Origin of the sequence: Burkholderia sp. IMCC1007 (assembly GCF_027257875.1) — a bacterium.
Classification (GTDB): Bacteria; Pseudomonadota; Gammaproteobacteria; order Burkholderiales; family Burkholderiaceae; genus Burkholderia.
In genome coordinates this window covers 1-55,355 of the sequence record NZ_JAPVQY010000053.1, presented here as the reverse complement: position 1 = coordinate 55,355, position 55,355 = coordinate 1, and the positions used below count along the sequence as shown (strand labels likewise).

Genomic DNA, 55,355 nt, shown 5'->3' with positions numbered 1-55,355 from the left:
GGCCGCGCGCTGGGCCGCGCGTGCCGCGTTCGCGACGAGCCGCGCGACGGCGGGCGGCCACGTGTGCGTGTCGCTCGCCGCGCTCGCGCAGCGCTACGAGGAGCCGCTCGACGACGTGCGCGCCGCGCTTGCCGCGAGCGGCGTGGTGGCGTTCGGCACGCTGGCTCGCGGCGACGAGCGGCCGCTGATCGTCGATCGGCACGACCATCTGTATCTGTCGCGCTATTTCGACTACGAGCGGCGGCTCGCCGATGCGCTCGTCGCGCAGGCCGGCGAGGCCGCGCTCGACGATGCGTTGTCGCCCGAGCGGTTGCGCGACAGCCTCGCGCGCTACTTCGGGCCGGCGACGGGCGAAGTGGACTGGCAGCGCGTCGCGGCGATCGTCGCGCTGACGGGGCGCGTGACGATCGTCAGCGGCGGCCCCGGCACCGGCAAGACGACGACCGTCGTGGGCGTGCTGGCGTGCCTGCTCGACGCGCATCCGGGGTTGCGCATCGCGCTGGCGGCGCCCACCGGCAAGGCCGCGCAGCGGATGCAGGAAGCGCTGCACGCGCGGGCAGGCGACCTGCCGCCCGAACTCGCCGCGCGCCTGCCCGACACGTCGTACACGCTGCATCGCCTGCTGGGCGGCGGCGGGGCCGCGGGCTTCCGCCATCATCGCGACAATCCGCTGCCGTACGACCTGATCGTGGTCGACGAGGCGTCGATGATCGACGTCGCGCTCGCCGCGCATCTGCTCGACGCGCTCGCGCCGGGCGCGCGGCTCGTGCTGCTCGGCGACAAGGATCAGCTGGCGGCGGTCGAGGCCGGCGCGGTGTTCGCCGAACTGAGCGCACGGCCGACGTTTACCGCGGCGGCGCGCACGCGCATCGCGCGGGCGCTCGGCATCGACGAAGCCGCCTTCGCCGCGGCGTTGCCGGTGCCGGACGACGCGCCTGCCGAAACGGCAGCGGCTGCACGCACGGTTGCCGCTGCAGTTGCGGCGCCGGTCCAGGCGTCCGTACGGGCGTCGTTTACGGCGACGCGCAAGCCGGCGTCGCGAGCGAAACCGGATACGCGTCAGGCGTCGCTCTTCGACGACGAACCGCAGGACGAGGCGGTGTCGCCGCCCGACGCCGCGCAACGGGCTGCTTCGTCGCAGCCTGCGGACCTTGCGTCGAGCGGCTCCCGCACCGTGACGGATGCAGGCACGACCGGCGCCGGCGCCAGCCCCGCATGGATCGAGCCCGACGAACTCGCATGGCTCGACGCGATCGAGCTCGCGCCGCTCGATGCGAGCGATGCCGTGCAGGCCGCGCGGGCGTCGCTCGTCGCCACGCAAGCCGACGAAACCACGGCCGCACATCCCGCGCCCGCGCCGCTTGCGGATTGCGTCGTGTGGCTCGAACGCAATTACCGATTCGGTCTCGATTCGCCGATCGGCCGGCTGTCGGTGGCGATCCGCCGCGGCGACGTGCAGGCCGCGCTCGACGCATTGCCGACGGACGATACGGCCGCCGCGTCGTTCCACGACGACGCGGGCGATACGCTTGCGCCATCGACGGTCGAGCGGCTCGCGCGCCGGTTCGGTGCGTACCTCGATGCATTGCGCGTCGCGCTCGCGGCGCCGGCGCCCGATCCGCTGCCGCTGTTCGATGCGCTCAACCGGTTCCGCATCCTGTGCGCGACGCGCACCGGTTCGCGCGGCGCCGAGCACGTCAATGCGCTCGTGGGCGCGCATGTGCGTCACGCTGCGCGCGTGCCACTTGCGGTCGGCGCCCATTGGTTCACCGGGCGGCCGATCATGGTGACGCGCAACGACTATGCGCTCGGGTTGTTCAACGGCGACATCGGCATCGCGTTGCCCGACGCGCACGGCGTACTGCGCGTGTGGTTCCGCCGCGCCGACGGCACCGCACGCGCGGTGTCGCCTGCCGCGCTGCCGCCGCACGAAACGGCATTCGCGCTCACCGTCCATAAATCGCAGGGTTCGGAATTCGATGAGGCCGCGCTCGTGCTGCCGGCGTCGTTCGGTCGCGTGCTCACGCGCGAACTCGTCTATACGGCCGTCACGCGCGCACGCACGCGCGTGCAGGTGATCGGCCCGCGGCGCGTGCTGGCGCAGGCGGTCGCGACGCGCACGCAACGCGATTCCGGGCTCGCGGCGCGTGTCGACGAGGCGCTTGCGCGCCGCCGCAAGGAGATGTCGCGATGATGATCCGCTATACGCTCGATCCGGCCGAAGTCGAATGGACGGCCGTGCGCGCGCAGGGTGCCGGCGGGCAGAACGTCAACAAGGTGTCGAGCGCGATTCACCTGCGGTTCGACATCCGTGCGTCGTCGCTGCCGCCCGTACTCAAGGAGCGGCTGCTCGCGCTGTCCGACCAGCGCATCACGCGAGACGGCATCGTCGTGATCAAGTCGCAGGAATACCGTACGCAGGAGAAAAACCGCGACGCGGCGCTCGCGCGGCTCGATGCGCTGATCGGCAGCGTCGCGTTCACGCCGCGCGCACGGGTCGCGACGCGGCCGACGCGCGCATCGAAGGAACGGCGGCTCGAACACAAGTCACGCCGCAGCGCGGTGAAGTCGGGAAGAGGGAAGATCGTCGACTGACGAAAGCGCGGTCTACGCGGCACGCGGCAGCGCGCTGCCGCGCCTCGCTACCGCATCACGGTTCCCGCGCTGTCGAGCACGAAATCGACGCAGAACACGACGAGGCGGTTCTGCGCGCGAATCGCGACCGCCGCCGTATAGCAGTCGCGGCCTTCCGTCAGCGAGAAGTGCGGGCCCATCAGCGCGACGCGGCCCGGCGCGGCGATCGCGCGCTGGAAGTACGGCCGCCGCGACCAGTTGCTCTGGGTTTCCGGAAACAGCGGCGAAAGGCGGGTCGCGCTCGCATGGCCGTTCGCGGAAGGCGCGCCGATCGACGGCAGGAACTGCTCGCCGATCTCGTCCGTGACGAACACGCGCCGCGCGGCCGGCACGACGAATACGCGCTGCGCGGCATCGTTCAGGTTGCCGCTCGCCGAGAATGCGGCCGCACCGGCAAGCACGAGCCGCTCGATCGCGTCGAAGCCGGGTTGCTCGGCGATGACCGGCGTATGCCGGTGAGCGATGAAGCGTTGCCACGCGGCGTCGAGCATCGCGGGCGCGGCGGCGCTCGCGTGTGCGATCGACGCATCGGGCTGGCCGAACTGGAAGCCCTGGACGAAATCGATGTCGGCCTCCATCAACGCCTGCAGTCCGTCGTCGCTTTCGACGCCCTCGGCGAGCACCATCGCGCCGGCCTGATGGAGCATCGATACGAGGTGATGCATGATGCGGCGATCGTCGGCCGACCACGTCGCACGCTCGACGAGCGACCGGTCGAGCTTGACGATATCGGGCCGTGCGCGCCACACGCGGTCGAAATTCGAGAATCCGGTGCCGAAGTCGTCGATCGCGATCAGGAAGTCGCGATGCTGGATCATGTCGATCGTGCGCGCGAGCGCGGCTTCGTCGCGGGCCGGCTGTTCGATGACTTCGAGCACGATGCGATTCGGCGGCAGCGCGAAATGCCGGCACAGCGCGTCGACGAATTCGCGCTGCACGAGGCCCGAATCGAGCACGCGCGGCGTCACGTTCAGAAACAGCCAGCCGTCACCGATGCCTTGCGACACGAAATTGGCCGTATGCAGACAGCGGGCGAGCCGGTCGAGCAGCAGCGCATCGGCGTCGGCGCGTGTCTTGTCGAACAGCGCGATCGGCGAGAGCAGCGCGCCGTCCGCGTCCACGACGCGCAGCAGCGCTTCGTAACCGACCACGCGCTTGTGCGTGATCGACAGCACCGGTTGAAACACGCTACGCAGCGTCGTGTTGCGATAGGTGGCGAGCCAGCCGCTCGGGGTTGGCTTGAGGCGTTCGAGCACGGAATCGAGCGAGAGGTCGCGAGAGGGCTTCATGTCAATCGTGCCCGGCGAACGGAGGGGCGGTATCGTGCCGCCACGCTGAAGCAGTCGCACGCGCAGGTGGACGCGAAAGAACGCGGTGCATCATAACCGCCTTCTGCGGATGAGTATTCGGAGTGTAACGGGAACGCGGAGGCTCGCGTATCAGGGTAACTCCAGACGCAAACGCTAAACAGGCGCGATGCCCGCGCTATTGCGCGAGTGCAACGTCGTCGAACGAAGCGGGCGCCGGAATACCGGATCGCCGCGCGACCGTGCGTGGCCAGCGACCGATCGCGCGGCCGCGGGGAACCCGACGCGCAACAGCGCGGCGGCGCTCGCGCGGCTCAGGTCGCTGTGCCGCCGCGCGTGCGCAGGCCGGGAATCCGCTTGATCACGCCGGTCGCGAGCGCGGTGCCGACGAGCACGATCGCGCAGCCTTCGATCATCACGATCGACACGTGCTCGCCGAGGAACAGCGCGCCCCACAGCAGGCCGAACACGGGAATCACGAACGTGACGGTAATCGCGCGGGACGGCCCGATATGCGAGATCAGGTAGAAGAAGATGAAATACGCGATGCCCGTGCACGCGACGCCGAGCGCGAGCACCGCGCCCCATGCATGCATGCCGACCGGTGCGGCCGGCCACGTCGCGATCGCGAACGGCAGCAGCAGGACGGTCGAGCCGATCATGCTGCCGGCTGCGTTGACGAGCGGATCGACGCCGGTGAGCGTGCGCTTCGTGTAGTTGGCGGCGATTCCGTACAGCAGCGTCGCGCCCAGCGCGGCGGCGGCCGCGAGCGCGGTTGCGCTGGCGCCGGCACTGCCGTGCGCGTCCGCGATCTGGTTCCACACGAGCGTGAGCACGCCGGCAAAGCCGATCACGAGGCCGAGCGTGCGCGGCAGCGACAGCGTGTCCTTCAGCCACACATACGCGACGAGCGCGCCCCACAGCGGGGCCGTCGCGTTGATCACCGACGTCACGCCGGCGGACAGCGTCAGTTCGGCATAGGCGAACAGGCAGAACGGCGCGCCCGAGTTCAGGACGCCGACGACGAACAATGGCAGTGCGTGTTCGCGCAGCCGCGCGACCAGTTCGGCCGGCTTGAAGCGCGTCAGCGCGAGGGCGACGAGGAACAGCGCGCCGATGCCCACGCGCAGCGCCATCAGCGGCGCGACGCCGAATTCAGCGACGCCGATCCGGATGAACAGGAACGACGCGCCCCACAGGGCGGCGAGGACGGTGAGCAGAAAGGCGTTCTTGGGCGACATCGATCATGAAGGGCGAGGGGCGGGATGTGGTGAATCTTACACCGCGTTACCGCACCGTCGTTTCACGATCGGATGAAACGGCAAGAACCGGAAGTTCTCGCCGTGGGCCGCGCAGGCGCGCGCCAGCAGCGCTCAGTGATGGTGCCAGCCGCCGTGTCCGCCGAAACCGAAATTCAGCGACACCGCCGGGCCCCAATAGCCGCCCCACGCCGGCGCATACGCAGGTGCCGGATAGTAGTACACGGGGGCGGGGTCCACATACGCGGGCGCCGGCTGGACGGGCGCGGCCGCGTAATAGCCGGGCGGATAGTAGCCATACGGGTAGTAGCAGCCAGCGAGTGTCGCGCACGCGAGCGCCGCGGCGACGAAGGTCCGGGTCATGATGTCTCTCCGGCGGAGCCGGCAATCGGCTGATGCTTAAGCTTAGGCCGCCCGCCGATGACAGGGTGCGCAAAACGGTAACGGATCATTTCCGCACGGGATTCGCCACACCGCCGGCCCGACGGCGCCGCCCCATGCAAAAACGGCGCTTCCGCATCGCGGAAACGCCGTCCGGTTGAAACGCACCGCGCCCCGGAACCCCGGGGCGCGGGCCGGCTTACTTGCCGACCTGGTTACCGATGATGCCGCCGGCGGCCGCGCCGCCCAGCGTCGACAGCGCGTTGCCGCCGATCGCCGCGCCCGCTACACCGCCGACGCCCGCACCGATTGCCGTATCGCGCTGGCGTCGTGTCATCGAATCGCAGGCCGACAGGCTGGCCACCGTCGCAACGAGCAGCGCGCATACCCCAAAACGCCGAATCGAATAGCTCATGATCGTTGTCCTTGTGGTAGTGACTGGAGGTCGCGCGACCGGCGCCCGGTCGCGCATGATTCCAATCTACGCGCCGCTCCGTGGGGCTGCTGTAAGGACTTGTTAAGGGTCTGCCGGTTTCGTAATGAATTGTTTCGCGCGGCGCTGCGGGCATGCGTGATGCGGGCGCGCACGCAAAAAAAGCCCGCTCGAAAGCGGGCTTGGTGCAATGCGTCACGACGCGGCCGGCGCGGCCGCATCGTTCGCTTGCGGCCTTACTGGCGGTGATAGATCTCGGCGCCCGTCTTCACGAACTCGACCGCCTTGACTTCCATCCCCTTCTTCAACGCTTCGGTCTCCGATACGCCTTGCTGCGCCGCAAACTCGCGCACGTCCTGCGTGATCTTCATCGAGCAGAAGTGCGGGCCGCACATCGAGCAGAAGTGCGCGACCTTCGCCGAATCCTTCGGCAGCGTTTCGTCGTGGAATTCGCGTGCCTTGTCCGGGTCGAGACCGATGTTGAACTGGTCTTCCCAGCGGAACTCGAAGCGCGCCTTCGACAGCGCGTTGTCGCGCACCTGCGCGCCCGGGTGGCCCTTGGCGAGGTCGGCCGCGTGCGCGGCGAGCTTGTACGTGATGATCCCTTCCTTCACGTCGTCCTTGTTCGGCAGCCCGAGGTGCTCCTTCGGCGTCACGTAGCACAGCATCGCGGTGCCGAACCAGCCGATCATCGCGGCGCCGATGCCCGACGTGATGTGGTCGTAGCCCGGCGCGATGTCGGTGGTCAGCGGCCCGAGCGTGTAGAACGGCGCTTCCTTGCACCAGTCGAGCTGCAGATCCATGTTCTCCTTGATCAGCTGCATCGGCACGTGGCCGGGGCCTTCGATCATCACCTGCACGTCGTGCTTCCACGCGATCTGCGTGAGCTCGCCGAGCGTCTTCAGCTCGCCGAGCTGCGCTTCGTCGTTCGCGTCGTAGATCGAGCCGGGGCGCAGGCCGTCGCCGAGCGAGAAGCTCACGTCGTACGCCTTCATGATCTCGCAGATCTCTTCGAAGTGTTCGTACAGGAAGCTTTCCTTGTGATGCGCGAGGCACCACTTCGCCATGATCGAGCCACCGCGCGACACGATGCCCGTCATCCGGTTCGCGGTGAGCGGCACGTATTGCAGGCGCACGCCCGCGTGGATCGTGAAGTAGTCGACGCCTTGCTCGGCCTGTTCGATCAGCGTGTCGCGGAAGATTTCCCAGGTGAGATCCTCGGCCTTGCCGTTGACCTTCTCGAGCGCCTGGTAGATCGGCACCGTGCCGATCGGCACCGGGCTGTTGCGGATGATCCACTCGCGCGTTTCATGAATGTGCTTGCCGGTCGACAGGTCCATCACCGTGTCGCCGCCCCAGCGGATCGCCCACGTCATCTTGTCGACTTCCTCGCCGATCGACGACGTGACGGCCGAGTTGCCGATGTTCGCGTTGATCTTCACGAGGAAGTTGCGGCCGATGATCATCGGCTCGGATTCCGGGTGGTTGATGTTCGCGGGGATGATCGCGCGGCCGCGCGCGACTTCGTCGCGCACGAATTCCGGCGTGATCTCGGCCAGCGCGTTCGCGCCGAAGGCCGCGGCGCCGAACGCCTGGCCCGGGTGCTGGCGGCCCATCATCGCGGCGAGCTTCGCGCCGTTCGGGCCGCTCGACTTCAGGCTCTCGATGTATTCGGCGCGGCGCTGGTTCTCGCGGATCGCGATGTATTCCATTTCCGGCGTGATGATGCCCTGGCGCGCATAGTGCATCTGCGTGACGTTCTTGCCGGCTTGCGCGCGGCGCGGGTTGCGGTGCAGGCCCGGGAAACGCAGGTCGGCGGTGGCCGGGTCGGCCGCGCGCTCGAGACCGTACTGGCTCGACAGGCCGGGGAGCACCTCGGTGTCGCCGCGCGCTTCGATCCAGCGCTGGCGCAGCGCGGGCAGGCCCGCGCGGATGTCGATCTTCGCGTCCGGATCGGTGTACGGGCCCGACGTGTCGTACACGTAGATCGGCGGATTCTTCTCGCCGCCGAAGCCGGTCGGGGTGTCGGCCTGCGTGATTTCGCGCATCGGCACGCGGATGTCGGGCTGCGAGCCGGTTACATAGACCTTGCGCGAATTGGGCAGCGGCGCGACGGCAGCGGCGTCGACGTGGGCGTCGGCAGACAGAAACTTCGGATTGGCGTTCATGCAATCTCCTGTGTGAGCGCCGGACAGGCGCTTCGGCGCTTGCCCGGAGCCCTTGACGAATGTGGGGCTCGAGCTAAGCAGGAGACGAGGTTTGGTGAGGCGGCGGATTTCGTCAGAAGGATGGCGGTGAAATCCGTACGCTTCCCTGCGCTGGCATTATCCAGATCAGGTTCAAAGGGTATTTCTCACCCGCAATGCCGGTTGTTCGACCGAACGCATTGCAGGACCCCCGCGTTAGCAGCGCACACGATACACTGGCTTGGCGGCGGTTTCAACCGGGAGGCGATCGGACCGTGCCGGTGCGGCCGCAGCATGGCGGGCGATGCGATGGCCCGTCGAAATGACAGCGTGCGGCGCCGCTCCACGGCCCCACGGCTCGGCCGGCCGCCGCGAAGCGGTGCAACATGGCGCGCCTTCGCGCGACCTCAAAAAAATTTCGCAGCGGCTGTCATTTCCCGCGACGTCGTCCGTCTATTCGGCTCCTTAAACCCATGTTTTGGAGAGATGTCATGAAAAACGTACTGATCGCCGCCTGTGTCGCTGCTTTCGCCACGCTTGCAACGGGCGCGTATGCGCAGAACGACGCGATGTCGCAAAACGGCTCGTCGATGTCGAAGGACGCGATGGGCCACGACGCGATGGCGAAGGATGCGATGGGCCATGACGCGATGGCGAAGGATGGCGCGATGAAGAAGGGCGCCATGAAGAAACATGCGATGAAGAAGGACGCGATGTCGCACGACGAGATGGGCAAGTCGTCAGGCGACAAGATGGCGCCGTCGAACTGACAGCGCCGGCTACGGGCGTGCGGCCGGCGCGTGTGCTCGACGACGGCCGCACGCGTCTCGTTTTGTCTCGACGCGTCACGTCGACGTGTTCCGGGAGTCCTCATCATGCAAACCGTTCCCGCCACCGGGCGCGCAACCGCCACACCGCCAGCCCGCAAGATTCATCCGCTGTGGGTGCGCATGAGCCACTGGCTCAACGCGCTCGCGGCCATCCTGATGGCGCTGTCCGGCTGGCGCATCTACGATGCGTCGCCGATCTATCCGCCGTTCGTGTTTCCGCACGGCATCACGCTCGGCGGCTGGCTGGGCGGCGCGCTGCAATGGCATTTCGCGGCGATGTGGCTGCTCGTCGGCAACGGGCTGTTCTACCTGACGATGTCGATCGCGACCGGACGCCTCGCCCGCAAGATGCTGCCCGTCACGCCGGCGTCCGTGTGGCGCGACGTGCGCGCCGCGCTGCGCGGCCGGCTCGCGCACGACGATCTGAGCGTCTACAACGCGGTGCAGCGCGCCGCGTACCTGGTCGCGATCGTCGACCTGATCGTGCTGGTGCTGTCCGGGCTGACGATCTGGAAGTCGGTGCAGTTTCCGCTGCTGCGCGAACTGTTCGGCGGTTACGACAACGCGCGCGTCGTGCATTTCTGGGCGATGTCGCTGCTCGTCGCGTTCTTCGTCGTGCACGTCGCGATGGCGCTGCTGGTGCCGCGCTCGCTGCTCGCGATGCTGCGCGGGCGCTGACCCGCAACTCCGGGTGAAGGAAATCATCATGTCGGAATCCGAATACGAGCGCGCCGACGCGCGCTGGACGCTCGACCGCAAGTCGCTCGAGCTCGACGTGCGCCGCGAGCTGCAGATGCCGTCGCGGCGGCTTTTCAACCGCCGGATCCTGACGCTCGGCGGGCTGACGATGCTGACCGGCTGCACGCTGCAGGACGACGCGTCGGTCAACGCGTTCCTCGAGCGGGTATCGCGGTGGAACGATCGCGTGCAGGCGTGGCTCTTCAGCGGCGAGCGGCTCGCGCCGACCTATACCGAAGCCGACATCACGCGGCCGTTCCCGTTCAACGCGTACTACGGCATCGACGACGTGCCGCACGTCGACGCATCGACGTATCGGCTCGTGCTGTCGGGCCGCGTGACGGGCAAGCGCGTGTGGACGCTCGACGAGTTGTACGCACTGCCGCACGCGGAGCAGATCACGCGGCACATCTGCGTGGAAGGCTGGAGCGCGATCGGTCGCTGGGGCGGCACGCCGTTCGGTGCTTTCCTGGCACGCGCCGGCGCCGATACGCACGCGAAATTCGTCGGCTTCAAATGCGCTGACGATTACTACGAAAGCATCGACATGCCGACCGCGCTGCATCCGCAGACGCTGCTCGCATTCGACTACGACGGTCGGCGCCTGCCGGCGGAATTCGGTTTTCCGATGAAACTGCGGATGCCGACCAAGCTCGGCTACAAGAATCCGAAGCACATCATGGAAATCTTCGTGACCAATACCTACCCGGGCGGTTACTGGGTCGATCAGGGCTACAACTGGTTCGGCGGGTCGTGAGCGGCGGGGCGCACGCGCAAGCGCACGCCGCCGGTGCGCGCTGCGTCACGCGGAGTCGCGCACCTGCAGATCGACGCGCAAGCCGACCGCCGCGGCCATGTTCACGAGCGCGTCGAGCCCGAACAGGTTGATCTTGCCGCGCAGCAGGTCGGAGACGCGCGGCTGCGTGACGCCGAGCTGTTTCGCGGCCTGGGCCTGGCTGAGTTCGAGCTGCGCGATGCGCTGCTTGAGCGCGATCATCAGCTCGGAGCGCAGCTTCATGTTCTCGGCCTCGGCCGGCTGGCCCTCGATTGCATCCCAGACATTCGAATAGCGTTCGTTGCTCATCGTTTCCTCTCGATCGTCAGCGCGCGGTAGCGCCGGGCGGCCAGTTCGATATCGGCCTTGCAGGTGCGTGCCGATTGCTTGCGAAAGCAGTGCAGCACGTAGATCGCGTCGGCGAAGGTGGCGACGTAGATGATCCGGAATGCGCCGCTCGCATCGCGCAGCCGGATTTCCCGCACGCCGGGGCCGACGGTGCGCATCGGCTTCCAGTCGTCGGGCGCCAGGCCGCGCTGCGCCTGGTCGATCTGATGGCCGCTTCGCGGCGCTCGGGCAGCGGAAAGCCGCGCAGCGCGTCGAGCGCACTGCCGACGAAGACAACCGGCTTCGGCGGAAGAATGGTCGAATTATACAAAATTTTGTATGGGTGGTGTGCGTATCGAATGAACGGAATGTCGGCGCCGCGCGGGCATACCGACCGTCACGATAAGCGCGCGGCGACACCCGAAGCGCATGACTGGCCGTCAGGCCAGGGTTCGATCGCGCTGCGCGGGAAACGGGCATGCGCGCATTCGCCAAGCCCGCGCGGCGCGCATCCGGCGCCGGATCGGGCAGTTCCGGCGGCCCCGACATGTCGCGCCGAAACATCAGTCGTTATCCTTTCAGACAAGTACGACGACCCTTTCGAATCCTTGATGCCATAATGCCGAACGTGCGCAGCCAAGCGGTTTTGCGCACGTTTTTTTGTCCCTCTGCCACCGCTCGCCGGTTTTTATTCGTCGCCGTTCGCACTGCCATGTCGTTCCGCACGTTCGTCTCCGCCTTCCCGGTCCCGTCAGGGCCGTTTGCCGGCATCTCCGGCGTCTTTCAGCGGAGCGCGCGACACGTCGTGCGGGCAGGCTGAACGATGACACCGCTCGACCGCCTCCTCGATTTCCTCGCCCGCGTGCCGATCCGCATCCGCCTGCCGCAAAGCCGCGGCGGCCGCGTGGCACTCGCGCTCGTCTTCATCTATTTCGTCTGGGGTTCGACGTACAGCGGCCTGCATTTCGCGCTGGAGTCGTTCCCGCCGCTGATGCTGTCGGGGCTGCGCAACCTGCTCGGCGGGATCGGCCTGTTCATCTTCGCGCTGCGGCGCAAGCCCGAATGGCCGACGCTGCTGGAGATCCGCAACGCGGCGATCGTCGGCACGATGCTCGTCGCGCTGTCGTCCGGCACGATCGCGCTCGGCATGCGCACGGTCAGCAGCGGCTCGGCCGCGGTGATGGTCGCCACGGTGCCGCTGTTCGCGACGGTGATCGCGGCGGTCGCCGGGCGCCCGGTGACGAAGGGCGAATGGGCGGCCGTCGCGCTCGGGATGGTCGGCATCCTCGTGCTGAATTCGGGCGGCGCGGCCGCCGCGAACTCGGCGCTCGGCACGATCTGCGTGCTGGCCGGCGCGCTGTTCTGGGCGGGCGGCGCGCATCTGGCGACGCGGCTCAAGCTGCCGTCCGACCTGTTCCTGTCGACGTCGCTGCAGATCGGCCTGGGCGGGCTGATGTCGACGATCGCCGCATGGCTGGTCGGCGAGCGCATCGAGCAGGTCGCGGTGGCGCCCGTGTTCGCGTTTCTGTACCTGATGGTGTTCTGCACGATGGCGGCGTACGTCGCGTACGGCTACGTGATTCGCCATACGAGCCCGATCATCGCGAGCAGCTGCATGTACGTGAACCCGATCGTCGCGGTCGCGCTCGGCGCGCTGATGCTCGGCGAACCGGTGACGAAGGCGACCGTGATCGCGACAGTCGCGATCCTCTGCAGCGTCGGGTTGTCGTTCGTATTCGATCCGGCGCGCCGGCCCGCTGCGCGCGCGGCCGCTGCTGCAGCCGCATCGACAGCCACGACCGCATCGGCCGTATCGACCGCGGCGCCCGCACCGACCGCATCGACCGCATCAGCCGCGGGGCCCGCATTGGCCGCGGCGCCCGCACCAGCCGTCCACATGGCGTCGGCACCGGCAGCCGCGTTCGCTGCCGAAGCCGCACCCAATCAGGCCGCGGTGCCGGATGAAGCACCGATCCTGACGCCGTCGGCCGTGACGCTCGCCGTGCCGGCACCGGCGGCGGTCGTGGATCCGGCCGTCGTCATGGATCCGGCGCAGGCGTTCACGCCGCCGCCCGCCACCGAGCCGGCCGAGTCGCGCACCAGCGCGTGACTCCGGGCTGGCGGCCGGCCGCTCAGCCGCGGCGTGCGCCGCGATGGTGGAACCAGCCGCCGAGCGCGGTAAACAGCAGCCCGGCCGCGCACATGCCGATCCAGCCGAACGCGTGCCACGCGGCCACGCCGGCCGACGAGCCGAGCGCGCCGCCGATGAAGTAGCACACCATGTACACGGTGTTCACGCGGCTGCGCGCTTCGGGCTTCAGCGCATAGATGCGCGCCTGGTTCGAAATCTGCGCGGCCTGCACGCCGACATCCAGCACGATCACGCCGACCACGAGCCCGACGAGGCTCGTGCCCGACAGCGCGAAGATCACGAACGACACTGCCAGCAGCGCGATCGCGAGCGAGATGATCGCGCGCGGGCCGCGCTTGTCCGCGAAGCGGCCCGCGTACGGCGCGGCCAGCGCGCCGGCGGCGCCGACGATCCCGAACAGGCCCGCCGCCTGCGGGCCGAGATGGAATGGCGCGCCGGCGAGCAACAGCGTGAGCACCGGCCAGAACGCGCTGAACGCGGCGAACAGCGCGGCGCCCGTGAGCGACGCTTCGCGCAGCCCGCGCAATTCGACGGCCAGATGCCACATCGAGCCGAGCAGCTTGCCGTACGGCAGCGTCGACGTCGGCGAGCTGCGCGGCAGCCGCAGCACGATCACCGCGGCCAGCGCGACGAGCGCCGCGACCGATGCGCCGAACACCGCGCGCCAGCCGAAATACTCGGCGACGAAGCCGGCCGCCGTCCGCGCGAGCAGGATGCCCAGCAGCAGGCCGCTCATCACGGTGCCGACCGCATGCCCGCGCTCGGCCGGCGGCGCGATCTCGGCCGCGAACGGCACGGCCTGCTGCGCGATCGTCGCGAGCACGCCGATCGCGAGGCTGGCGGCGGCCAGCACCGCCAGCGACGGCGCGGTCGCCGCCACGATCAGCGCGATCGACAGTCCGGCGATCTGCATCAGGATCAGCATGCGGCGGTCGAAACGGTCGCCGAGCGGCGCAAGCAGGAACATGCCGGCCGCATAGCCGAGCTGCGTGGCCGTCGGCACCGCGCCGATCCACGACGCGCCGTCCGGAAACGCCGAGCGGAAGCTGTCGAGGAGCGGCTGGTTGTAATAGATGTTCGCGACCGATACGCCCGCGATCGTCGCGAGCAGCAACAGCAGGCTGCGCGAATAGTGGGGCGAGGCGGCGTCGGTCGGACGTTCGGTGGAAGCGGAAGACATGATTGCAACGGACCGGAGTGAGGTGGCACACCCGCCGCGGCGCAGCGTCGGTTGCACCGGCGACCGGGTGCCGATCGAGGGTCCCGATCATACCGGAGCACCGCGAAATCTGCCGGCCGGCCCGAGGCGGCCCGAGTCCGGCGGCTCCGCTGCCGATGGACGGTCATCGGCCAGCGAGCAGGCCGAGCGGCCGTGGCCGCGGCCGCGACCGTCCGTCGCCGCGCGCAATGCGCGTGGTCAGTCGACCAGTTCGCCGCTCGGTTCGTAGAACGGATACGGTCCGTCGCCTTCGTCCACGTACACATGGTGGGAGATCACGCCCGTTTCCGGCGTATGGCGGTGCACCGCGAACGCCGGCGGCTCGAGCCGGAACGCGGACGGCGCGTCCGCGCGCAGGTCGAACGCGACCTGATGCGCGGGCGCCGGCACGGCCGACGCGAGCGTGCCGCCGAAGCGCGTGAACATCGTCCGGTGCACGTGGCCGCACAGCACGCGCTCGACGTTCGGATGCGCGCGCAGCAGCGCATCGAGCTTCGCGGCGGCGGCGGGTGCGAGGCGCAGCGCGTCCATGTGGCCGATTCCCGATGCAAACGGCGGGTGGTGCAGCGCGACGATCACCGGCTGCTCGCGCGCGGCGTCGAGCTGCGCGGCGAGCCACGCGAGCCGTGCGTCGCACAGGTCGCCGTGGCTCGCGCCAGGCACCTGCGAGTCGAGCGCGAGCACGCGCACCGCGCCGATATCGAATGCGTACTGCACGAATTCGCCGTCCTGCAATTCGGGGCGATCGGCGAACGCGCGGCGCAGCCCGGCACGGTCGTCGTGATTGCCGATCATCAGGTAGTACGGAATCTCGAGCGGCGCGAGCAACTCGCGCAGATGGCGGTATTCGTCGTCGTGGCCGAAGTCGGTCAGGTCGCCGGTGACGAGCACGGCGTCCGGGCGCGGCACGAGCGCGTTCAGCTTCGCGATGCAGCGCGCGAGCGCGGCCGCCGTGTCGACGCGCCGGTACGCGAGCTGCCCCGGACGCTTGATGTGGAGATCGCTGATTTGGGCAAGCAGCATCGTCGTTCCTCGGAATAGCTGGTTATCGTGGGGCGGCATCACGCGGCGAGCGCGATCAGGCCTTGCGCCGCGATCGTGAGGCCGACGGCCGTGCCGCGAGCCAGCTCGATGCGGCCCGGCACGTCGATCACGAGCGCGTCGGGCGCCGCGTGCTCGATCGTGAGCCGCGTGCGCTCGCCGAGGAACGCGCACGCGCCGATCGCGCCGCGCAGCGGCGCATGCGCGGGATCGGAGAGCTGCGCGTCCTCCGGGCGGAAGAACCATTCGTCGGCGGCGTGCGGCGTGACGATCGAGCCGCCCGTCGTCACGAGCGCGCCATCGCGCCATTGTCCCGCAAGCCGGTTCAGCGTGCCGATGAACTGCGCGACCGTGCGGTTCGCCGGCCGGTAGTAGATGTCGCGTGGCGTGCCGATCTGCTCGATGCGGCCGGCACCCATCACGACGATCCGGTCGCCGAGCTCCATCGCTTCGGCCTGGTCGTGCGTCACGTACACGGTCGTCACGCCGAGCTCGCGCAGCAGCGTGTTCATCTCGCGACGCAGCACGTCGCGCAGCTTCGCGTCGAGCGCGGTCAGCGGCTCGTCGAGCAGCAGCACGCGCGGGCGCACGGCAAGCGCACGCGCGAGCGCGACGCGCTGCCGCTGGCCGCCCGACAGCTGATCGACCGGTTTGTCGGCATGCGCGTCGAGCCGCATCATCGCGAGCAGTTCGTCGATGCGCTCGCGCAGCGCGCGCGGCTCGGTCTTGCGAATCTTCAGTCCGTAGCCGACATTGCCGCGCACCGTCAGGTTCGGGAACAGCGCGTAGTTCTGGAACACCATGCCGACCTGGCGGCGCTCGATCGGCAGCGCGGTCACGTCGTCGGCGCCGAATGCGATCGTGCCGCCGGCGTCCGGCGTGTCGAGGCCCGCGATCAGCCGCAGCGTCGTCGTCTTGCCGCAGCCCGACGGACCGAGCAGCACCAGCGTTTCGCCCGCGCCGATCGACAGGTCGAGCGGTTCGAGCACGCGCGTGCCGCGGAACGTCTTCGCGCAGCGGGTCAGGGTAATGGGAGTGGAATCGAGTTTCATGGGAACGGGAGAATCAGCACGGTTCAGCACGGCTCAGCGCGCGCGGCGCTTCACGGCGCGCGTGCCGGACGGATCGACGCCGAGCCATTGCATCGCGACGAGCAGCGGCAGCGTCATCAGCAGGAACACGATCGTGTATGCGCTGCCGACTTCGAGACGCAGCGACGCATAGGTGTCGGCGAGCCCGACGGGCAGCGTCTTCGTGTCGGGTGTGTGCAGCATCCACGTGAGGTTGAATTCGCCGATCGACAGCGTGAGCACCGCGAGCGCACCCGCGACGATGCCGGGGCGCAGGTTCGGCAGCACGATCGTGACGAAGCGCGTGACGAACGACGCGCCGAGGCTCGCCGCGCCTTCCTCGAGCGTGCGCAGGTCGGCGCCGGCCGCGACCGCCGCGACCGCGCGCACCATGAACGGCAGCGTGAACACCACATGGCCGACGACGATGAACCATAGGCTCATCCGGAACGCGGTGAAGCCGCCGTACACGACCAGCAGCGCGAGCGCCGATGCCAGGCCCGGCAGCGCGACCGGCAGCACCAGCGCTTCCTCGATCACGCGGGCCGTGCGGCTCTGGCTGCGCGCGAGCGCATAGCCGGCCGGCACGCCGATCGCGAGCACGATCGCGAGCGTCGCGAACGCGACGCCGAGCGACAGGCCGACCGACCCCTGATACTGCTGCCACACCTGCTCGAGCCAGCGCAGCGTGAGGCCGCTCGACAGCCCGCGGAAATAGTTGACGGTGACGCCCGCGAGCACCGACATCACGACGGGCACGATCAGGAACGCGCACAGCAGCAGCGTGACGCCCCATTGCAGCGCGGCGATCGTGCGCGCTCCCGTGACGCGCGGCGCACGTCGGGCGGCGCCGTTCGCATGCGACGGAGCGGGCGCCGGCGACGGCGCGGAGGAACCGGAAAGCGATTGCATGAAGGCATCCTCAGGCCGCGGCGGCGGCGGTGTGGCCGGTGAACCGGCGCGCGAGCGCGAGCACGGCCCAGGTGACGGCGCCGAGCACGATCGACAGGCCGGCGGCCGTTGCGATGTTCGCGTTCAGCGTGAACTCGGTGTAGATCGTCATCGGCAGCACGTTCAGGTCGGTGGCGAGCGTAAACGCGGTACCGAATGCGCCCATCGCGGTCGCGAAGCAGATCGCGCCGGCCGCGATCAGGCCCGGTGCGAGCGCCGGCAGCACGATGTCGACGAAGATGCGCCACGGCGACGCGCCGAGCGAGCGTGCGGCTTCCTCGAGCGATGCGTCGAGCTTCGACGCGGCCGCGATCACGGTGACGATCACGCGCGGAATCGAGAAGTACAGGTAGCCGACGAACAACCCGGTGACCGAATACGCGAACACCCACTTGTCGCCGGTGAGCTTCGCGGACAGCATCCCGATCAGCCCCTGCCGACCGGCGAGCATGATCACCATGAAGCCGACCACGACGCCCGGGAACGCGAGCGGAAAGGTGAGCAGCGCGAGCAACACGCGCTTGCCCGCGAATTCGCGGCGCGCGAGCAGCAGGCCGGAAATCGTCGACAGCGCGAGCGTCGCGAGCGTGACGCCCGCGGACAGCGCCACCGTCTCCGCGAGACTCTTCATGTAGCGCGCATTGCCGAGCAGCGCCGCGTAGTGCGCGAAGAACGCGCCGTCGGCCGAGACCTGCACGAGCGACACCATCGGCAGCAGCCAGAACGCGGCGAACACCGCGAGCGCCGGCGCGACGAGCGCGACACGCCAGCGCAGCGGGAAAGTCAGATCGAGCATCGCGTGAATCCGGCCGCTTATTGCATCACCTGCAGGTACTGCAGGCCGAACGCTTGCTGGCCGGCTGCCATCTTGCCGAAGTCGACCGGCTTCGCCCGCGCGTATTCGCTCGCCGGCAGGAACTTCGCGGCGATGTCGGCGCCGAGCGTCTGCGCGCGCACCGGGCGCAGGTACGCGTTGGCCCACAGCTTCTGGCCTTCGTCGGACAGCACGAAGTCGAGCACCTTCTTGCCGTTCGCATCGTGCGGCGCGCCCTTCACGAGGCCCATCACGTACGGCACCGCGATCGTGCCTTCCTTCGGAATCACGAATTCGACGTTCGCGTTGTCCTTGTACTTCGCGCGATACGCATCGAAGTCGTAGTCGAGCAGGATCGGAATCTCGCCGGACAGCACGCGCGCGTAGGCAGTTTGCTTCGGCACGATCGGCGCGTTCGCCTTCAGCTTGCGAAACCAGTCGAGGCCCGGCTTGAAGTTGTCGAGGCTGCCGCCGAGCGCCTGGTTGACGGCGACCGCGCCCGCGTAGCCGACGAACGCGCTCGACGGATCGAGATAGCCGACCATGCCCTTGTATTCCGGCTTCAGCAGATCGGCCCACGAACGCGGCACCGGCTTGCCGTCGAGTGCGTCCTTGTTCACGAAGAAGCCGAGCGTGCCCGAATGGATCGCGAACCAGTAGCCTTGCGGGTCCTTCAGGTTCGCGGGGATGTCGTTCCAGTGCGCGGGCTTGTACGGCGCGATCACGCCCTTGTCCTTCGCCTGGAACGCCGACGACACGCCCAGATAGACGACGTCGGCGACCGGGCTCTTCTGCTCGGCGATCAACTGCGCGATCGCCTGGCCGGAGTTCTTGTTGTCGAACGGCACGCGGATGCCGGTCTTCTGCTTGATCGCCGCGATTTGCGCGGCCCAGTCGGCCCATTCGGGCGGGCAGTTGTAGCAGATCGCGGTTTCGTCGGCGTGGGCGACGGGGGCGAGCGCGACGAGCGCGGCGCACGCGACGGGTGCTGCGAGCACGCGCAGCAGCGAGGTCAGGCGAAAGGACACGGTGGGTCTCCGGGCGGGTGTGGGTGTCCGGCCGCGCACGGGTGGCGCGGCGCGGGCGTTCAGGCGTGGCGTAGCTGCAGATCGGTGGCCGGCGGCGCGACCGTCGCGCCGTCGCGCACCGTGTGCGGCAGGATCAGCGACGTGCGTTCGATCGTCGCGCCGCCGATGCATTCGACGAGGCGCCGCCATGCATGGCGGCCGATGTCCTGGTTCGGCGTCGCGACGCTCGCGAGCGCCGGCGCGAGCAGCTCGCCGATCGCGATGCCGTCGAAGCCGAGCACCGACAGGTCGTCGGGAACCGAGAAGCCCGCGCGGCGCAGGCCGCGCATCACGACCATCGCGAGCAGGTCGTTGCTGCAGAAGAGGGCGGTCGGGCGCGTGGCTTGCGCGGTGAGATGCGCGAGCACCGCATCGGGCAGTTCGGGCGCGTTGAAGTCGACTTCGACGGGCGGCAGCGTTGCGACGCCGCATTCGTCGAGCGCCTGCGCGTAGCCGAGATGACGCTGGCGCGCGCGATCCGATGCGGCGAGCGAGCCGGCCAGCATCAGCACGCGGCGATGGCCGCGCGCGGTGAGCATCCGCACGCCGTCGTAGGCGGCGCTGCGGTTGTCGACCGACACCGACGGGCGGCGCTGCGTGTCGTTGTGCATCAGCACGTAGTGCGGGCCGTCGCGGTCGAGCATGTCGAGCAGCGGATGCGTATCGGCATCGGCGACGGTCAGGATCAGCCCTTCGACGCGCTGCTCGCGCAGCGTCTCGATCGCGTGGCGCTCGCGCGCCGCGTCGTATTCGGTCGTCATCAGGATCAGCTTGAAACCGGCCGCGGTCGCGAGTTCGTCGATGCCGTGCAGGCAGTCGGCGAACACCGGGTTCGACAGCGTCGGCACGACGACGCCGACGAGCCGCGTGCGTTCGCCGCGCAACTGCCGGCCGAGCGGGCTCGGGCGGAACTGCAGCGCGTCGATCGCCGAGCGGATCGCCGCGAGCGTGGCGGGACTGACGGTATGCGGCGCGTTGATCGCGCGCGAAACGGTGGCGATCGAGAAGCCGGCGAGCGCGGCGACGTCCTTGATGGTCGGGGTCATGAATCACGCGATGTAAACGTTTTCGACCGGGGAATTATCGAAAACGTTTGTGACTTCGCGATGACGCGCACGATGTCTGTTTCGTAACAAGCACGATACAAACATCAGACGGTTGGCGCCGGTCGGGCAGGGGGCTTCGATTGTAGCGGCGGATGTTGCGGCGCGGGAGGAAAACCGGCGACGGGCGTCGCGACGTCGTCGGTTGCGCCAGATGAATTGGGCTGCGGACGGGCTCGCAAACGTGCTGCATCGCGATGCATTGCGCGGGAATCAGCGAACGCACGGGCAAGCAATGGTAGAATCGCGTCCGCCCTTTTGCCGGGGTGATGAAATTGGTAAACATAGCGGACTTAAAAGATTGAGTGCCCGGTCGGAAACGGCCGGTGCAGAACCCTTCAAATTCGGTGAAACCCCTGATGCGCGCATCGAGGCAACGCCGAGCCAAGCCTCGCGGTACAACTGCGGCGAGGAAGGTGTAGAGACTAGACGGGGGGCGCCTAAGGCGCACGGGCGGCGATCACGCCCGCGCGCGACGGCGAAGGCATAGTCCAGCGCACGAACGGCGTCGTTCCAACGACGCCGGCTTCGAAAGATGCAGTGTGACGAAAATCCGCCGCCTTAATTGGCTTGCCGGTTCAAGTCCGGTCCCCGGCACCATCGATCGCCCCGCTGCGATTCGACGAAGGTCAGCAAAGCCCGCGAGAAATGAAGCGCTCGCGGGTTTTTTATTGCGCGCGCCGCATGCGTCCGCGCATCGCCACGGCGCTCGGGCGCACTTCACTGCGGCGAAGACGACGCCATGTGATACTGGCACGCACGTCGCACCGGATCGCTGTTGCCGCGAACGGCACCTGCGTTCCGTCGATCGCCTTCAACGCAGTTTGCTTCCTCCCAGACCTCCCGCCATGACCGACCCGCGCTACCACTATTACGAACCGTCGCAAGGCCACGGCCTGCCGCACGATCCTTTGAACTCGATCGTGGGCCCGCGCCCGATCGGCTGGATCTCGTCGCGCGGCAGCGACGGCACGCTGAACCTCGCGCCGTACAGCTTCTTCAACGCGTTCAACTATCGTCCGCCGATCATCGGCTTTTCGAGCACGGCCGCGAAGGACAGCCTGCGCAACGTGCAGGAGACCGGCGAATTCGTGTGGAACCTCGCGACGCGCGACCTCGCCGAAAAGATGAACCAGACCTGCGCCGCGGTGCCGTACGGCGTGAACGAATTCGATCTCGGCGGCCTGACCGCGATTGCGTCGCGCCTGGTCGACGTGCCGCGCGTGGCGGAAAGCGGCGTCAACTTCGAGTGCAAGGTGACCGAGGTGATCCGGCTGCGCGATCATCACGGTGTCGACACGCCGGCCACGCTGGTGCTCGGCGAGGTCGTCGGCGTGCATATCCGCCAGGACCTGCTGAAGGACGGCATCTTCGACACGTTCGGCGCGGGCATCATCCTGCGCGCGGGCGGCCCGTCCGCCTATGTGCACGTGCAGCCCGACAGCCGGTTCGACATCGCGCGCCCCGACGCGTAATTCGTCGCGCGCCGCAGCGACCGGGCACGCGAATGCCGCAGCGCCCGGACGCACCAGCACCAGGACCCCGCCGAAATCCACGATTTCGCGGGGTCTTTTGCTTCGTTCCCCCCGACGTGATCGATCGCGCGCGCCGCTCCCGCGCTGCACGGTCGTTGACGCATCGCAGCACACGCGAGCGTCGTTCGCCGCATTCGCGCTGCCGGTCGTCCACCTCCATTCGTCATGGCAAATCTGCTCACGGCAAACGAGCGGCTTGGTCATCGACGTCCGGCGCGCGAACGCATAGATTTCGAAGGTTGGCGTGCTTATCCGCGCGCCAGCCCACGCGTGAGTCGGCAACCGGCCGCGCGTTTTTATCAGCGTGAGACACAATCGAGCGTGGAGACGACACGATGAGCCTGTCAGAGCCATTGCGTCTGCATGTGCCGGAGCCCACCGGGCGTCCGGGCTGCAAGACGGATTTTTCCTATCTGCATCTATCGCCGGCCGGCGCGGTTCGCCGCCCGCCGATCGACGTTGCCGCGGCGGACACCGCCCATCTCGCACGGAGCCTCGTGCGCGTGCTCGACGATCACGGCCAGGCCGTCGGCCCGTGGGCGCCCGATCTCGACGATGCGCGCCTGATCGCCGGGATGCGCGCGATGCTGAAAACCCGCATCTTCGACGCGCGCATGATGATCGCGCAGCGTCAGAAGAAAATCTCGTTCTACATGTTGAGCCTCGGCGAAGAGGCGATCGGCGCCGCGCATGCGATGGCGCTGCGTCACGGCGACATGTGCTTCCCGACCTACCGCCAGCAAAGCATCCTGATCGCGCGCGACGTGCCGCTCGAACGGATGATCTGCCAGCTGATGTCGAACGAAGGCGACCCGCTGAAGGGGCGTCAGCTTCCGGTGATGTACTCGGACCGCGAAGCCGGCTTCTTCTCGATTTCCGGCAACCTCGCGACGCAGTTCATCCAGGCGGTCGGCTGGGCGATGGCGTCGGCGATCAAGGGCGACACGAAGATCGCGTCGGCATGGATCGGCGACGGCGCGACGGCCGAAGCCGACTTCCACACCGCGCTGACGTTCGCGCACGTCTATCGCGCGCCGGTCGTGCTGAACGTCGTCAACAACCAGTGGGCGATCTCGACGTTCCAGGCGATCGCCGGCGGCGAGGGCACGACCTTCGCCGGGCGCGGCGTCGGCTGCGGGATCGCTTCGCTGCGCGTCGACGGCAACGACTTCCTCGCGATCTACGCGGCATCGACGTGGGCCGCCGAACGCGCGCGCCGCAATCTCGGGCCGACCCTGATCGAATGGGTCACCTACCGCGCGGGCGCGCACTCGACGTCCGACGATCCGTCGAAATACCGGCCGAGCGACGACTGGGCCCATTTCCCGCTCGGCGATCCGATCGCGCGTTTCAAGCAGCATCTGATCGCGAAGGGCATCTGGTCCGACAGCGCGCACGACGCGCTCACGGCCGAGCTCGAAGCGGAGGTGATCGCCGCGCAGAAGGAAGCGGAGAAATTCGGGACGCTGGCCGACGACCGGATTCCGTCGCCGGCGTCGATGTTCGACGACGTGTACAAGGAGCTGCCCGCGCACCTGCGCCGCCAGCGCCAGGAACTGGGAGCGTGATCATGGCGCAACATGAAACGACGGCGGCCGCACAGCCGATGACGATGATCCAGGCGCTGCGCTCCGCGATGGACGTGATGCTCGGGCGCGACGACGACGTGGTGGTGTTCGGGCAGGACGTCGGCTATTTCGGCGGCGTGTTCCGCTGCACCGAAGGCCTGCAGGCGAAGTACGGCAAGTCGCGCGTGTTCGACGCGCCGATCTCGGAAGGCGGGATCGTCGGCGCGGCGGTCGGGATGGGCGCGTACGGCCTGCGCGCGGTCTGCGAGATCCAGTTCGCGGACTACTTCTACCCGGCGTCCGACCAGATCGTGTCGGAAGCCGCGCGGCTGCGCTATCGGTCGGCCGGCCAGTTCACCGCGCCGATGACGATCAGGATGCCATGCGGCGGCGGCATCTACGGCGGCCAGACGCACAGCCAGAGCCCGGAAGCGATGTTCACGCAGGTCTGCGGATTGCGCACGGTGATGCCGTCGAATCCGTACGACGCGAAGGGGCTCCTGATCGCATCGATCGAGAACGACGATCCGGTAATCTTCCTCGAGCCGAAACGGCTGTACAACGGGCCGTTCGACGGTCATCACGAGCGTCCGGTCACGTCGTGGCTCAAGCACCCGGGCAGCGCGGTGCCGGAAGGCTATTACACGGTGCCGCTCGATACGGCCGCCGTGGTGCGCCCCGGCAACGACGTGACGGTGCTGACGTACGGCACGACCGTGCACGTGTCGCTCGCCGCGGCCGAGGAGACCGGCGTCGACGCGGAAGTGATCGACCTGCGCACGCTGTGGCCGGTCGACCTCGACACGATCGTCGCGTCGGTGCGCAAGACCGGCCGCTGCGTGGTGGTGCACGAGGCGACGCGCACGTGCGGCTATGGCGCGGAACTGGTGTCGCTCGTGCAGGAGCACTGTTTCTACCATCTGGAGGCGCCGGTCGAGCGCACCACCGGGTGGGACACGCCGTATCCGCACGCGCAGGAATGGGCGTATTTCCCCGGCCCGGCCCGGGTTGGCGAAGCGTTGCGACGCGTGATGGAGGCCTGAGATGGGGATTCATGTCATCAAGATGCCGGATATCGGCGAAGGGATTGCCGAGGTCGAGCTGGTGGCCTGGCATGTGGAAGTCGGGCAGACGATCAAGGAAGACCAGCCGCTCGCCGACGTGATGACCGACAAGGCGGCGGTCGAGATTCCGTCGCCGGTGACGGGCAAGGTGATCGAGCTGGGCGGCCGGATCGGCCAGATGATGGCGGTCGGCAGCGAGCTGATTCGGCTGGAAGTCGAAGGCGACGGCAACCTGAAGCCGGGCGCGAAGGGGCGCGATGCCGGCACGGGCGCGACGCCGCATCCGGCCGCGGCTGAAGCGGCCGATGTCCATGCCAAGGGATCCGAAGTATCGACAGGCTCCGCAGCCTCCGACGCACCGGCGTCGTCGCACGCGACGCATCACGCCGCGCGTCGTGCGCCGGCCGAGCCGCGTCGCGCTGAATCTGCTGCGTCGCCGCGTGCCGCGCTCGCGCCCGGCGAGCGGCCGCTCGCGTCGCCGGCCGTACGCCAGCGCGCATGGGACATGGGCATCGAGTTGCGCTACGTGCGCGGCACCGGCGAAGCCGGGCGGATCCTGCATGCGGATCTCGATGCGTATGCGCGCACGGGTGGCGGTACGGCGCGTGCGACGCAGGCGCACGGCTACGACGAGCGCAACGACGAAATCGAAGTGCCGGTGATCGGCCTGCGCCGCGCGATCGCGCGCAAGATGCAGGAAGCGAAGCGCCGCATTCCGCACTTCAGCTACGTCGAGGAGATCGACGTCACCGAACTCGAATCGTTGCGCACGGAACTGAATCGCCGCTATGGCGACACGCGCGGCCGCCTCACGCCGCTGCCGCTGCTGATCCGCGCGATGGTGATCGCGTTGCGCGACTTCCCGCAGATCAACGCGCGCTACGACGACGAAGCGGGCATCGTCACGCAGTACGGCGCGGTGCACATGGGCGTCGCGACGCAGACGGACGGCGGCCTCACGGTGCCGGTGCTGCGTCATGCGGAAGCGCGCGACGTGTGGTCGATCTCGGCGGAAATCGCGCGGCTCGCCGATGCAGTGCGCACCAACCGCGCGCAACGCGACGAGCTGACCGGCTCGACGATCACGATCTCGAGCCTCGGCGCACTCGGCGGCATCGTGTCGACGCCGGTCATCAACCATCCCGAAGTCGGCATCGTCGGCGTGAACCGGATGGTCGAGCGGCCGATGATCCGCGATGGCGCGATCGTCGCGCGCAAGATGATGAACCTGTCGTCGTCGTTCGATCATCGCGTCGTCGACGGCGCGGACGCGGCCGAATTCATCCAGGCGGTGCGCGGCGCGCTCGAGCGTCCGGCACTGCTGTTCGTGGAGTGAGCGCGATGAAGAATGAACACACCACGCTGCTCGTGATCGGCGGCGGCCCGGGCGGTTACGTCGCGGCGATTCGCGCGGGGCAGCTCGGCATTCCGACGGTGCTCGTCGAGCGTGAACGGCTCGGCGGCACCTGCCTGAACATCGGCTGCATTCCGTCGAAGGCGCTGATCCACGTCGCCGACGCGTTCGAGCAGGCATGCGGACAGGCCGGCGAAGGGATGCTCGGGATTCGCGTGCGCACGCCGGAGATCGACATCGCGAAAAGCATCGCGTGGAAGGACGGCATCGTCGAGCGCCTCACGCGCGGCGTCGGCGCGCTGCTGAAGAAGCACGGCGTGCGCGTGCTGCATGGCGACGCGCGCGTGATCGACGGCAAGACGGTCGACGTCGCCGCCGGCGGCGATACGACGCGGGTCGCATGCGAGCACCTGCTGCTCGCGACGGGCTCGGAACCCGTCGCGCTGCCGTCGATGCCGTTCGGCGGGCAGGTCGTGTCGTCCACCGAAGCGCTGTCGCCGGCGTCGCTGCCGAAGCGGTTGGTCGTCGTCGGTGCGGGCTACATCGGGCTCGAACTCGGGACGGTCTATCGCAAGCTTGGCGTCGACGTGAGCATCGTCGAAGCCGAGGAGCGCGTGCTGCCAGCGTATGACGCGGAACTCGCGAAGCCGGTCGCCGATTCGCTCGCGCGGCTCGGCGTCGGACTATGGCTGGGTCACAAGGTGCTGGGTCTCGCGAATGACGGCGCGGTGCGCGTGCAGGCACCCGACGGCGGGGAGAAGACGCTGCCGGCCGATCGCGTGCTGGTCGCGGTCGGGCGCCGCCCGCGCGTCGACGGCTTCGGGCTCGAATCGCTGCCGCTCGATCGCAACGGCCGCGCGCTGCGCATCGACGACGAATGCAGGACGTCGATGCGCAACGTGTGGGCGATCGGCGACGTCGCCGGCGAGCCGATGCTCGCGCATCGTGCGATGGCGCAGGGCGAGATGGTGGCCGAGCTGATCGCGGGCCGCCGCCGCAAGTTCATGCCTGCGTCGATTCCGGCCGTGTGCTTCACCGATCCGGAGGTCGTCGCGTCGGGCATGTCGCCCGACGATGCGAAATCGGCTGGCGTCGATTGCATCAGCGCATCGTTTCCGTTCGCGGCGAACGGGCGCGCGATGACGCTGCAGGCGACCGACGGCTTCGTGCGCGTCGTCGCGCGGCGCGACAATCACCTGATCGTCGGCTGGCAGGCAGTCGGGCGCGGCGTGTCGGAGCTGGCTGCGGCGTTCTCGCAGTCCATCGAGATGGGCGCGCGGCTCGAAGACGTCGGCGGCACGATCCACGCGCATCCGACGCTCGGCGAAGCGATGCAGGAAGCCGCGCTGCGCGCGTTGGGGCATGCGTTGCACGTGTGACGTGATCGCGCGCCGGCACGCACGGCAGTACGGAGCCCCGCTGCGGCGGGGCCCTTTATTTGTGCCGGAATAAGGGTGTGGCGGGGACGCCTCAAGGGTGGAATGTTTGGATTGCGAATGATCGATGGCGATGCCAGGAAGGATGATTCGCTGGCCCGGCAACAGGAAGATTGACGCGCGTACACGGCGCTCGACATCCTTCGGATGATGGACTTGATGGGCCAACCCAACCTCGCCTCATCGACGAAAGTCCGATAGCCCGGCGAAGGACGACGCGAACGCGCCGGCCGATGCGCCGCAGGTTTTCCTGTCACGAAAGCGCCCGCGCATTGGCAGCACGCTGTGCCGTCACATCCCGATAGAACGCATAGAGCGCATCGACTCTCTGCGCGAGCCCCGGCTGTTCGCCTTCGCGGCAGCCGGGAACCGGCGCATCGCGGATGCCGCAGGCCGGTGTTGACCGTCCCGAGCGAACCGTTCATCGTGTCGATATCCAGCCTGATGCATCGGCCGCAAGCGGGCGCGGTGATCGCGACGCGGCATCGGGTTGTCGGGCGCGCGCGGTCGTTGCTCGCGGCGACCTGCTCGAGTCTCATACGGAAAAACGTCACATGAAACTGTTGCTCGTCGGCGCGACCGGACTCGTCGGGCGCCACGTCCTCGATGCAACGCTTGCCGATGCGCGGGTGCATCAGGTCGTCGTCATCGCACGCCGGCCGTTGTCTCCGCATCCAAAGACGCAGGCAGTGGAGGTTGATTTCGACGATCTGCCCGAGGCGGCCGACTGCTGGCACGCCGACGCGGTGATCTGCACGCTCGGTACGACGACGCGTACCGCGGGTTCGCAGGCGGCGTTCCGGCGTGTCGATCACGACTACCCGCTCGCGGTCGCGCGTCTCGCGCATCGGCACGGCACGCCCACCTACGTGCTGAATTCCGCGCTCGGCGCGGATCCGGCGTCGCGCATCTTCTACAACCGCGTGAAGGGCGAAGTCGAGCGTGCGCTTGCGGGCGTCGGATTCGCATCGCTCACCTGCGTGCGCCCCGGCCTGATCGGCGGCAACCGCGACGAATTCAGGTTCGGCGAACGGTTGTTGGTCCTTGCGTTGAGCATCGCCGGCCCCGTGCTGCCGATGAAATGGCGCTTGAATCCCGCACCGCGGATCGCTCGCGCATTGCTCGACGCCGCGCTGGATGCGCGGCCGGGTATGCACGTCGTCGCGTCCGACCAGCTCGTCTGAATCCCGAGAGCCGCCAGCGCACGGCCGACGTTGTCGCGCGGGTTATCCGCGCGCGAAACCGTCGAGTAGCCCGAACTGTTCCGCGAGCGCATCGGCGAACGCGTCCAGCGCTTCACCCCCGTCGCTGTTCCTCGGCGTCGCGAGCTGGAATGCGACCGTGTGGCTCAACCTGCTCGCGAGCAGCTTGCGCATCTTGCCGGCCGCGACCCACGGCGCCGCGACATGGTCGGGCAGGAAGCCGACGTGCGCGCCCGACAGGATGAAGATCACGTCGGCATCGACGTTTTCGGAGAACGCGGTCGGCTGCGCGTTGCGCAGCGTCGAAGCCGCCGTATTCGTCTTGTAGAGCCGCGCGACGTTGCTCGCCTGCGCGACGTCGTTCATCGACACGGTTTTTTTCGCGGCGAGCGGATGCCGGGCGCTGCAATAGAGCGATTGCGGTTCGACGAACAGCGGCGCGTAGTGCAGGCCGGCCTGGTGGCCGGAGAAGTAGCCGACCGCCAGTTGCAGCTCGCCCTTCAGCAGCTTGCGCTCCAGTTCGTCGGGCGCCCCCGCGAGCAGCTCGATCAGCACGTCCGGCGCATGGTCGCGAAAGCGGCCGACGGTCGTCGCGATCGATTCGACGATGTCCGGCGCGAGCCGTTCGGACAGCCCGATGCGCAGCTCGCCGAGCAGCGTGCCCGACACGTGCTGCGTATCGCGCGTGAAGACATTCATCGCGTGCAGCAGGCGCCGCGTCGATTGCAGCACGCGTTCGCCCTTCGGCGTGAGCCGGAAGCCGCGCTTGCCGCGCTCGCACAGCCGGAAGCCGATGCGTGTCTCGAGCTTGGCCATCTGCGTGCTGATGGTCGACGGCGCCATCCCGAGCGTGCCTTGCGCCGCGCTGAAGCCGCCGCTCTCGACGATCGTGACGAAGAGCCGCAGCAACTGCACATCCATGTCTCTCAAGCGGGTCAGCATGGCGATACATCGCGTTTCGTGAAGTTGGCTTATGTTAGTTCATATTTTTCGTCGAAACCGAGCGCGGCAGAATCGGCATCGGGTCGCCGCTCGTGCGACCGCTATCTCCACCCGACAGGAATCCGACGATGAGCCAGAACGATCTCGCATTCACGCGCGACAGCCTCTACGGCACGCAGGCCGAACCCAGCTTCGCCGGCGCGACGAGCTTCATGCGGCGGCGCTTCAGCCGCGATCTCGACGGTGTCGATCTCGCGATCACCGGCGTGCCGTTCGATTCGGCCGCGTCGCACCGGCCCGGCACGCGCTTCGGCCCGCGCGGGCTGCGCATCGCATCGTCCGGTATCGCGTGGGAGCGTCCGTGGCCGTGGGGCTTCGATCCGTTCGACGTGCTGGCCGCGGTCGACTATGGCGACTGCGCGTTCGATCTGGGGCAGCCCGAGTCGGTGCCGGGCGCGATCGAGCGGCACGCGGATGCGATCCTGTCGCGCGGCTGCGCGATGCTGACGCTCGGCGGCGATCACTTCATCACGTACCCGCTGCTGAAGGCGCATGCGAAGGTGCACGGCCCGCTGTCGCTCGTGCACTTCGACGCGCACACCGACACGTGGCCCGATCGCGACGTCAAGCGCATCGATCACGGCACGATGTTCTATCACGCGGCGCGCGAAGGGTGGGTCGCGCCCGAACGCTCGGCGCAGATCGGCATTCGCACGACCAACGACGAACCGATGGGATTCGACATCCACGATGCGCGCAGCGTGCACGCGTCGACACCGGCGGCGGTCGCCGCACGCATCCGCGAACGGGTCGGCGATCATCCCGTCTACCTGACGTTCGACATCGACTGTCTCGATCCTGCGTTCGCGCCGGGCACCGGCACGCCGGTCGCGGGCGGGCTGTCGAGCCATCAGGCGCTCGAGATCCTGCGTCATCTGGACGGCATCGATCTGGTGGGAATGGACGTGGTCGAAGTGTCGCCGCCGTACGATCACGCGGAAATCACGTCGCTGGCCGGGGCGACGATCGCGCTGGAACTCATCTGTCTGCACGCGTCGCGCCGTCGCGGCGCGCGGTGACGCCGGCACCACTTCCCGGTGCCGGACCTTTCATTTCTCAAACGCTCAACCTACGGCTGCGAACGCCAGACAAGTCGCAACGATTCGGACGATTTCGAAAATGCGCCGATACCGGGTAATCACCGATATCACGCAAGTTGTATATACAAGATCATCCGCTGGCAATGTCGGCACACGTCGTGCCGGTTGCGCGCCAGCGTGCAGACCATGCGTGCGTGGCGCATGCCGGCGATCCACGGCGCACCGCACACGAAGAGCCGAAAGGGCGGCTCGGCACATTCCTGTCTCGTCCAAACCATTTGCGATCCTCAGTATCTTGGAGATTTACCCGTGTCAACGAATCCCAGTGGAAAAGCCGGCGGCCTGATCGAGGTCCGCTCGATCGATTTCATCCCCGACACCGAACGCCACGGCGGCCTGCTGAGCCAGTTCACGCTGTGGCTGTCGGCGAACATGCAGATCACGGCCATCGTCACGGGCGCGCTCGCGGTCGTGCTCGGCGGCGACGTGTTCTGGTCGCTGGTCGCGCTGCTGCTCGGCCAGTTCGTCGGCGGCGCCGTGATGGCGCTGCACGGCGCGCAAGGTCCGCAGCTCGGGCTGCCGCAGATGATCTCGAGCCGCGTGCAGTTCGGTGTGTACGGCGCGATGATCCCGATCGTGCTCGTGTGCCTGATGTACGTCGGTTTTTCCGCCAGCGGCTCGGTGCTGGCCGGGCAGGCCGTCGCGCGGCTGCTGCACGTCGACGACGCGGCCGGCATCCTGCTGTTCGCCGCGGTGATCATCGTGCTGACCGTGTTCGGCTATCGCGCGATCCACTTCGTCGGCCGGATCGCGAGCGTGATCGGCATCGTCGCGTTCGTCTACATGTTCGCGCAGCTGTTCGCGAACCACGACGTCGGCGCGCTGCTCGCGAACAAGCACTTCTCGCTCGCGAGCTTCCTGCTGTCGATGTCGCTGTCCGCGTCGTGGCAGATCGCGTTCGGCCCGTACGTCGCCGACTATTCGCGCTACCTGCCGCGCGCGACGTCGCCGGTCGCCACGTTTTTCGCGGTCGGCCTCGGCTCGGTGATCGGCGCGCAGGCTGCGATGGTGTTCGGCGTGTTCGCGGCCGCGCTCGCCGGCAGCCAGTTCGCGCATCACGAAGTGTCGTATATCGTCGGCCTCGGCTCGACGGGCGCCGTCGCTGCGCTGCTGTATTTCAGCATCGCGTTCGGCAAGGTGACGGTCACCGCGCTCAACGCGTACGGCAGCTTCATGTCGATGGCGACGATCGTCAGCGGCTTTCGCGGCAAGGGTTCGGTGTCGTCGCGCAGCCGTCTGGTGTACATCGTCGGGATGATCTGCGTGTCGACGCTGATCGCGCTCGCCGGCCGCCATTCGTTCCTGAAGGAATTCACCGCGTTCATCCTGTTCCTGCTCGCGTTCTTCACGCCGTGGAGCGCGATCAACCTCGTCGACTACTACTGCTTCACGCGTTCGCGCTACGACGTGCCGGCGCTGTCCGATCCGGACGGCCGCTACGGCCGCTGGAACGTGATGGCGATCACGATCTACGTGGTCGGCATCCTGGTGCAGTTGCCGTTCATGTCGACGCACATCTATACCGGCGCGCTCGTCGATGCACTCGGCGGCACCGACATCTCGTGGATTCTCGGCCTCGTCGTGCCGGCCGTGCTGTATTACATCGGTGCGCGCGCATCGCGCCGCAGCATCCCCGAGCGCCTGATCCTGCCGCTCGAACGCGGCGAAGTTCAGCACTGACGCATCGCGTCCTCCGACGGGCCGGCATGCCGCCGGCCTGAGCGGCTCGCCGTGCCAGGCCCGGCACGCTCAGCGCGCCGCGCTGCACAGCCGTTTCGTTACCCACGATGCCGGCACGGCAAGACCACCGTGCCCGGCATCGTTTCATTCTCCTTCCATTGAATAGTATGACTAAGAAAATGAACGCACGAGGAACTCGTTCCCGCGCGCGGCCGGCGCACGCCGGTCTGCGCATCGCAGTCGCGACGGCATGCGTCGCCGGTTCGGGCGCGGCCTGCGCGCAGGACGGCGTCACGCTGTACGGCGTGATCGACGAATTCGCGCAGTACGTGAACACCGGCAACGGCTACACGGCGGCGATCGGCTCGGGCGGCCAGTGGGGCAGCCGGTTCGGGATGAAGGGCGGGGAAGACATCGGCGGCGGCCAGAAGATCGAGTTCGCGATCGAGAACGGCTTCAATCCGAACGACGGTTCACTCGCGAGCTCGGGCAGCCTGTTCAACCGGCAGGCGTGGGTCGGCATCGCCGGGCAGTGGGGCAAGGTGCGCGCGGGCCGCCAGAATTCGCCGCTGTTCAACGACCAGGGCGGGCAGGATGCGTTCGGCGGCGTCACGCAGGCGTCCGGCATGGACAACCTGACCGTGTTCTCGTTCCGCACGAGCAATACGCTGTCGTACCAGAGCCCCGAGATCGCCGGGTTCCAGGCCGGGCTGTACTTCGGTTTCGGCGACGCGGGCGGCGTGCGCTCGGCAGGCTCCAGCCAGCAGTTCGACGTGACCTACGAGCATGGTCCGTTCGCGGCGTTCGTCGCCGGGCAGTGGCTGAAGAGTGCGACGGCCGCCACGACCGATCGCACGATCATGGCCGGCGCATCGTATGCGATCGGCAAGGCGACCGTGTACGGCGGCTTCTCGGCCGTGAAGTGGGACGATCTCGGGATCGATTCGCGCGTATACGGGCTGTCGGTCAAGTACCAGCTGAATCCGGCCAATTACGTCGCGCTCGGCTATGCGTATCTGCACGACCAGCGCTCGCACGGCGACAACGCGGACCAGGTCGGGCTGATGTACGAATACGACCTGTCGAAGCGCACGAGCTTCTATGGCGCGCTGTCGTACCTGCGCAACCGCAATCAGGCCGGCTACACGCTCGCCGGCGCGGCGAACCCGGGCTTGCCGCTCGCGTATCCGGGCGCGAACGCACGCGGCGTGCAGCTCGGCATCGTGCATCGGTTCTGACCACGCCGAACGCGGCGGCCCGCGCGGGCGCCGCGTCCTTCCTTTCGCGCGTTCGGTCACGAACGCGTGTGCATTCCTAAACGTTCGGCGAGCGAGTAGCGCTGCATGCAGCGCTCCATCGCATCGAGAAACGCGTGCTCGGCCGCGTTCATCTTGCGATCGCGATGCCACAGCAGGAATACGTCGACGTCGACGAGCCCGTCATCGGGCGGCAGCCGCCACAGCCGCTGCTGCGCGATGTCGTCGCGCACGATGTGCTCGGGCAGGCAACCTATGCCATAGCCCGCGAAGATCAGCCGACGCACTTCGTCGAGGCTCGGCGACGACGCGACGATGCGTCCGGTGAAACCCTTCTGGTCGCGGAACACGGTGAGCGGCGACAGGCTGTCGCCGATCTGGTCGCTCGTAAACGACACGAAGTTCTCCGCGAGCAGATCGTCCATCCGCAATTGCGTCTGCCCGAACAGCCGGTGATGGCGGCCGCAGTAGATCGCGTAGCGCTGGCGCAGGAAGCAGCGCATCTCGAGCTTGTCGTGCGGCGTGCGGCACAGGCCGAGCCCGGCCGTGGCCGTTTTCTGCAGCAGCGACGACAGGATGTCCGACGAGCGCATCACTTCGATCTGCAGATCGATGCGCGGATACGCACGATGGAAGTCGGCGAGGAATTCGTCATAGACGGGCGACTCGATGCGGCTCACGGTCAGCAGGCGGATCGAACCGGTGAGGTCGGCCGTGCTGTCGTCGAGCTCGGTTTCGAGCCGCGACACGCCGCCGTAGATATCGCTCGCGATCCGGTACACGGCTTCGCCGGCCGGCGTCGGCGCGAAGTGCGCGCCGCGCCGCTCGATCAGCTTGCGCTCGAGTGCCTCCTCGAGCCGGCGCAGCGCCTGGCTCACGGCCGGCTGCGTCACGTGCAGGCGTGCGGCGGCGCGGCTCACGCTGCGCTCCTGCATGATCACCAGATAGGTGCGCAGCAGGTTCCAGTCGAGGCGGTCGTTCAGGAAGGGGGCGAGGTCGGCGCGCATCGGATCTCCGGGCGAGGCATCCAGTTAGTCATTAGTTGAATTTATACAGCGAATAATAACTTGAAATTTGACTAATGATTTGCGGTCGCCGATAAAGGAGGGGCGCCGCAGCGTGCGGCGCGAGGCTGCGACAGACGGCCGTCATCACGACATTGCGCGTGCCGCGGCGCGGCGCGCGCCAGGAGCCAGCATGACCCAATCCCTTCCTTCGGCCCGCCAGCCGGCGCGTGCCGCGACCGCCGCGTTCATCGGCACGATGATCGAGTGGTACGACTTCTACATCTACGCGACCGCCGCCGCGCTCGTGTTCGGTGAACTCTATTTCCCGTCGCACGACCGCTTCGTCAGCACGATGGCGTCGTTCGCGACCTTCGCGGTCGGCTTTTTCGCGCGCCCGCTCGGCGGCATCGTGTTCGGCCATCTCGGCGACCGCATCGGCCGCAAGAAGGCGCTGATGACGACGCTGATGATGATGGGCGTCGCGACCGTGTGCGTCGGCCTGCTGCCCGACTACTCGAAGGTCGGCATGCTCGCGCCGGTGCTGCTGGTCGCGCTGCGCGTCGTGCAGGGGATCGCGGTGGGCGGCGAATGGGGCGGTGCGGTGCTGATGGCGGGCGAGCACGCGCCGCAGGGCCGCCGCACGTTCTTCGCGTCGTTCGCGCAGCTCGGCAGCCCGGCCGGGCTGATCCTGTCGCTGATCGCGTTTCGCGCGGTCACGTCGATGGACAAGGCCGACTTCCTCGCGTGGGGCTGGCGTTTGCCGTTTCTCGCGAGCTCGGTGCTGCTGGTGGTCGGCATCCTGATCCGGCTCGGCGTGAACGAGTCGCCGGAATTCGCGCGCGTGAAGGAAGCCAACCGCACCGTGAAGCTGCCGGTCGCGGAAGTGTTCCGCTCCGCGTCGGCGCTCGTGCTGCTCTGCATCGGCGCGAACACGATCGGGATCGCGGGCGTTTATTTCACGAACACGTTCATGATCGCGTACACGACGCAGTACGTCGGCGTGTCGCGCTCGCTGATCCTCGACAGCCTGTTCGCGGTCGCGATCATCCAGTTCATCGCGCAGCCGATCGCCGCATGGATCGCCGAGCGCATCGGCGGCGCGCGCTTCCTGAAGATCGCCGCGTTGCTCGCGATGCTGTCGCCGTACCCGATGTTCGTGCTCGTGCAGGGCGGTACGTCCGCGTCGCTCGTCGCGGGCATCGCATTGGCCGTCGTGTGCATGTCCGGTTTCTACTCGGTGATCGCGGGCTTCGTCAGCGACGTGTTCCCCGCCCACGTGCGCTATTCGGCGATCTCGCTCGCGTACCAGATCTGCGGCGCGATCGCGGGCGGGCTGACGCCGCTCGCCGGCACGTGGCTCGCGCATCGCTTCACGGGCCAGTGGTGGCCGCTCGCGGTGTTCTACACGGGTCTCGCCGGCATCTCGCTGCTCTGCATCGTCGCGCTCGACGCACGTCGCGCGGCCCGGCCGGCTGCCGCCGAAGCGCTCGGCTCGCATTGACCTTCAACGAACGAATTCATCGGAGTGCAAATGAAAGACCTGCTGGAAATCGACGGCGCCCGTCTGTGGCAGAGCCTCGTCGACATGGCGCGTATCGGCGCGACGCCGCGCGGCGGCGTGCGGCGCCTCGCGCTGACCGACGACGATCGGCGCGGGCGTGACCTGTTCGCGCAGTGGTGCCGCGACGCGGGGATGACGGTGAGCGCCGACGCGGTCGGCAACCTGTTCGCGCGGCGCGAGGGCCGCGACCAGCACGCCGCGCCGGTGCTGATCGGCAGCCATCTGGACACGCAGCCTGAAGGCGGGCGCTTCGACGGCGTGTACGGCGTGCTCGCCGCGCTCGAACTCGTGCGCACGCTGAACGACGCGGGTATCGCGACCGACAAGCCGATCGAGATCGTGTCGTGGACCAACGAGGAGGGTGCGCGCTTCGCGCCGGCGATGCTCGGTTCGGCGGTCTTCACCGGCGCGCTGCCGCTCGACGACGCGCTCGCGAAGCAGGACGCCGACGGCGTCACGCTCGGTGCCGCGCTCGATGCGTGCGGCTATCGCGGCACGCGCGTGCCCGGCGGCGCGGTCGACGCGTATTTCGAAGCGCATATCGAACAGGGGCCGGTGCTGGAAGCGAACGACACGACGATCGGGATCGTCACGGGCGGGCAGGCGATCCGCTGGCTCGACGTGACGGTGACGGGCGTGGCCGCGCATGCGGGCACGACGCCGATGCCGTATCGGAAGGACGCGTATTTCGCGAGTGCGCAGATGGCGCTCGAACTGGAGCGGATCGTCGCCCGCTACGCGCCGCGCGGGCTCGCGACGATCGGGCAACTCGGCATTCGCAACGCGTCGCGCAACACGATCGCCGGCGACGTGACGTTCACCGTCGATCTGCGTCATCACGACGATGCGCAAGTCGATGCGATGGAGCGCGCGTTGCGCGACGCGTGCGCGCATGTGGCCGCCACGCGTGGCGTGAAGGTCGCGATCGACACCTGCTGGCGCAGCCCGGCGACGCCGTTCGACCCAGCGTGCGTCGAACTCGTCGCGCGCGCGGCAGACGCGTTCGGCTACACGAACGAGCGCATCGTGAGCGGCGCCGGTCACGACGCGATCCTGCTCGCGCGCTGCGTGCCGACCGCGATGGTGTTCATCCCGTGCGTCGACGGGCTGTCGCACAACGAGGCCGAGGACGCATTGCCCGACGATGTGACGCGCGGCACGAACGTGCTGCTCGACGCGGTGCTCGCGCGTGCGGGCGTCGCGACGCCCGCAGCTGCTAAGACACTCACGGCAGCGCACGAAGCGTGACGCCGCATACCGACGAGGACTCCCGATGAAAACCTATTTCCATCCCGAACAATTGCTGCACCATCCGCGCAGCTATCTGTCGCGCGGCAAGATGCGCGAGCCGCAGGAAGTGCCCGAGCGCGCGGCGCGCCTCGTCGCGGCCGTCCGCTCGCTCGACTTCGACGTGCGCGAGCCGGCCGAGCGCGGCACCGCGCCGATCGCGGCCGTGCACGACATGAACTACCTGCGCTTTCTCGAGGAAGCGCACCGCGACTGGAAGCGGATGCCGGACGACTGGGGCGACGAAGTGATGTCGAACGTGTTCGTGCGCGATCCGAATCCGCTGCGCGGCGTGCTCGCGAAAGCCGCGCGCTATCTGGCCGACGGCAGTTGCCCCGTCGGCGCGAACACGTGGCGCGCCGCGTACTGGTCGGCGCAAAGCGCGCTCGCGGCCGCGGCGGACGTCAACGACGGCGCGCGCGATGCCTACGCGCTGTGCCGGCCGCCCGGCCATCACGCACGTCGCGATGCGGCGGGCGGCTTCTGCTACCTGAACAATGCGGCGATCGCCGCGCAGGCGCTGCTCGGCCGCCATCGGCGCGTCGCGATTCTCGACACCGACATGCATCACGGGCAGGGCGTGCAGGAAATCTTCTACGGCCGCGACGACGTGCTGTACGTGTCGATCCACGGCGACCCGACCAATTTCTACCCGGTCGTCGCCGGCTACGAGGAGGAGACGGGCGCGGGGGCCGGCGACGGCTTCAACGTGAACCTGCCGATGCCGCACGGCGCGCCGGAATCGACGTTCTTCGAGCGGCTCGACGACGCGCTGCGCGCGCTCGCGCGGTTCCAGCCCGATGCGCTCGTGCTCGCGCTCGGTTTCGACATCTACAAGGACGATCCGCAATCGCAGGTGGCCGTGACGATCGACGGCTTCGGTCGGCTCGGCGGCGCGATCGGCGCACTCGGCTTGCCGACGGTGATCGTGCAGGAGGGCGGTTACCACCTCGAAAGCCTCGACGCGAATGCGCGCGCGTTCTTCGGCGGGTTCGCAGGCGCGCGCTGATTGAAGCGCCGGTGGGGGCCGGGTCGCGTACCGATGCGTTCAAGTTCTGCATGTGAGCCGACAATCCGCGGGTACGTGGCACCGAGGGATGAAGGCGGGCCGAACGATGGACGCCATCGGCCGAATGCGCGTGCGTCGCGCATGCGGCGGATGCCGAAAGCGAAAAAAAAACGGCCGCATTGCGCGGCCGTATCAATGAATGCTGCCAGTTTGATCGACCCGCGAGCATTGCGGGCGCGAATGCGCGGCAGTCAGTAATTCAGGAATTCGCGGCGACCGGCGCGCGGCGGCGCTGGACGACCTGCAGTGCGACGAGTGCGAGCCCGGCCGCGGCGATCAGGCCGCCGACGAGCGGCACGGCCCCATAGCCGAAGCCGGCCGAGATCGCTGCGCCGCCGGCCGCCGCGCCGACCGCGTTGCCGAGGTTGAATGCGCCGATGTTCACGGCCGATGCGAGGCCCGGTGCTTCGTGTGCGGCGCGCATCACGCGCATCTGCAGCGGCGGGACCACCGCGAACGTCGCGACACCCCATACCAGCAGCGTGACGGCGGCGCCGACATGCGTGCGGCCGAGCAGCGGGAACGCGGCCATCGTCGCGATCAGCAGCAGCAGGAAACCGGCCAGCGTGCCGTCGAGCGAGCGGTCGGCCAGGCGGCCGCCGGCGATGTTGCCGATCGAGAAGCCGACGCCGATCAGCACGAGCATCGCGGTCACGAAGCCGGGCGTCGCGCCCGTCAGGTGTGCGAGCGTCGGGGCGACGTACGTATAGAGCGTGAACATCGCGCCGGCGCCGAGCACCGTGGTGGCGAGCGCGCCGAGCACGACCGGGCGCGTCAGCACCGACAGTTCGGCACGCAGGTTCGGCATTTTGCCGGCTTCGCCCTTCGGCAGCGCGGCGAACAGGCCGGCGATCGCGATCACGCCGAGGCCCGCGGTTGCCGCGAACGACATGCGCCAGCCGATCATCTGGCCGAGCCAGGTCGCGGCCGGCACGCCGCCGACGTTGGCGATCGTGAGGCCCATGAACATCGTCGCGACGGCGCTGGCCTGCTTGTCGCGCGGCACGAGGCTCGCCGCGACCACCGAGCCGAGCCCGAAGAACGCGCCGTGGTTGAGGCTCGTGACGAGCCGCGCGAGCAGCAGCGTCGTGTAGTCGGGCGACACGGCCGACAGCAGGTTGCCGATCGTGAAGATCGACATCAGCGCGATCAGCGCCGAGCGACGCGACCAGCGCGCGAGCAGCAGCGTCATCAGCGGCGCACCGACCATCACGCCGATCGCGTACGCGCTGATCAGCATGCCGGCCTTCGGAATCGAGACGTGCACGCCGTCGGCGATCACGGGCAGCAGGCCCATCGGCGAGAACTCGGTCGTGCCGATGCCGAACGCGCCGGCGGCGAGTGCCAGCAGCGGCAGCGCGGCGCTGCCGCCCGGGCGGGAAGGAGAAGAAGTCGTGGGGTTCACGCGAAGTGCTCCTGTAAGCGTTGGGCAACGGCATCGCGCCGTTGAGGACAGGCTGAAGTGTGCCTGCATTACTTTTGCGAAAAAAGCCGCATGCGGGCGAAATTATCTTGATTTCATGTCAAGAATGCGGACTCGGCCGATGTGGGCGCCCGGCTCGCAGCACGGGGTTTTCGGCGATTGGCATGCGAGCGATGATCGGGCGCGCGAATGGACCCGTGCTCGACGAATGGATTACGTCGCCGGAGCAGCGAGGTTGTAGGGTGCGGCGGGGCGATCGTGGACGACGTGCACGGCCGGGGCACGGCTGGTTTCCGGAGCGATGCCGGTGGCCGTTCGTGGCCGTCGGCGGCCGCGACGAAGCGATCGGACGACGCGCTCCCGCGACCGTCATTTCGTGCCGCAAGCGTGCCGCATCGACGTCGCGCACCCGTTGCCGGGGTGGTCGAAGCGCAAAAAAACCCCGATCACAGGGGGACCGTGACCGGGGTGGAAAAGCATCCTCTCTTTGGCACGAGGGCTGGATGCGCGCGCAGTATATTTCGCTCCCTAACAATTCGAAGTGTCGTTAAACGCCCGTTTTTGGTGTCAATTTAAAAATACCGGCGCGGCGGCATGGTTCGTCATCGATATGAAAGGATTGCCGCCAATTTGTGCCGCAGTTTGGGGGCGTCGCGATGGCGAGCGCGGTGGTGGGGCCGCTTCGGATGTTCCGCCTGCCGATCCTGCGGTTTCTCTGCTCAGTCCGCGTATCCGCTCGCTTCGCGCGCGGCTTCGGCGAACCGCGCGACAACCGGCGACGCCGACGCCGACGCCGACGCCGGCGCGCCGCCGACCCCGAACGCGGCGGTCGGACCGCTTCGGATGTTCCGCCTGCCGATCCCGCGGTTTCTCTGGTCAGTCCGCGTAACCGCTCGCTGCACGCACGGCTTCGACGAACCGCGCGACGACCGGTGACGCCGACGCCGGCGCGCCGTCGAACACGAACTCGATGTCGAAGCGACTCGCGAGTTCGTCGAGTGCGACGAGCCGGACCGTGTTCGGACACGTCGGCGCCGCGCTCTCCGGCACGAACGCGCAGCCCATGCCGGCCGCGACGAGGCCGATCAGCGTCGGGATGTCGCTGCCGACCTGCGCGATGCGCGGCGCGAAGCCGGCCCGCTCGCATTGCGCCATCACGAACCGGTGGTGCGCGGCGGAGCGTTGCGCGTCGAACCACACGAACGGCTCGTGCGCGACGTCGGCCAGCGCGCGCGGCGCATCGAAGCGCGCGCCGGGCGGCGCGGGCATCGCTAGCACGAAGCGGTCGCTCAGCAACCGCACGCCGGACAGGTGCGGCGCCTCATCGCGACGCCATGCCATGATGCCGCCGTCGAGCTGGCCGCGCGTGAGCGCCGCCGCCTGCTCGGCCGACAGCATCGGCGCGATCGACAGTTTCACGTCCGGGCATGCGTCGCGAAAGGCTTTCAGTACGTCGGCGACGATGGGCAGCGGCAGGCAGTTCGGCAGTGCGCCGAGCCGCAGTTCGCCGAGCTGGCCGGCCGCGCAGCGCAACGCGCGCTCGCGGCTGTCGTGCAACGTCGCGAGCAGGGCGGTCGCGTCCTGCAGGAAGCTCGCGCCGGCCGCTGTCAGCGTGACTCCCGTCGTGCGGCGGATCAGCAGCGGCGTGCCGATCGCTTCCTCGAGTTCGCGGATCTGACGCGACAGCGCCGGCTGGACGATGCCGGCCGCGCGGGCGCCGGCCATCACGCTGCCGGCTTGCGCGACCGCCACGAAATAACGCAGGTGACGCAGTTCGATCTGGCGCATGCGGCGCGGGCTCCGGTTCCAGTTGAGAGAATATGCCTACAGAGCATAGCAAACGCCATTCGATGGTATTGGAAAGCATGGTGTACGTGCCGTACGATGGTTTCCGTTGCTGCCGTGGCTCACCGTCGGCGCGCGCCCCCTCCGTCATCCGTCACCCTGTTCCGCACCATGCCCCTTCATATCCAGACTCCGTATATCCGTTCGCAAATCGCGTCGCGTCGGCTCGGCACGAACGTCCTGCTCAAGCTGGACGCATTGCAACCGTCCGGTTCGTTCAAGTTGCGCGGGATTGGCGCCGTCTGCGAAGCGCGGCACGCGGCCGGCGCGCGACGGTTCGTGTCGTCGTCGGGCGGCAATGCGGGCATCGCTGTCGCGTACTGCGGCCGCGAGCTCGGCGTGCCGGTGCTCGTCGTCGTGCCGGAAAGCGCGTCGGCCCGCGCGCGGGAGCTGATTCGCGTGGAGGGTGCCGAGGTCGTCGTGCACGGCGCGAGCTGGGCAGAGGCGAACGCGTTCGCGCTGTCGGCCGTCGGCCCGCACGACGCGTTCGTGCATCCGTTCGACGACCCCGTGCTGTGGCGCGGGCACGCGACGATGATCGACGAGATGGCGGCCAGCGGCCCGAAGCCGGATGCGGTCGTGCTGGCAGTCGGCGGCGGCGGGCTGCTGTGCGGCGTGCTCGAAGGGCTCGCGCGCAACGGCTGGCACGACGTGCCGGTCGTCGCAGTCGAGACGGAAGGCGCCGACTGCTATGCGCGTTCAGTTGCGCAGGGGCAGGCGGTCGAGTTGCCGGCGATCGCGAGCATCGCAACGTCGCTCGGCGCGAAGCGGCCGTGCGATGCGGCGGTCGAGTGGGCGACGCGGCACGCGATTCATCCCGTCGTCGTGTCGGACGCGCAAGCGGTGGCCGCGTCGCTGCGGTTGCTGGACGAGCACCGGATCGTCGTCGAGCCCGCATGCGGCGCGGCGCTGGCTGCGCTCGACGCGTCGGTGCCGGTGCTCGGATCGGCGTCGAATATCGCGGCGATCGTCTGCGGTGGCGTGACGGCGACGGTCGAGTATCTGCAGACGCTGAACACGACGTTGAGGTAACGCGGGAAGGCCGGGTTGCCGGAGATTCCGGCAGGTACTGAACGTAGGGCGCGCGGGGCGGGCGCGGCGCGTCGACGTCGATCGTCAGTTGCGTCGTATCGACGATACGTGACGAGCTGCCGACGTGCGATCGGTCAGGTCGTTGGACGGTGCGGAGAACGGGGATCGCGCCGCGCCCCGAGAGGCGCGGTGCACGGTGGCGGAACGCGCGTTAGTTGGCGGCCTGTACGCTTGTACCGTTCGGCGCCGACGATGCGGCCGAGTCGGCGGCGGCAGGCGCGGTGTTCGACGACGCGGAGGCGGACGTCGTGGACGCAGGCGCCGGCGCAGATGCGGTCGATGCCAGGGTGGCTGCGGGAGCTGGCGTAGCGGCTGGCGACGAAGCGGGCGCCGAAGTTGATGCGGGAGCGGAGGCCGAAGCGCTAACCGAAGCCGAAGCGCGAACTGCAGCCGACGCAGGAATCGAAGTCGAAGCAGCGACCGAGGTGGAAGCAGGAACCGGGGCGGATGCAAGAACCGAGGCAGGAGCGGCAACCGAGGCAGGAGCAGCAACCGAGGCGGGAGCAGGCGTCGTGGCCGAAGCAGTCGGCGGGGTCGGAGCACGTACCGACGCCGAAGCAGGCACCGATGGCGAAGCAGGCACCGAGGTCGAAGCAGGCACCGAGGTCGAAACAGGCCCCGACGTTGAAGCAGGCCCCGAGGTCGAAACAGGCCCCGAGGTCGAAACAGGCCCCGAGGTCGAAGCAGGTCCCGAGGTCGAAGCAGGCCCCGAGGTCGAAGCAGGCCCCGAGGTCGAAGCAGGCCCCGAAGCCGGAGCCGTAGCCGAAGCCGGAGCCGCAGCCGCAGCCGAAGCGGAAGCGGAAGCGGAAGCGGAAGCGGCAGCAGCAGAACCAGGCGCCGAAACCGAACCAGGCACGGCACTCCGCATCGCCCCCGGCGCGACCACGGCCGAAGCAGCGCCAGGCACGGCCGGCACCACCGGCGTCCCCGTCGCCGGTGCGACGCCCGGCACCGAAAGCGGCACCGGCGCGGCGGGCGGCGTCGGCACGACCGGCGTCGTCATCTTCATCGGCTCGCCCTGCGGGGTCGGCGCGGGCTCGGGCAGCGGCGTGACCGGCTCCTTCTCGGCCGCCTTCACGGATGCACGATCGCGGCGGGCCGGATCGACCTTCAGGAAATGCTCGACGAGATTGAAGAAGCGCTCATAGAACACGCCGGCCGGAATCGTCTCGCTCGCGGTCTTCACGAGCGCATCGTCGCTCGACCCGATCGGCAGCGACAGCGAGCCGAACACGCTGAGCCCCACGCTCGCCGACGTATTCGACTTCTTCAGCGTGTAGCGATCCTGCACCGCGTTCACGTACGCGATGCTCGACGAGCCGTCCGCGTTCGCGTCCGCGCACACCACGTGAAACTCGATCACGACGTGCATGTCGTTGTTCGGCTGGAAATTCTTGCTGCCGTCGACCGCATCGTTGCGCGACGACGACACCACATAGCCCTGGCTCAGCAGCGCGCGCCGCGCGGCCTCGCAGGCCGCGTCGGATTTGGAGCGGAACGTGTGCGCGTACGGGCTGCTGCTCGCGTCGAACTGTTCCTGCTGGTAGATCGGCTTGGGCGGCGACGAGCACGCCGCCAGCACGGTCGCGGCCGCGAGCGCGCACGAAACGGAAAACAGGCGAAATCGGTTGTGCATGGCGTCTTTCAAAAGGCTCGGCGAGATGCCGTGCGTGGGCTGCGGGTGCAGGGCGCGCACATCGCGCAACGGCGGTGCCTGCGCGGCGCGCGGGCCAGTTCCACGAGCAATCTCGTATGGCCGGGGCGTTATTATAGTTTCGTTTGATGTCGCGCTCGCTTCAGCCGGCCGACGCGGGCCGTGCGGCGACGAGCCGTGACGCCAGCGGATGGTGTTCGCCGCGCCGCGAGCGGATCGCGTGGATTTCCTCGGTCACGTCGCCCGCGCGGCCCAGCCGGCGCAGCCCGCGCAGCAGCGACGCATCGTTCGCCCCGAGTTCGCTGAGCGGAAATACGCCGAGGCCGCGCGCGGCGAATACGGCCATCAGCGCGCTGTCCTCGAATTCCCCGACCACGCGCGGGACGATCCGCTCGCGCTCCAGCCATAAGTCCAGACGCGCGCGCAACGCCGAATGGGCGGTCGGCAGCAGCACCGGCAATTCAGCAAGGCATTGCGGAAAGCGCTGTCGCGCGGCCGGCGTGACGAGCGCCGCGGGCCCGTACCAGTCGACCGGCGACGCGACGAGCCGCTCGCTCGTCACACGCAGATTCGACCCCGACGGCGCGCCCTGGCCGGCCAGCACGAGATCGAGATGGTGCAGCGCCAGCTCCGCGAGCAGCGCATCGTGTTCGCCTTCGTGGCACAGCAGCCGCAGAGTGGGCGTATCGAGCACCGGCGCGAGGATCGCATGGGCGGCCAGCTTCGAGATCCCGTCCGCAAGGCCGACCGCGAGCCGCACGGTCGGCTGGCTCGCCGCCGCGCGCACTTCGTCGGGGATCTGTCGCCCCATTTCGAAGATGACTTCCGCGCGCGCATACGCGGCCTGCCCGGCGTCGGTCATCGCGACGCCGCGCCCGGCCGGGCGCAGCAACTGATGGCCGAGCGATTTCTCGAGCTCTCGCACCTGCGCGCTGATCGTCTGCACGGCCATGTCGAGCCGCTCGGCGGCGCGCGCGAAGCCGCCTTCCTTCACGACGACCCAGAAATAGTACAAATGTCGAAAATTCAGCATCGGATCGTTATTTCGCAAAAACCGAACCAAATGTCACATTTTCTCTGATTTTTACGAAGTCATGGGTTCCCTATCATCGGGCTTTCCAACTTTCGTATCGGCCCTTTTCATGGATACCCTGCTGACGCTCGCCGCCGATCCCGCCGTCTGGGCGGCGCTCCTGACGCTCGTCGTGATGGAAGTCGTGCTCGGCATCGACAACCTGATCTTCATCTCGATCCTCAGCAACAAGCTGCCCGAAGCGCAGCGCGCCCGTACGCAGCGCGTCGGCATCGCGCTCGCGCTCGTGATGCGCCTCGCGCTGCTCGGCAGCGTCGCGTGGATCGCGAGCCTCACCACGCCCGTGTTTACGCTGTTCGATCACGCGTTCTCGTGGCGCGACCTGATCCTGCTGTCGGGCGGCCTGTTCCTCGTGTGGAAGGCGACGACCGAGATCCATCACCACGTGTCGCGCGACGGCGACGCGGACGGCGCGTCCGGCGGCGCGGTCAGCCTCACGATGTGGGCGGCGATCGGCCAGATCGTGATGCTCGATATCGTGTTCTCGATCGACAGCATCGTGACCGCGATCGGCATGACCGAGCACATCCCGATCATGTTCGTCGCGGTGATCGTCGCGGTGAGCGTGATGCTGTTCGCCGCGCAGCCGCTCGCGCGCTTCATCGACCGCAACCCGAGCGTCGTGATGCTCGCGCTGTCGTTCCTCGTCGTGATCGGCATGACGCTGATCGCGGAAGGTTTCGGCTCGCACGTGCCGAAGGGCTATATCTACGCGGCGATGGCGTTCTCCGCGTTCGTCGAGGGCATGAACATGCTGGCGCGGCGCGCGAAGGCGAAGCGCGCGGCGCGAGTCGAAGGTCACTGAGCCACCGAATCAGCGTGCGGGAGGCCGGCCTCGGCAGGCTTGCCCGCGACGCGGCATTCGCAACCCAAGGAGAAGCGCGATGAAATGTCCGGTCTGCAAGACGCCCGACCTGCTGATGGCCGAGCGCCGGTCGATCGAGATCGATTACTGTCCGACGTGCCGCGGCGTGTGGCTCGATCGCGGCGAACTCGACAAGCTGATTGCGCGTGAAACCGGCGATGCGCCGGCGCGTCGTGACGACGCGCCGATGCGGCACGATGCGCTGCCACCGCGCTCGCGTGACGAGGGCTGGGGCCGCGACGGGCGTTCGCACGACGATCGTTTTCGGCACGACGGCCGGCGCCGCAAGAAATCGGTGTTCGACCTGTTCGACTTCGATTGATCGCGGCGGTGCGCATGCACCGCGCCGCGCGTGGCACGCATGTTGTAAAAAGCCCCGTCAGGCAGCGCGCCTGGCGGGGCTTTTTGCATGCGCATCGCGCGATGGCGTGCGCCGGCGCTTACGCGTTGCCGGCCGTCACGTCGATGCGGCGCGGACGCGTTTCTTCGCGACGCGGAATCGTCAGCGTGAGCACGCCGTCGCGCAGGTTCGCGTCGATCCTCGACGTGTCGAGATCGGGGCTCAGCACGAAGGTGCGTGCATAGCGCGGCGCGTGCATTTCGGCATGCCGTACGCGCAGCTCGGCCGGCGTGTCGATGCGCGTGTCGGCTTCGATCGTCAGCGTGTTGTCGTGCACCTTCACGTCGAGGTTTTCGCGCGGCACGCCGGGCAGGTCGGCGCGCAGGGTGACGCGCTGCTTGTCCTCGACGATGTCGACGGCCGGCGCGATCGCGGGCCGGCGCGCGGCGTCCGAGGCGGCGGCAGCAGCAGCTTGCGTGGCACCGGCCGGGCGTTCGGTCACGGTCTGGCTCGTATTCATGTCGTTCTCCTGAAAGTTACTGGACGGTGATCGCACGCGGCTTCGATGCCTCGCGCCGGCCGACGCGAATCAGCAGGCAGCCGTTTTCGTAGCGGGCGCTGACGTTGTCGGCATCGGCGTTCTGCGGCAGTTCGACGACGCGGCGGAACGTGCCGTGAAAGCGTTCCTGCGCATAGCTGCGCACATCGTCGCCGGCGTCGCGCGGCGCGGGCTTGCGTTCGCCGCTGATCGTCAGCAGCTCCTTGTCGATCGAGACGTCGAAGTCGGCCGCGCTCATGCCGGGTGCGAATGCGACGATCTCGATTGCATCTTCGGTAGTACCGACGTTCAGCGCGGGGAACGCGCCGGGACGCACCGCGCGGATACCGGTCGGCAGCTCGCCGAACAGGCCCGCTATCTGCCGCTGCAGGCGGGCGAATTCGTCGAACAGGTCGTTGCCGTTATAAATGCCGCTCATGGAATTCCTCCGGAACATGAAACGCGAAAGACGCGACGACGCGACGCCGATGGCGAGTGCGATACGCGGCTTTGCGCCGAGTCGAAACGGGGGCAGTGCGTGTGACGGGCGCTGCCGGGTAACCGGTAATTAGAGGCCGCGTCAGCGGTTTTCAAGAGGGAAATTGCAATCTGCATCAACGTGTGACGACGCGAATCGACGGGAATCGATGCGACAATCGTCGTGCTATCCACAGACCACGGAGACGGGACGCACATGGACATTCAACGCATCGCGATCGTCGGGGCCGGCGTGATCGGCGCGAGCTGGGCGGCTTTCTACCTGTCGCAGGGCTTCGACGTCGTCGCGACCGATCCCGCGCCGCAGGCGGACACGCGGCTGCGCGACGCGCTCGCCGCGTTTCTCGGCGAGCGGGCGGCCGCACTTTGCGCGCGGCTGTCGTTCGACGCCGATCTCTCCCGCGCGCTCGACGGCGTCGACTTCGTACAGGAAAACGGCCCCGAGCGGCTCGACCTGAAGCGCGCGCTGTATCGTCAGATGGACGACGTGCTGCCCGCGCACGTCCCGATCGCGTCGAGCTCGTCGGGCCTGAAGATGTCCGAGATCCAGACCGCATGCGACAAGCATCCGGAGCGCTGCCTGATCGCGCATCCGTTCAACCCGCCGCACCTGATTCCGCTCGTCGAGCTGGTCGGCGGCGATGCGACGGATGCCGGCGTGATCGCGCGCGTGAAGGCGTTCTACGACGCGCTCGGCAAGCAGACGATCGTGCTGAACAAGGAAATGACGGGCCACGTCGCGAACCGGCTCGCGGCCGCGCTGTTTCGCGAGGTGTATCACCTCGTCGGCGAAGGCGTGGTGAGCGTCGCCGATGCGGACAAGGCAGTCGCGTGGGGCCCGGGCTTGCGCTGGGGGCTGATGGGGCAGTGCCTGACGTATCACCTCGGCGGCGGCGCGGGCGGGATCGCGCACTTCCTCGAACATCTGTCGGGGCCGATCACGACGTGGTGGGACGATCTCGGTACGCCATCGTTCGATCCGGACGTCGATCGCAAGCTGAACGACGAACTGCGCGCGATCCAGGGCGAGCGCTCGATGCAGGAACTCGCTGCCGAGCGCGACCGGCTGCTCGTCGAACTGATCGACGCGCGACGCCGCAGCTTCCTGCCCTGAACCTGTCGCCGCGCTGCGCGGCGACTATTGCTGAACGCTCGTCTGCGGGCGCTACGGTCACGCGCGCGACAGCCGCGGCTACAGCTCGGCCGCCGCCGCGATCAGCGTCGCTTCGAGCGCGAGCGTCGAGCGCGATGCGGCCGCCGGCCGGTCGATCACGTATTCGAGTTCGCCGAGTTCGGGCAGCCCCGCGTCGAGCCGCGCGAGCCCGGCCGGAATCACGTAGCCGGCGAACGCGCTGACGCCGAGCCCCGCGCTCGCGGCCGCGCGCAGCACCGCGATGCTGCTGCTCACGACGGCGATCCGGTAAGGCCGGCCGACCGCCTCGAGCGACTCGAGCACGCGGCGGCGCGACACGCTCGGCTCCGGGTGCATCGCGAGCGGCAGCACGGCCTCGTGGCCGGTAAGGCGCGAATCGGGACCGGTGCACCAGTAAAGCGGCTCGCTGCGGATCACGCGGCCGCGCCGGCTGCCCGCGACGCGCTTCGCGAACACGAGATCGTGGCGGCCTTCGTCGAGCGCGTCGAACAGGTCACCCGACAACCCGGTCGAGATCGCGAGCTCGACTTCCGGATTGCGCTGCACGAAGCTCGCGAGCGCGGCCGTCAGGTGCGCGGACGCGAAATCCTCCGACATCGCGAGCCGCACCTTGCCCGACAGCGGCGGCCCGCATACCGACGTGACGGCCTCGTCCATCAGCTCGAGGATGCGCACCGCGTAGCGGAACAGCGCGTCGCCGTGCTGCGACAGGTGCACGTTGCGCGTGTCGCGCTCGAACAGCGGCCGGTCGAGCAGCTCCTCGAGGCGGCGGATGTGCTGGCTGACGGTCGACTGCGACAGGCTCACGCGCTCGGACGCGGCGGTGAAGCTGCCGGACTGCGCGACGGCGACGAAGCTGCGCAGCAGCTCGGGCGGTAAGGGACGCATTGCTAAATCCACTGAATCGGTTTCGACAACTTCATAAATGGCCGGATCGTGCGGGGCTAGTATCGGATCACGCGCCAGTGCGGCCCCTGCGAACCGGGGGGCGCATCGGACGCGTCGCCCGTGTCGCGCCGCCGACTGTATCGGTCAGTCTAAGCCATCCGGCGTCCGGCCCGAAACCGCATCATTCCATCGACCCCGAGAACGCGCTCGCACGACGAGCCGCCGGGCCGCGGCGCCCCGCCGCAGGAGACAGACCATCCGCGCGCGGGATTGCGTGCGGGCGCTGGCTCTTGCAGGTGTCAGGCGTCCGTCACGAAGAGACTGGAGACGACTCATGATCATCTACGGAACCGCGCTGCTGGCGTTCTGCCATCTGGCCGGGCTGTTCCTCGGCGACCTGCTGGGCACCGCGATCGGCGTGAAGACCAACGTCGGCGGCGTCGGCATCGCGATGCTGCTGCTGATCTGCCTGCGTTTGTGGCTGCACCGGCGCGGCTGGCTGCCGAAGGAGACCGAGGCCGGTGTCGGTTTCTGGGGCGCGATGTATATCCCGGTCGTCGTCGCGATGGCCGCCAACCAGAACGTCGTCGCCGCGCTGAAGGGCGGCCCGGTCGCGCTGCTCGCTGCGATCGGTGCGGCCGCGATCTGCGCATGCTGCATCGCGGTACTCGTGCGCACGGGGCGCGACGACACCGCCTTCGCGGGCGTGCCGCAATTCGAAGAACAATAACGGAGGCCGCCATGCTGCAGATGCTCGAAAAAACCGTCGCCCACAACGGGCTCGTCGCGTCGTTCGCGCTGGTCGGCCTGATCATGTGGCTGTCGTCGATCGCGTCGCGCAAGCTCACGTTCGGCCGCGTGCACGGCTCCGCGATCGCGATCGTGATCGGTCTCGTGCTCGCCTACGTCGGCGGCGCCTTCACCGGCGGCGAGAAAGGGCTGGCCGACGTCAAGCTGTTCGCCGGTATCGGCCTGATGGGCGGCGCGATGCTGCGCGATTTCGCGATCGTCGCGACCGCGTTCGAAGTGCAGCCCACCGAGGCGCGCAAGGCGGGGCTCGTCGGCGTCGTGTCGCTGCTGCTCGGCACCGTGCTGCCGTTCATCGTCGGCGCGTGCATCGCGCGTGCATTCGGCTACACCGATGCGGTCAGCATGACGACCATCGGCGCGGGCGCCGTCACCTACATCGTCGGGCCGGTGACGGGCGCGGCGATCGGCGCGAGTTCCGACGTGATCGCGCTCAGCATCGCGACGGGGCTCGTGAAGGCGATCATCGTGATGATCGGCACGCCGGTCGCGGCCAACTTCATGGGCCTGAAGACGCCGCGCTCCGCGATGATCTTCGGCGGCCTCGCCGGTACCGTCAGCGGCGTGAGTGCCGGGCTCGCCGCGACCGATCGCCGCCTCGTGCCGTACGGCGCGCTGGTCGCGACGTTCCATACCGGCGTCGGCTGCCTGCTCGGGCCGTCGGTGCTGTTCTTCACGACGCGCGCACTGGTCGGCGCGTAGCCGTCACGTCCGATTCGGGCGGCCCGCGCGTGCGGCCGGCACGCGTGCGCCGTAGCGGGCCGCATCCATCGCGGCGTCCTCTGAGTCGCATTCGTCAACTTCATCAATCGGCGGCGGCACCAGGCTTAGAATGCCGCTGAACCATCGAAGCGGGAGAACTGTTCATGACGGGATGGAATCACGCGCGGCAGGCGCGCGATGCACGCCTCGCGGCCGGTGCGGCTTTCGCGCGCGGCAAGCGGGTCGATGCGCGCGACGCCGTCGCGTTGCTCGAAGCGGTGCTGCGCCCCGGCGACCGCGTTTGCCTCGAAGGCGACAACCAGAAGCAGGCCGACCTGCTCGCGACGGCGCTCGCCGACGTCGACAGCGCGAAGGTGCACGACTTGCACATGGTGCAGTCGGGCGTCGTGCTGCCCGAGCATCTCGACGTGTTCGAGCGCGGGATCGCGAAGCGCCTCGATTTCGCGTATTCCGGCCCGCAGTCGCAGCGGATCGCGAAGCTGCTGTTCGGCGGCAAGATCGCGCTCGGCGCGGTGCACACGTATCTCGAGCTGTTCGCGCGCTACTTCATCGACCTCACGCCGCAGGTCGCGCTGATCGCCGCGGTCAGCGCCGACGCCGACGGCAACCTGTACACCGGCCCGAACACCGAGGACACGCCGACCGTCGTCGAAGCCACCGCGTTCAAGGACGGCATCGTGATCGCACAGGTCGACCGCATCGTCGACAAGGTGCCGCGCGTCGACATTCCCGGCGATCGCGTGCACTTCGTCGTCGAGGCCGGCCGGCCGTTCTACGTCGAGCCGCTGTTCACGCGCGACCCGGCCGCGATCACCGAGACGCAGATCCTGACCGCGATGCTCGCGATCAAGGGCATCTACGAGCCGTACGGGATCAAGCGCCTGAACCACGGGATCGGCTTCAACACGGCCGCGATCGAGCTGCTGCTGCCGACCTACGGCGCGAAGCTCGGGCTGAAGGGCAAGGTCTGCACGCACTGGGCGCTCAATCCGCACCCGACGCTGATTCCCGCGATCGAATCGGGCTGGGTCGAGCAGGTCCACTGCTTCGGTTCCGAGGTCGGGATGGACGACTACATCCGCGCGCGCTCCGACGTGTGGTTCACGGGCCCCGACGGGTCGTTGCGCTCGAACCGCGCGTTCTGCCAGACGGCCGGCCTCTATGCATGCGACATGTTCATCGGCTCGACGCTGCAGATCGACCTGTCCGGTCATTCGTCGACGGTCACCGCCGAGCGGATCGCCGGCTTCGGCGGCGCGCCGAACATGGGCAGCGATGCGCGCGGCCGGCGCCATCCGAGCGAGCCGTGGCTGAAGGCCGGCGCGGAAGCCGACCCCGACACGCCGGCGGCGCTCAGGCGCGGCCGCAAGCTCGTCGTGCAGATCGGCGAGACGTTCGGCGACAAGAACGTGCCGATGTTCGTCGAGAAGCTCGACGCGCTGAAGCTCGCGGACAAGCTGCAGCTCGATCTCGCGCCGATCATGGTCTACGGCGACGACGTCACGCACATCGTCACCGAGGAGGGGATCGCGAACCTCTTGATGTGCCGCGACAAGGACGAGCGCGAGCATGCGATTCGCGGCGTGGCTGGCTATACGGAAATCGGCCGTGGCCGCGACAAGAAGATGGTCGAGCGCCTGCGCGAGCGCGGCGTGATCCGCCGCCCGGAGGATCTCGGCATCGATCCGCTCGACGCCGACCGCCGCTGGCTCGCCGCGCGTTCGATCAAGGATCTCGTGCACTGGTCGGGCGGCCTGTATGCGCCGCCGGCCCGGTTCCGCAACTGGTGAGGAAGAGGGCATGGAACAGTTGAACTACCGCTTCACCGCGCGCGAGCGCGCGAAGGGCGAACTGGCCACGGCGCTCGTCGGCGTGGTCGCGTCCGGCAATCTCGAGGTGCTCGTCGAGCGCGTGCTGCCGGGCAACGAATGCGAGATCGACATCCGCACCGCGGCGGTCGGTTTCGGCGCGGTATGGCAGGCCGTCGTGTCGGACTTCGTCGAACGGCGTACGCCGGGCGGCCTGAAGCTGTCGATCAACGACGGCGGCGCGCGGCCCGACATGGTGTCGCTGCGGCTCGCGCAGGCCGTGCGCGCGATCGAGGGGGACGCATGATGACCGACATTCATGACACCCACGACGCCCATGATGCCCCGGCGTTCGTCGCGAGCGGCGCGAGCTGGTACGAAGCGTCGGCGCGCCAGCGTGTCGACGGGCTGCTCGATGCGGGCAGCTTCACCGAATTTCTCGGGCCGGGCGAACGCGTGACGAGCCCGCACCTGCCGCTGTTCGACCTGCCGCAGCAGTTCGACGACGGGATGGTGGTCGGCCACGGCCGGCTCGACGGCCAGCCGGTGTTCGTCGCCGCGCAGGAGGGCCGCTTCATGGGCGGCGCGTTCGGCGAAGTGCACGGCGCGAAACTCACGGGGCTGCTGCGCGCGGCGCGCGAACTCGGCACGCCGGTGCTGATCCTGTTCGATACGGGCGGGGTGCGGTTGCAGGAAGCGAACGCGGGCGAACTGGCGATCGCCGAGATCATGCGCGCGCTCGTCGAAGCGCGCGCGGCCGGCGTGCCGGTGATCGGGCTGATCGGCGGCCGCGCGGGCTGCTACGGCGGCGGCGGTCTGCTTGCCGCATGCTGTTCGGCGCTCGCGGTGTCGGAGCAGGGGCGTATCAGCGTGTCGGGGCCTGAAGTGATCGAGACCAATCGCGGCGTCGAGGAATTCGACGCGAAGGACCGCGCGCTGATCTGGCGCACGATGGGCGGCAAGCATCGCCGGCTGATCGGCGGCGCGGATCGCTACGTGGCCGATACGCCCGACGCGTTTCGCGCGGCCGCGCTCGAACTGCTCGGCCGTGCGCCGAAGTTCGATGCGGCGATGCTGCGCGCGGAGCAGGCGCGTCTCGAGGCGCGCGTCGAACGGTTCGGCGCATGCAAGGATGCGCTCGACGTGTGGCGTGCGCTCGGCGCGGACGAGCCGGAAGCGATTCCCGGCATGCCGGACGACGCATTCGCGAAGCTCGCCGACCAGTTACAGGAGCAGAAATGAAACGACCCCCACGCTCACTTCGTTCGCTGTCGACCGGAGTTGGCGCTTCAGCGCTTACTCCGGTCCCATGCACGGCTCCCCGCGAGGGGGCGCCTGCCGTCCACGGCCTGCTTTGCAAAGCCGGCCGGCTGCGCGGGCGCGGAGCGATGCTCCGCGAATTCCCCGCTACGCCCCTCGGGGCGGCCCGGCGGGAGGCGGCATGACGCTCGATGAAGTACTGACCTCGCTGTTCCCCAAAGGCCATTCGATCGCGCGAACGGGCGGGTTGCTCGCGGGCCACGCGGAGCTGGCCGGCACGCGCGTCGACGTGATCGGCGTAGCCGACCGCTTGCCGTTCGGCATCGACGAAGCCGTGACGCTCGCGTCGCACGTGCTCGACACGATCGAGCGCGGCGGCGATACGCCGATTCTCGTGCTGGTCGACAGCGACAGCCAGCGGATGAGCAAGCGCGACGAACTGCTCGGGCTGAACGAATGCCTGTCGCATCTCGCGAAATGCCTGATGCACGCGGAGCTCGCCGGGCACCGCACGGTCGGCCTGCTGTACGGCCATACGGCCGCGGGCGCATTCATCGCGACCGCGCTCGCGACGCGCACGCTGCTCGCGGTGCCGGGCGCCGAGCCGGCAGTGATGGACCTGCCGTCGATGTCGCGCGTGACGAAGCTGCCGATCGACGTGCTGAAGGAGATGGCGCGCTCGACGCCGGTGTTTGCGCCGGGGCTCGACAACCTCGTGAAGATGGGCGCCGTCGATGCCGTGCTCGATCCGGCCCGCTCGCTCGGCGCGCAGGTCGGCGAATGGCTCGGCAAGCCGGCCGAGCGCGTCGATGGCCGTGCGGCGCGCGGCCGGCCGGTCGCGGCCGACGTCGCGAAGCGCGTCGAGGCGCTTGCGCGTGCCGCACGCTGACACACCGCTGCGCCGCCACACGCTCGTCACGCTGACGACGCGCGGGTGGCGCGACGCGGGCGCCCGCGACC

At 68.5% G+C, this 55,355-nt stretch carries 49 protein-coding genes, 3 pseudogenes and 1 riboswitch; of the genes and pseudogenes, 29 read left to right on the top strand and 23 right to left on the bottom strand.

What is annotated here, in order from left to right:
• Together O1Q03_RS31610 and arfB are read left to right on the top strand one after the other, a co-directional pair.
• On the top strand, positions 1 to 2,194 hold a 2,194-nt coding region (locus O1Q03_RS31610), incomplete at its 5' end, for an AAA family ATPase (RefSeq protein WP_269508339.1).
• Entirely contained in the window at positions 2,191 to 2,595 is a 405-nt protein-coding gene (gene arfB, locus O1Q03_RS31605) for an alternative ribosome rescue aminoacyl-tRNA hydrolase ArfB (protein ID WP_269508336.1), read from the top strand. The genes O1Q03_RS31610 and arfB, both read left to right, overlap by 4 nt.
• Before the next feature lie 47 nt (positions 2,596 to 2,642).
• Here the strand turns inward: arfB and O1Q03_RS31600 are convergent, their stop codons facing one another.
• The 5 genes from O1Q03_RS31600 to thiC all read right to left on the bottom strand — a co-directional run bounded on the left by O1Q03_RS31600 (position 2,643) and on the right by thiC (position 8,182).
• Positions 2,643 to 3,923 carry a sensor domain-containing phosphodiesterase gene (locus tag O1Q03_RS31600; protein ID WP_269508334.1) on the bottom strand — a complete coding sequence of 427 codons (1,281 nt, stop codon included), beginning with the start codon at positions 3,921 to 3,923 and terminating at the stop codon, positions 2,643 to 2,645.
• A gap of 332 nt (positions 3,924 to 4,255) precedes the next feature.
• Positions 4,256 to 5,182: a DMT family transporter gene (locus O1Q03_RS31595; protein WP_269508331.1), complete on the bottom strand. Its 927-nt coding sequence runs from the start codon at positions 5,180 to 5,182 to the stop codon at positions 4,256 to 4,258.
• A gap of 132 nt (positions 5,183 to 5,314) precedes the next feature.
• Positions 5,315 to 5,563 (bottom strand): hypothetical protein, encoded by a 249-nt coding sequence (locus tag O1Q03_RS31590; RefSeq protein ID WP_269508329.1) that lies wholly within the window; start codon positions 5,561 to 5,563, stop codon positions 5,315 to 5,317.
• Positions 5,564 to 5,780: 217 nt separating this feature from the next.
• A complete protein-coding gene (locus O1Q03_RS31585; RefSeq protein WP_057927920.1) occupies positions 5,781 to 5,996 on the bottom strand; it encodes a glycine zipper 2TM domain-containing protein in 216 nt (71 codons plus the stop codon).
• Positions 5,997 to 6,250: 254 nt separating this feature from the next.
• On the bottom strand, positions 6,251 to 8,182 hold the full coding sequence (gene thiC / locus O1Q03_RS31580) for a phosphomethylpyrimidine synthase ThiC (RefSeq protein WP_034206861.1): 1,932 nt from the start codon (positions 8,180 to 8,182) through the stop codon (positions 6,251 to 6,253).
• A gap of 124 nt (positions 8,183 to 8,306) precedes the next feature.
• A riboswitch (TPP riboswitch) is annotated at positions 8,307 to 8,423 on the bottom strand.
• 268 nt (positions 8,424 to 8,691) lie between these two features.
• On the opposite strand from thiC, the gene O1Q03_RS31575 reads away from it, so the two are divergent.
• The 3 genes from O1Q03_RS31575 (at position 8,692) to O1Q03_RS31565 (ending at position 10,525) form a co-directional block, all read left to right on the top strand.
• The gene (locus O1Q03_RS31575; RefSeq protein WP_269508327.1) at positions 8,692 to 8,970 is read left to right on the top strand and encodes a pentapeptide MXKDX repeat protein; all 279 of its coding nucleotides are present in this window, start codon (positions 8,692 to 8,694) and stop codon (positions 8,968 to 8,970) included.
• Positions 8,971 to 9,075: 105 nt separating this feature from the next.
• A complete protein-coding gene (locus tag O1Q03_RS31570; RefSeq protein WP_269508324.1) occupies positions 9,076 to 9,708 on the top strand; it encodes a cytochrome b/b6 domain-containing protein in 633 nt (210 codons plus the stop codon).
• Positions 9,709 to 9,736: 28 nt separating this feature from the next.
• On the top strand, positions 9,737 to 10,525 hold the full coding sequence (locus O1Q03_RS31565) for a molybdopterin-dependent oxidoreductase (RefSeq protein WP_269508321.1): 789 nt from the start codon (positions 9,737 to 9,739) through the stop codon (positions 10,523 to 10,525).
• A gap of 45 nt (positions 10,526 to 10,570) precedes the next feature.
• Here O1Q03_RS31565 and O1Q03_RS31560 read toward each other — a convergent pair whose 3' ends face one another.
• Positions 10,571 to 10,852 carry a helix-turn-helix domain-containing protein gene (locus O1Q03_RS31560; RefSeq protein WP_269508318.1) on the bottom strand — a complete coding sequence of 94 codons (282 nt, stop codon included), beginning with the start codon at positions 10,850 to 10,852 and terminating at the stop codon, positions 10,571 to 10,573.
• Positions 10,849 to 11,201: pseudogene (locus O1Q03_RS40020) on the bottom strand (type II toxin-antitoxin system RelE/ParE family toxin). The gene O1Q03_RS31560 and the pseudogene O1Q03_RS40020 overlap by 4 nt, the downstream one beginning before the upstream one ends.
• Positions 11,202 to 11,693: 492 nt before the next feature.
• On the opposite strand from O1Q03_RS40020, the gene O1Q03_RS31550 reads away from it, so the two are divergent.
• Entirely contained in the window at positions 11,694 to 12,980 is a 1,287-nt protein-coding gene (locus O1Q03_RS31550) for an EamA family transporter (protein ID WP_269508315.1), read from the top strand.
• A 22-nt stretch (positions 12,981 to 13,002) separates the two neighbouring features.
• On the opposite strand, the gene O1Q03_RS31545 is transcribed toward O1Q03_RS31550, so the two are convergent.
• The 7 genes from O1Q03_RS31545 to O1Q03_RS31510 all read right to left on the bottom strand — a co-directional run bounded on the left by O1Q03_RS31545 (position 13,003) and on the right by O1Q03_RS31510 (position 20,230).
• Complete coding sequence (locus O1Q03_RS31545; RefSeq protein ID WP_269508312.1) at positions 13,003 to 14,202, bottom strand: MFS transporter; 1,200 nt, start codon at positions 14,200 to 14,202, stop codon at positions 13,003 to 13,005.
• A gap of 237 nt (positions 14,203 to 14,439) precedes the next feature.
• Positions 14,440 to 15,264: a phosphodiesterase gene (locus O1Q03_RS31540; RefSeq protein ID WP_269508309.1), complete on the bottom strand. Its 825-nt coding sequence runs from the start codon at positions 15,262 to 15,264 to the stop codon at positions 14,440 to 14,442.
• A gap of 38 nt (positions 15,265 to 15,302) precedes the next feature.
• Positions 15,303 to 16,334: an ABC transporter ATP-binding protein gene (locus O1Q03_RS40320; RefSeq protein ID WP_442865892.1), complete on the bottom strand. Its 1,032-nt coding sequence runs from the start codon at positions 16,332 to 16,334 to the stop codon at positions 15,303 to 15,305.
• A 33-nt stretch (positions 16,335 to 16,367) separates the two neighbouring features.
• On the bottom strand, positions 16,368 to 17,264 hold the full coding sequence (locus O1Q03_RS31525; protein ID WP_269508306.1) for an ABC transporter permease: 897 nt from the start codon (positions 17,262 to 17,264) through the stop codon (positions 16,368 to 16,370).
• A 10-nt stretch (positions 17,265 to 17,274) separates the two neighbouring features.
• Entirely contained in the window at positions 17,275 to 18,099 is an 825-nt protein-coding gene (locus O1Q03_RS31520) for an ABC transporter permease (protein WP_269508303.1), read from the bottom strand.
• 17 nt (positions 18,100 to 18,116) lie between these two features.
• Entirely contained in the window at positions 18,117 to 19,145 is a 1,029-nt protein-coding gene (locus O1Q03_RS31515) for an ABC transporter substrate-binding protein (RefSeq protein ID WP_269508300.1), read from the bottom strand.
• Between the two features lie 59 nt (positions 19,146 to 19,204).
• Positions 19,205 to 20,230 (bottom strand): LacI family DNA-binding transcriptional regulator, encoded by a 1,026-nt coding sequence (locus tag O1Q03_RS31510; RefSeq protein WP_269508297.1) that lies wholly within the window; start codon positions 20,228 to 20,230, stop codon positions 19,205 to 19,207.
• A gap of 905 nt (positions 20,231 to 21,135) precedes the next feature.
• Between O1Q03_RS31510 and O1Q03_RS31505 the strand changes: the two genes are divergently transcribed.
• The 6 genes from O1Q03_RS31505 (at position 21,136) to O1Q03_RS31480 (ending at position 28,428) form a co-directional block, all read left to right on the top strand.
• Positions 21,136 to 21,762 carry a flavin reductase family protein gene (locus tag O1Q03_RS31505; RefSeq protein WP_269508294.1) on the top strand — a complete coding sequence of 209 codons (627 nt, stop codon included), beginning with the start codon at positions 21,136 to 21,138 and terminating at the stop codon, positions 21,760 to 21,762.
• A gap of 395 nt (positions 21,763 to 22,157) precedes the next feature.
• A complete protein-coding gene (locus O1Q03_RS31500) occupies positions 22,158 to 23,390 on the top strand; it encodes a 3-methyl-2-oxobutanoate dehydrogenase (2-methylpropanoyl-transferring) subunit alpha (RefSeq protein ID WP_269508291.1) in 1,233 nt (410 codons plus the stop codon).
• Positions 23,391 to 23,392: 2 nt separating this feature from the next.
• Positions 23,393 to 24,433 carry an alpha-ketoacid dehydrogenase subunit beta gene (locus tag O1Q03_RS31495; RefSeq protein WP_269508288.1) on the top strand — a complete coding sequence of 347 codons (1,041 nt, stop codon included), beginning with the start codon at positions 23,393 to 23,395 and terminating at the stop codon, positions 24,431 to 24,433.
• A gap of 1 nt (position 24,434) precedes the next feature.
• The gene (locus tag O1Q03_RS31490; RefSeq protein ID WP_269508285.1) at positions 24,435 to 25,790 is read left to right on the top strand and encodes a dihydrolipoamide acetyltransferase family protein; all 1,356 of its coding nucleotides are present in this window, start codon (positions 24,435 to 24,437) and stop codon (positions 25,788 to 25,790) included.
• A gap of 5 nt (positions 25,791 to 25,795) precedes the next feature.
• Positions 25,796 to 27,187 carry a dihydrolipoyl dehydrogenase gene (gene lpdA, locus O1Q03_RS31485; protein ID WP_269508283.1) on the top strand — a complete coding sequence of 464 codons (1,392 nt, stop codon included), beginning with the start codon at positions 25,796 to 25,798 and terminating at the stop codon, positions 27,185 to 27,187.
• A gap of 611 nt (positions 27,188 to 27,798) precedes the next feature.
• On the top strand, positions 27,799 to 28,428 hold the full coding sequence (locus O1Q03_RS31480; RefSeq protein ID WP_269508281.1) for an NAD(P)H-binding protein: 630 nt from the start codon (positions 27,799 to 27,801) through the stop codon (positions 28,426 to 28,428).
• Positions 28,429 to 28,470: 42 nt separating this feature from the next.
• Here O1Q03_RS31480 and O1Q03_RS31475 read toward each other — a convergent pair whose 3' ends face one another.
• On the bottom strand, positions 28,471 to 29,388 hold the full coding sequence (locus tag O1Q03_RS31475; RefSeq protein WP_269508280.1) for a LysR family transcriptional regulator: 918 nt from the start codon (positions 29,386 to 29,388) through the stop codon (positions 28,471 to 28,473).
• A gap of 128 nt (positions 29,389 to 29,516) precedes the next feature.
• On the opposite strand from O1Q03_RS31475, the gene speB reads away from it, so the two are divergent.
• From speB to O1Q03_RS31460, 3 genes are all read left to right on the top strand, one after another.
• On the top strand, positions 29,517 to 30,467 hold the full coding sequence (gene speB, locus O1Q03_RS31470; protein WP_269508279.1) for an agmatinase: 951 nt from the start codon (positions 29,517 to 29,519) through the stop codon (positions 30,465 to 30,467).
• Between the two features lie 330 nt (positions 30,468 to 30,797).
• Entirely contained in the window at positions 30,798 to 32,228 is a 1,431-nt protein-coding gene (locus O1Q03_RS31465) for a purine-cytosine permease family protein (protein WP_269508278.1), read from the top strand.
• Between the two features lie 167 nt (positions 32,229 to 32,395).
• The gene (locus tag O1Q03_RS31460; RefSeq protein ID WP_269508277.1) at positions 32,396 to 33,466 is read left to right on the top strand and encodes a porin; all 1,071 of its coding nucleotides are present in this window, start codon (positions 32,396 to 32,398) and stop codon (positions 33,464 to 33,466) included.
• Positions 33,467 to 33,522: 56 nt separating this feature from the next.
• Here O1Q03_RS31460 and O1Q03_RS31455 read toward each other — a convergent pair whose 3' ends face one another.
• The gene (locus O1Q03_RS31455; protein WP_269508276.1) at positions 33,523 to 34,491 is read right to left on the bottom strand and encodes a LysR family transcriptional regulator; all 969 of its coding nucleotides are present in this window, start codon (positions 34,489 to 34,491) and stop codon (positions 33,523 to 33,525) included.
• A 190-nt stretch (positions 34,492 to 34,681) separates the two neighbouring features.
• Between O1Q03_RS31455 and O1Q03_RS31450 the strand changes: the two genes are divergently transcribed.
• From O1Q03_RS31450 to O1Q03_RS31440, 3 genes are read left to right on the top strand one after another with little or no spacing between them, the layout of a single operon-like run.
• On the top strand, positions 34,682 to 35,992 hold the full coding sequence (locus O1Q03_RS31450; RefSeq protein ID WP_269508274.1) for an MFS transporter: 1,311 nt from the start codon (positions 34,682 to 34,684) through the stop codon (positions 35,990 to 35,992).
• Between the two features lie 30 nt (positions 35,993 to 36,022).
• Entirely contained in the window at positions 36,023 to 37,300 is a 1,278-nt protein-coding gene (locus O1Q03_RS31445) for a Zn-dependent hydrolase (protein ID WP_269508273.1), read from the top strand.
• Positions 37,301 to 37,325: 25 nt separating this feature from the next.
• Positions 37,326 to 38,348 carry a histone deacetylase family protein gene (locus O1Q03_RS31440; protein ID WP_269508272.1) on the top strand — a complete coding sequence of 341 codons (1,023 nt, stop codon included), beginning with the start codon at positions 37,326 to 37,328 and terminating at the stop codon, positions 38,346 to 38,348.
• 259 nt (positions 38,349 to 38,607) lie between these two features.
• Here O1Q03_RS31440 and O1Q03_RS31435 read toward each other — a convergent pair whose 3' ends face one another.
• Positions 38,608 to 39,813 (bottom strand): MFS transporter, encoded by a 1,206-nt coding sequence (locus O1Q03_RS31435; RefSeq protein ID WP_269508271.1) that lies wholly within the window; start codon positions 39,811 to 39,813, stop codon positions 38,608 to 38,610.
• A gap of 894 nt (positions 39,814 to 40,707) precedes the next feature.
• Positions 40,708 to 41,619, bottom strand: coding sequence for a LysR family transcriptional regulator (locus O1Q03_RS31430; RefSeq protein ID WP_269508270.1), 912 nt, complete (start codon positions 41,617 to 41,619; stop codon positions 40,708 to 40,710).
• Between the two features lie 168 nt (positions 41,620 to 41,787).
• Here O1Q03_RS31430 and O1Q03_RS31425 point away from each other — a divergent pair, with 168 nt between their 5' ends.
• A complete protein-coding gene (locus O1Q03_RS31425; RefSeq protein WP_269508269.1) occupies positions 41,788 to 42,708 on the top strand; it encodes a pyridoxal-phosphate dependent enzyme in 921 nt (306 codons plus the stop codon).
• A gap of 499 nt (positions 42,709 to 43,207) precedes the next feature.
• Here the strand turns inward: O1Q03_RS31425 and O1Q03_RS31420 are convergent.
• Both O1Q03_RS31420 and O1Q03_RS31415 read right to left on the bottom strand, forming a co-directional pair.
• A pseudogene (locus O1Q03_RS31420) lies at positions 43,208 to 44,404 on the bottom strand (DUF2242 domain-containing protein); the annotation flags it as partial.
• Between the two features lie 160 nt (positions 44,405 to 44,564).
• The gene (locus O1Q03_RS31415) at positions 44,565 to 45,455 is read right to left on the bottom strand and encodes a LysR family transcriptional regulator (protein ID WP_269508265.1); all 891 of its coding nucleotides are present in this window, start codon (positions 45,453 to 45,455) and stop codon (positions 44,565 to 44,567) included.
• Between the two features lie 109 nt (positions 45,456 to 45,564).
• On the opposite strand from O1Q03_RS31415, the gene O1Q03_RS31410 reads away from it, so the two are divergent.
• Positions 45,565 to 46,320, top strand: a complete 756-nt coding sequence (locus tag O1Q03_RS31410) for a TerC family protein (RefSeq protein ID WP_269508263.1) — start codon at positions 45,565 to 45,567, stop codon at positions 46,318 to 46,320.
• 79 nt (positions 46,321 to 46,399) lie between these two features.
• A complete protein-coding gene (locus tag O1Q03_RS31405) occupies positions 46,400 to 46,702 on the top strand; it encodes a TFIIB-type zinc ribbon-containing protein (protein ID WP_269508262.1) in 303 nt (100 codons plus the stop codon).
• Between the two features lie 118 nt (positions 46,703 to 46,820).
• Here O1Q03_RS31405 and O1Q03_RS31400 read toward each other — a convergent pair whose 3' ends face one another.
• Together O1Q03_RS31400 and O1Q03_RS31395 are read right to left on the bottom strand one after the other, a co-directional pair.
• Positions 46,821 to 47,240, bottom strand: coding sequence for an Hsp20/alpha crystallin family protein (locus tag O1Q03_RS31400; protein ID WP_269508260.1), 420 nt, complete (start codon positions 47,238 to 47,240; stop codon positions 46,821 to 46,823).
• 16 nt (positions 47,241 to 47,256) lie between these two features.
• Positions 47,257 to 47,697, bottom strand: coding sequence for an Hsp20/alpha crystallin family protein (locus O1Q03_RS31395; protein WP_269508258.1), 441 nt, complete (start codon positions 47,695 to 47,697; stop codon positions 47,257 to 47,259).
• 255 nt (positions 47,698 to 47,952) lie between these two features.
• Here O1Q03_RS31395 and O1Q03_RS31390 point away from each other — a divergent pair, with 255 nt between their 5' ends.
• Positions 47,953 to 48,870 carry a 3-hydroxyacyl-CoA dehydrogenase NAD-binding domain-containing protein gene (locus O1Q03_RS31390; RefSeq protein WP_269508255.1) on the top strand — a complete coding sequence of 306 codons (918 nt, stop codon included), beginning with the start codon at positions 47,953 to 47,955 and terminating at the stop codon, positions 48,868 to 48,870.
• 78 nt (positions 48,871 to 48,948) lie between these two features.
• On the opposite strand, the gene O1Q03_RS31385 is transcribed toward O1Q03_RS31390, so the two are convergent.
• Positions 48,949 to 49,797 (bottom strand): LysR substrate-binding domain-containing protein, encoded by an 849-nt coding sequence (locus O1Q03_RS31385; RefSeq protein ID WP_269508254.1) that lies wholly within the window; start codon positions 49,795 to 49,797, stop codon positions 48,949 to 48,951.
• 334 nt (positions 49,798 to 50,131) lie between these two features.
• Here O1Q03_RS31385 and madL point away from each other — a divergent pair, with 334 nt between their 5' ends.
• From madL to O1Q03_RS31350, 7 genes and pseudogenes are all read left to right on the top strand, one after another.
• Positions 50,132 to 50,527 (top strand): malonate transporter subunit MadL, encoded by a 396-nt coding sequence (gene madL / locus O1Q03_RS31380; RefSeq protein ID WP_269508253.1) that lies wholly within the window; start codon positions 50,132 to 50,134, stop codon positions 50,525 to 50,527.
• A gap of 11 nt (positions 50,528 to 50,538) precedes the next feature.
• Positions 50,539 to 51,306, top strand: coding sequence for a malonate transporter subunit MadM (madM, locus tag O1Q03_RS31375; RefSeq protein ID WP_269508252.1), 768 nt, complete (start codon positions 50,539 to 50,541; stop codon positions 51,304 to 51,306).
• 164 nt (positions 51,307 to 51,470) lie between these two features.
• Complete coding sequence (gene mdcA / locus O1Q03_RS31370) at positions 51,471 to 53,117, top strand: malonate decarboxylase subunit alpha (protein WP_269508250.1); 1,647 nt, start codon at positions 51,471 to 51,473, stop codon at positions 53,115 to 53,117.
• Positions 53,118 to 53,127: 10 nt separating this feature from the next.
• Positions 53,128 to 53,442, top strand: a complete 315-nt coding sequence (gene mdcC / locus O1Q03_RS31365; RefSeq protein ID WP_124829594.1) for a malonate decarboxylase acyl carrier protein — start codon at positions 53,128 to 53,130, stop codon at positions 53,440 to 53,442.
• Positions 53,439 to 54,377 (top strand): biotin-independent malonate decarboxylase subunit beta, encoded by a 939-nt coding sequence (locus O1Q03_RS31360; protein WP_269508246.1) that lies wholly within the window; start codon positions 53,439 to 53,441, stop codon positions 54,375 to 54,377. The genes mdcC and O1Q03_RS31360 overlap by 4 nt, the downstream gene beginning before the upstream one ends.
• A 199-nt stretch (positions 54,378 to 54,576) precedes the next feature.
• On the top strand, positions 54,577 to 55,284 hold the full coding sequence (mdcE, locus tag O1Q03_RS31355) for a biotin-independent malonate decarboxylase subunit gamma (RefSeq protein WP_269508244.1): 708 nt from the start codon (positions 54,577 to 54,579) through the stop codon (positions 55,282 to 55,284).
• A pseudogene (locus tag O1Q03_RS31350) lies at positions 55,271 to 55,355 on the top strand (malonate decarboxylase holo-[acyl-carrier-protein] synthase); the annotation flags it as partial. The gene mdcE and the pseudogene O1Q03_RS31350, both read left to right, overlap by 14 nt.

Coding starts and splice junctions, on each gene's coding strand:
- arfB (WP_269508336.1), top strand. CDS start 2,191: ATGATGATCCGCTATACGCTCGATCCGGCCGAAGTCGAATGGACGGCC.
- O1Q03_RS31600 (WP_269508334.1), bottom strand. CDS start 3,923: ATGAAGCCCTCTCGCGACCTCTCGCTCGATTCCGTGCTCGAACGCCTC.
- O1Q03_RS31595 (WP_269508331.1), bottom strand. CDS start 5,182: ATGTCGCCCAAGAACGCCTTTCTGCTCACCGTCCTCGCCGCCCTGTGG.
- O1Q03_RS31590 (WP_269508329.1), bottom strand. CDS start 5,563: ATGACCCGGACCTTCGTCGCCGCGGCGCTCGCGTGCGCGACACTCGCT.
- O1Q03_RS31585 (WP_057927920.1), bottom strand. CDS start 5,996: ATGAGCTATTCGATTCGGCGTTTTGGGGTATGCGCGCTGCTCGTTGCG.
- thiC (WP_034206861.1), bottom strand. CDS start 8,182: ATGAACGCCAATCCGAAGTTTCTGTCTGCCGACGCCCACGTCGACGCC.
- O1Q03_RS31575 (WP_269508327.1), top strand. CDS start 8,692: ATGAAAAACGTACTGATCGCCGCCTGTGTCGCTGCTTTCGCCACGCTT.
- O1Q03_RS31570 (WP_269508324.1), top strand. CDS start 9,076: ATGCAAACCGTTCCCGCCACCGGGCGCGCAACCGCCACACCGCCAGCC.
- O1Q03_RS31565 (WP_269508321.1), top strand. CDS start 9,737: ATGTCGGAATCCGAATACGAGCGCGCCGACGCGCGCTGGACGCTCGAC.
- O1Q03_RS31560 (WP_269508318.1), bottom strand. CDS start 10,852: ATGAGCAACGAACGCTATTCGAATGTCTGGGATGCAATCGAGGGCCAG.
- O1Q03_RS31550 (WP_269508315.1), top strand. CDS start 11,694: ATGACACCGCTCGACCGCCTCCTCGATTTCCTCGCCCGCGTGCCGATC.
- O1Q03_RS31545 (WP_269508312.1), bottom strand. CDS start 14,202: ATGTCTTCCGCTTCCACCGAACGTCCGACCGACGCCGCCTCGCCCCAC.
- O1Q03_RS31540 (WP_269508309.1), bottom strand. CDS start 15,264: ATGCTGCTTGCCCAAATCAGCGATCTCCACATCAAGCGTCCGGGGCAG.
- O1Q03_RS40320 (WP_442865892.1), bottom strand. CDS start 16,334: ATGAAACTCGATTCCACTCCCATTACCCTGACCCGCTGCGCGAAGACG.
- O1Q03_RS31525 (WP_269508306.1), bottom strand. CDS start 17,264: ATGCAATCGCTTTCCGGTTCCTCCGCGCCGTCGCCGGCGCCCGCTCCG.
- O1Q03_RS31520 (WP_269508303.1), bottom strand. CDS start 18,099: ATGCTCGATCTGACTTTCCCGCTGCGCTGGCGTGTCGCGCTCGTCGCG.
- O1Q03_RS31510 (WP_269508297.1), bottom strand. CDS start 20,230: ATGACCCCGACCATCAAGGACGTCGCCGCGCTCGCCGGCTTCTCGATC.
- O1Q03_RS31505 (WP_269508294.1), top strand. CDS start 21,136: ATGACCGACCCGCGCTACCACTATTACGAACCGTCGCAAGGCCACGGC.
- O1Q03_RS31500 (WP_269508291.1), top strand. CDS start 22,158: ATGAGCCTGTCAGAGCCATTGCGTCTGCATGTGCCGGAGCCCACCGGG.
- O1Q03_RS31495 (WP_269508288.1), top strand. CDS start 23,393: ATGGCGCAACATGAAACGACGGCGGCCGCACAGCCGATGACGATGATC.
- O1Q03_RS31490 (WP_269508285.1), top strand. CDS start 24,435: ATGGGGATTCATGTCATCAAGATGCCGGATATCGGCGAAGGGATTGCC.
- lpdA (WP_269508283.1), top strand. CDS start 25,796: ATGAAGAATGAACACACCACGCTGCTCGTGATCGGCGGCGGCCCGGGC.
- O1Q03_RS31480 (WP_269508281.1), top strand. CDS start 27,799: ATGAAACTGTTGCTCGTCGGCGCGACCGGACTCGTCGGGCGCCACGTC.
- O1Q03_RS31475 (WP_269508280.1), bottom strand. CDS start 29,388: ATGCTGACCCGCTTGAGAGACATGGATGTGCAGTTGCTGCGGCTCTTC.
- speB (WP_269508279.1), top strand. CDS start 29,517: ATGAGCCAGAACGATCTCGCATTCACGCGCGACAGCCTCTACGGCACG.
- O1Q03_RS31460 (WP_269508277.1), top strand. CDS start 32,396: ATGACTAAGAAAATGAACGCACGAGGAACTCGTTCCCGCGCGCGGCCG.
- O1Q03_RS31455 (WP_269508276.1), bottom strand. CDS start 34,491: ATGCGCGCCGACCTCGCCCCCTTCCTGAACGACCGCCTCGACTGGAAC.
- O1Q03_RS31450 (WP_269508274.1), top strand. CDS start 34,682: ATGACCCAATCCCTTCCTTCGGCCCGCCAGCCGGCGCGTGCCGCGACC.
- O1Q03_RS31445 (WP_269508273.1), top strand. CDS start 36,023: ATGAAAGACCTGCTGGAAATCGACGGCGCCCGTCTGTGGCAGAGCCTC.
- O1Q03_RS31440 (WP_269508272.1), top strand. CDS start 37,326: ATGAAAACCTATTTCCATCCCGAACAATTGCTGCACCATCCGCGCAGC.
- O1Q03_RS31430 (WP_269508270.1), bottom strand. CDS start 41,619: ATGCGCCAGATCGAACTGCGTCACCTGCGTTATTTCGTGGCGGTCGCG.
- O1Q03_RS31425 (WP_269508269.1), top strand. CDS start 41,788: ATGCCCCTTCATATCCAGACTCCGTATATCCGTTCGCAAATCGCGTCG.
- O1Q03_RS31415 (WP_269508265.1), bottom strand. CDS start 45,455: ATGCTGAATTTTCGACATTTGTACTATTTCTGGGTCGTCGTGAAGGAA.
- O1Q03_RS31410 (WP_269508263.1), top strand. CDS start 45,565: ATGGATACCCTGCTGACGCTCGCCGCCGATCCCGCCGTCTGGGCGGCG.
- O1Q03_RS31405 (WP_269508262.1), top strand. CDS start 46,400: ATGAAATGTCCGGTCTGCAAGACGCCCGACCTGCTGATGGCCGAGCGC.
- O1Q03_RS31400 (WP_269508260.1), bottom strand. CDS start 47,240: ATGAATACGAGCCAGACCGTGACCGAACGCCCGGCCGGTGCCACGCAA.
- O1Q03_RS31395 (WP_269508258.1), bottom strand. CDS start 47,697: ATGAGCGGCATTTATAACGGCAACGACCTGTTCGACGAATTCGCCCGC.
- O1Q03_RS31390 (WP_269508255.1), top strand. CDS start 47,953: ATGGACATTCAACGCATCGCGATCGTCGGGGCCGGCGTGATCGGCGCG.
- O1Q03_RS31385 (WP_269508254.1), bottom strand. CDS start 49,797: ATGCGTCCCTTACCGCCCGAGCTGCTGCGCAGCTTCGTCGCCGTCGCG.
- madL (WP_269508253.1), top strand. CDS start 50,132: ATGATCATCTACGGAACCGCGCTGCTGGCGTTCTGCCATCTGGCCGGG.
- madM (WP_269508252.1), top strand. CDS start 50,539: ATGCTGCAGATGCTCGAAAAAACCGTCGCCCACAACGGGCTCGTCGCG.
- mdcA (WP_269508250.1), top strand. CDS start 51,471: ATGACGGGATGGAATCACGCGCGGCAGGCGCGCGATGCACGCCTCGCG.
- mdcC (WP_124829594.1), top strand. CDS start 53,128: ATGGAACAGTTGAACTACCGCTTCACCGCGCGCGAGCGCGCGAAGGGC.
- O1Q03_RS31360 (WP_269508246.1), top strand. CDS start 53,439: ATGATGACCGACATTCATGACACCCACGACGCCCATGATGCCCCGGCG.
- mdcE (WP_269508244.1), top strand. CDS start 54,577: ATGACGCTCGATGAAGTACTGACCTCGCTGTTCCCCAAAGGCCATTCG.